The sequence below is a fragment of the Massilia sp. Root133 genome (assembly GCF_001426525.1).
Taxonomy (GTDB): Bacteria; Pseudomonadota; Gammaproteobacteria; order Burkholderiales; family Burkholderiaceae_D; genus Telluria; species Telluria orientalis.
Window position 1 is genome coordinate 57,672 of the sequence record NZ_LMEW01000011.1, and the last position, 53,689, is coordinate 111,360.

Genomic DNA, 53,689 nt, shown 5'->3' on the forward strand with positions numbered 1-53,689 from the left:
GTCGCGGGCATGGGCCTGGCGCTGGTGTTCCCGTTCGTGTTCAGCGCGGCGGGCGCGCAGGGTCCGGCGGCATTGGCCGGCGTGGCCAGCATGGCCTACAGCGGCAGCCTGATGGGCCCGCCGGTCATCGGCGCCATCGCCCAGGGCATGGGCATGCAGATCGCCATCGCCTACATCGGCGGCCTCGCCTGCCTGATCGCCTTCGTGGCCAGCCGCTCGCGCCTGCTGAAGTAATCTGTTCTCACCTATCCTCCTGTTCCGGGGCGGTCGCCGATGGCGCCGCCCCGTTTTTTTGCGCTGTGCCAAGGCCGCGCGCATTCCGCAGAACTCCAGTACGCCTGCGTACTCCAAGCAAACGTCACTCGTCTGCCCAGGATCGGAGTTGCCATGCAAAGCGAAATCGATGCCGTGTCCGTCGTCTGGTTCCACGACCGCCAGCTGCGCGAACGCGACTGGCCCGTGATGTCGCACGTCGCCGCCGATGCGGGCCGGTTGGGCGTATGGGAATGGATCGCCGCCAATCACCGCTACAACGGCCTGCTGTGGCGCGAGGAAGACCGGGCGCGCCGGCTGGACGTGCCCCCTTCCGAAATCGCGGCCGGCAAGCGCCTGATCGACCGCTACAACCAGAAACGCAACGACGCGGTCGAATCCATCGACGAAGCGCTGCTGGCCAGCCTGCGCCACGTCGTCTGCGTGCCCGATGCGCGGCTCTCCAGCGAAACGGCCGGCGCCATGATCGACCGCCTGTCGATCCTCGCGTTGAAGATCCACCACATGCGCGCGCAGACGCAGCGCGTCGATGCGGACGACGCCCACGTCCGCGCGTGCACCGCCAGGCTCGACCGCCTGCTCGCGCAGCGCCAGGACCTGATGTCCTGCCTCGACCTGCTGCTCACGGAAGCGCGGGCCGGACGGGCCTATTTCAAGCTCTATCGCCAGTTCAAGATGTACAACGATCCCGCGCTGAACCCGTACCTCAACGGCCAGGTGCAGGGGGATGGAAGGGCGGCGCCGTGAACGAGACGATCGACGTCCTGATCCCGACCCGCAACCGCCCCGCTGCGCTCGCGGTCACGCTGGCGGCGCTTGGCGCGCAGACCTGGCCGGCCTTGCGCATCGTGCTTGCCGACCAGTCGGATGGCGAAGGCGTCTGCACGCATGGCGAGGTGCAGGCGGTATTGCGCTACCTGCGCGTCACCGGCCGCGGCGTCGACACGTTCCGGCGCCCGCGCCGCCGCGGCATGGCCGAACAGCGCGCCTTCCTGCTGGCCCAGGTGCGCTCGCCGTGCTGCCTGTTCGTCGACGACGACGTGATCCTCGAACCGGACCTCGTCGCCCGTCTGCACGCCGCGCTACGGGAAGAGGGATGCGGCCTCGTCGGTAGTGCGCTGCACGGATTGAGCCACCTGGGCCAGTTGCGGCCGATGCAGGAAGCGATCGAATTCTGGGACGGTCCCGTGACGCCGGAAACCGTGCGGCCCGGCAGCCCGGCGTGGGCGCGTCATCACCTGCACAGTGCGGCGAACCTCTTTCACGTGCAGACCCGCCTGGCGGACGAAGCCGGAGCAACGCGGCGCTACAAGATCGCCTGGGTCGGCGGCTGCGTGATGTTCGATACGGCCAAGCTGCGCGCGGTGGGCGGCTTCGACTTCTGGCGCGACCTGCCGGCCCAGCATTGCGGAGAAGATGTGCTGGCCCAGCAGCGTGTGATGGCGCTTTACGGCGGCTGCGCGATATTTCCGTCCGGTGCGTATCACATGGAACTGCCGACGACCATCACGGCACGGGCCATCGATGCGCCGTATGTGTTGCCGCTCAGTGAGCCACACGACGAGCCGCACGATGCGACCGATCCATGATCGTCTCGATGACATGCGTGTAGACGACATGCGTGTAGACGACATGCGTGTGGACGACATGCGTGTCCACGACATGCGTGTCCACGATGTGCGCAAGATCGTCGTGCTGCGGCCGGGTGCGGTGGGCGACTTCGTGTTCGCGCTGCCGGCCCTGCACGCGTTGAAGCAGGCGTATCCCGGGGCCGAACTGGTCCTGGCGGGAAAAGCCTGGCATCGTGCGTTCCTGCAGGGGAGGCCGGGGCCGGTCGACCGGGTCGTCGAGGTGCCGCCCGTGCAAGGCGTCGGCGCACACGAGACTTCAACAGAAGAGGTCGAGCGCTTCGTCGACGCGATGCGCGCCGAGCGTTTCGATCTCGCACTGCAGATGCATGGGGGCGGGCGGCATTCGAATCCGTTGCTGTTGCGCTGCGGTGCGCGGCTGACGGCGGGGGCATGCGCGCCGGGTGTCCCCTTGCTCGATCGCTGGGTGCCGTTTCGCGCGCCCAGCCCGCGCAGGCTGGCCTTGCTCGAGATCGCCGGCCTGGCCGGTGCGGCCATGCGGTTGCCGCTTGATGCGCAACCGGAACTCGCGCTCACGGAAGCCGACCGGCACGAGGCCGCGGCGATCATGCCCGGGCTGGCTGGCAAACGGCTCATCGTGCTGCAGCCGGGGTCGACCGATCCGCGCCGCTGCTGGCCGGCGCCATCGTTCGCGGCGCTGGGCGACCGGCTTGCGCAGGACGGCGCCTGTGTCGCCGTCAACGGTTCGCCGGACGAAGCGGATCTCGTGCACGAGGTCGTGGCGCGCATGCACGCGCCGGCCGCCGCACTCGCAGGCCGGCTGAGCCTGGGCGGGCTGTGCGGCCTGCTGGCGCGTGCCGCGCTGCTTGTGTCGAACGACACCGGCCCACTGCACCTGGGCCTGGCGCTTGGTGTGCCGAGTGTCGGCATCTTCTGGCTGACGAATTTGATCGACGGTTTGCCGTTGCGGCCCTCGACGTTGCATGCGGCCATGTCGGTGCGGACACGCTGCCCTGTCTGCGATCAGGACAATCTGCGAGCGCGCTGTCCGCACGATGTGAGCTTTGTCGCCGATGTCGGCATCGACGAGGTGGAGGCGCTGGCCCATGCGGCATTGGCTCGTCAAGAGTCACCAGTAAGGCCACATGCCGACACTGCGCTGGCGGCTCGGCGCCGTGCCGGCCAGTAAGGCGCGTGCATGTTGCAGCACCACCTGGGCGCGCTCCGCACCGGGATCCCAGATGCAGCGGTGCGTGTGGCGGTCGAGCGGCGCCCAGCGGGCGATGTCGGCCTTGCTGAACACGACGATGCTTTTGAGCCTGAGGCCGGCCGCGATGTGGGACACGCCCGTGTCGTTGCAGAGCAAAAGCCTGGCATCACGCATCAGGACGGCCATCGCACCGATCGAGATGGGCGCGGCGGCGTCGACTGGCGGGTGGTGCATGCGGGACGCCACGTCGGCCGTCAGGTCCGCTTCCTCGGCCGATCCCGTCAACACCACCTTGAGGCCGAACTCGGCGGCGAGGCGGTCGCCGACCTTCGCGAACAAGGCCGCCGGCCAGCATTTGTCCCGCTTGCGCGCGCCCGGGTGGATGCACAGGTAGGCGCCGGGCGTGAGCGAGGCGCCGAGGCCGCTGGCGCGCCACTCGTCTTCGTCGTCGCGCGACAGCGGGAATTCCAGGTGGACGCCGGTCGACGGCGCGCCCAGTTGCTCCATCAGCGACAGGAGGCGCTCCGGTTCTGCCCCGATTTCCGGATAGGGAAACAGGACGGTGCGGTCGCGGACGACGGGCGCGCCACGGCAGAACCCGGCCATCGCCTGTGCGCCGAAGCCGCTGACGATGTCGTTGCTCACGTCGCCACTGCCGTGCAACTGGAGCGCCAGCGCGAACTGGCGGGTGCAAAGGCTGTTGTAGAAACGCGCGAGCGCAGCATGCCGGACCGGTTGCTCGGGCAGCAAAGGGTGGCCGGGAAAGGCGATGAATTCATCGACGTACGCACTGAACCGGTCTGCGAATTGCTGCGCCCACGGCAAACCCACCAGCGCGATGTGGGCACGGGGCACGGCGGCGCGCAGCGCGCGCAGGGCGGGCACCGTGCACAGCATGTCGCCCAGGTGAAGGGCGCGGAATACGATCACCGAAGGCGGATCGAGACGCTGCAGCAGTGGTCGACGGTACACTTGTTGCTCCTTTGTCGCCTGAGTTACCGCGCTACCTTCGCAACAGGCCATCGAGGACATTACGCGTGACGCGCTCCAGTTGGCGATCCCGGCCGGCGTCGAGGACTTGCGCCCAATCGGTGGTTCCGGCAGAAAACACGGTGCCGTTGCGTGTAAACAGGCCCATGGCGGCCGTGTGGATGCCTTCGCCGGCCGCGTGGCGTGCACGTGCCGGAAATTCCTGCCAGTCGGGGCCCAGGCGCGCCGCCGCCAGCAATGCATAGCCGTCCGGCGTACCGTCCTCGTCCGCCCAGACGGACAGCAATGCGTCATGGCCGGCATCGAAGACGTCGAGCGGGACGCCGTCGCATTCATAGCCCGCCAGCGGCGGCCAGCTATGCCGTCCGAGCGCGTCGCCGCGCGCCAGGCCGGTCTCGGTGAAGATCCAGTGATCGGGCTTCTGGACACGATAGCCGGCGGACCTGCGCGGACCATCCCACCAGCCGCCGCCGTGCCGGTAGCTGGCGCCGCTCAAGCTGTCTTCGGTCATCACGCTCATCGTCTCCTCCGCGTTGGGTTGCGCTGCGGTCCTGCTGAGGCTTGGAGCACGATGAGCTGGATTAGTTCATCCATTCGCGCGGTCGTTGGATGTCGATGGCGGCCTGAACGGTGCGGCGAAAGACGGTATCATCGAAGGCAATCCCTTGATGACCGGATACCTCATGCTCCAGACGCCCGCCTCGTTCACGCCCCTGATGGCTCCGCAGCAGGATGCCGCACCGCTGTCCTTCGTCTTCCACGGCGGGCGGCTGCTCGTGCGCGAGGCCGACCTCGGCCTGCCCGACGAGGCCGCGGTGCGCAGCCTCGCGCTCGACCCGCCGCGCCTGCAGCCGGTGGGCCTGCTGGACGCCCGTTATTGCCAGACCGCCTGGGTCGACGACGAAGCCCTGGCACCGCCCGGCCACGCCTGGCGCGGGCTGCGTTCGCTGTTCGGCGAGTTCGACGAAGGCCACCTCGGCGTGGCCGCGCGCGCCTGCCAGATCGCCGAATGGGCGCGCACGCACCGCTTCTGCGGCGCCTGCGGCAGCGGCACCGCGCTGGCGGCGGGCGAGCGCTGTTTCAAGTGCGTGAACTGCGGCCACATGGCTTATCCGCGCATTTCGCCGGCGATGATGGTCCTGATCCGCAATGGCGACAAGGTGCTGCTGGCGCTGCACACGCAGTCCGCCGTCAAACGCTTCGTGCCGCTGGCCGGCTTCCTGGAAGCGGGCGAGACGATCGAGGAAGCCGTGCACCGCGAAGTGTTCGAGGAAGTGGGCCTGCGCGTGCACAACCTGCGCTATTTCGGCAGCCAGTCGTGGCCGTTCCCGCACTCGCTGATGATCGCGTTCACGGCCGATTACCTGGACGGCGACATCCGTACCGATCCCAACGAGATCAGCGAGGCGCGCTGGTTCGGACCGGGCGACGAGTGGCCGGAGCGCGTGGCGCACGTGTCGATCTCGAGCATGCTGGTCGACAGCCACCGTCCGCCCGGCCGCTGACGGCCAGCCCCCTCACGGTACCGGCGTAGCTGCGATCCTGCCTTCCACGCGCAGCGCCAGCGGCGTTTCTTCCGGCCGCGTGCCCGTGCTGCGCATGCGCACGACGCGCTGCATCAGGTCGAACCAGAACGGGGCGCCGAACAGCGCGGTCGACGCCGTGACGATCCAGCCCGCGACCTGCAGCGCGAAATCGGCATTGGCTACCGGAGGGAACCGCGTCCAGCCGATCGGCAGCGCCATCAGGGCGTCGAACACGGCCGGGTCCAGCGCGCCGGGCGCGTCATGGAGATGCGCCGCGAGGGCCGGCTGCTGCCACAGCGTGCGGAACAGATGGATGCTGTCGATGTTGAACAGGATCGCCAGCAGCAGTGCCAGCAGCAGGGAAATCAGCAACTGGCGCCGTTTATAGGCGCCGGACATGCGCGCCATCGCGTTGTCGAACCAGCCGGCCAGCATGTCCTGGAATTGCTGCAGGTCGCGCGCGCGCCCGTACAGCCCGCGCATCACCTGCCGGACCTGCGGATCGGGAATCGTCTCGATGGCGTTGCCGAGCTGGGCGAAGTCGCCCGGCACTTTCCACAGGCTGTCCACCAGCGCAATCGCAAAATGCGCCGGTTCGATGTACGATGGCCGCGTACGCATGTCCCGTTCGCTCGGCTGCGTGCCGTCCGCATGCGGGTTGACGAGCGGATGCTGGTAGACGGCACGCGCCAGCCCGTCGAAGCGGGAGTCGTTGAGCATGCTCTTGACGCCCGCCAGCAGGGTGTTGGCACGCAGCCGGAACGCCGCGGCCAACGCTTCCTGCAAGGTGCTGACGATCAGGGCGACCGTGCCATAACAAAATGTCAGGCCGATCGCGACTTCCAGGACGGTGCTCCCAAGCATGGCTGTTCTCCGCGCAGTGACAAGGACGTCGACTACGCTAGCGCATCCGCCACAGTCCGGCTTTCGTTTTGCGCAAGGAAGCCGCCGTCATCGGTGGATCCGCTCCATTTTCTATATACTCTCGGCAATCGAAAATTTTAGGGTTAACCATGTCTGACAAAGAAGTCTTCACCGAGAATGACTGGCGCCGCCTGCTGGTAAGCCTTGGCGAAGATCCCAATCGCTCCGGCCTGCACGAGACGCCCGCGCGTGTCGCCAAGGCCTGGAAACACTGGACTTCCGGCTACGACCAGGATCCGGTCGAGATCCTCAAGGCGTTCGAAGACGGCGCCGAGGAATACAACGAATTGATCGTCGTGCGCGGCATTCCGGTCTACAGCCATTGCGAACACCACCTGGCGCCGTTCTTCGGCAAGGCGACGGTGGGCTATCTGCCTAACGGCAAGATCGTCGGGCTGTCGAAGCTGACGCGCCTCGTCGACGTGTTCTCCAAGCGCCTGCAGGTGCAGGAACGCTTGACGGTCCAGATCGCCAACACGCTGATGGAAGTGCTGGAACCGAAGGCCGTGGGCGTGGTCATCAAGTGCCGCCACATGTGCATGGAAAGCCGCGGCATCCGCACGCCGGGCGAGGAAACCATCACGTCGACCCTCCTGGGCGAACTGCAGCCGAACCTGGCGCTGCGCACCGAGTTCCTGTCGCTGGCCCGCGACTGACGGCCTGCCCGACCCCGCACGCATGGCGCCGCAAAAAAAAGGCGCCATGATTCCGAACACGCTGCTAGACTGTATTTACTGGGCGCCGTGTTCGAATCCGTCGCGACAATGCGCTACGCCCCGTCGATGATCGGGAACCTGTTCCGGATCATGTGTCTCCAAGTGAATTTGAGGCGATCGACATGGCCAGGCAAACCTTTCCAAGCGATGTACCGCGTGAACAGTTCGAGACCGTGCGTGAAATGCTCGAAGCGGCCCGCCGCAAGACCCGGCCGCGCAAGCACGACCTGTACGATGTGTTCTGCGCCGTCCTGTACTTCCTCCACACCGGCAGCGCCTGGCGCAGCATGCCGCCCGAGTTTCCGCCCTGGCGTACCGTGCATGAATATTTCACGCAATGGACGATGCTGCGCGACGGCGACCGCACCCTGCTCGAGCAGACGCTCGACCGGCTCGGGCGCACGGCCGAAATCGCACGGCTGCGCCAGCTGACCGGGCAGCACTGATCCGGGCTGCGTTGCCGGATGACCGGCCTGCCGCCGGCGGGTGTGAGCGCTAGCGCGTGGCCGCCACCGAGCCTTCCGCCGGCTCGAACACGAGCTTCTTTTTCGCATCCATGTGGAACACGCCGATCGGCTGGGCCTGCACATTGTCCGACGGTTCCGGCAACTGGCTGCAGGTACGGGTTTCCAGCTGCCACATCGCGTCGCCCGCGCGCAGCACGAAGGTGTCGTCGCCCGTGGAGAACAGCTCGACGTTCAGGTCGGCCAGCGGCGTCTTGCCGAGGTCGAACTGGCGCTGGCAGTCCGGCAGGCGCGACGCGATCACCCGCAGGCCCGCCTGTTTGCTCCAGAAATAATCCTGCGTGACGACCACCGTCAGGGCGTGGTCGTTGCTGTCGATCGTGTAGCTGGCCGATTCGTTGACGCAGCCGGCCAGCAGCAAGAGCGGTGTCAACAGGAGCAAGGGGGAGCGCATGGTCATTTCCGGGTTGCTGATGCTTCTGTGCATCTCTGCGCGAGTATAGAGCGCTTCAAACACTTGCCGCAACGGCACGCTTCTCGCGCGCTCCCCGATTTTTTGATTTCGGAGATGATGAATCAGGCAATCCATCTTCGAAAGCGAGCAAAGTCATGCCAGACGATGACCAGAGTCTATCGGAGCAGCGTGCGCAGGGCGCGACGTTGCTCCATGCGCCGCCGCAACCGCTCACCTTGCGGATCAATGGCGCCGAGCACAACCTGACGATCGAACCCCGCGTGACCCTGCTGGACGCGCTGCGCGAGGTGCTGGGCCTGACCGGCACCAAGAAGGGCTGCGACCGCGGCCAGTGCGGGGCCTGCACGGTCCTCGTGGACGGCCAGCGCATCAACGCCTGCCTCACGCTGGCGATGATGCACGACGGCCGCGAGATCACGACCGTGGAAGGCCTCGGCGAGCAAGGGCAGCCGCACCCGATGCAGCAGGCCTTCATGGATTGCGACGGCTTCCAGTGCGGCTATTGCACGCCGGGACAGGTGTGTTCGGCGGTGGCGCTGCTGGACGAAGTGAAGGCAAGGCAGGCCAGCATGCTGACCGAAGGCGACCAGCTGGCGCCGGGCGCGCTGTCCGAAGACGAGATCCGCGAGCGCATGAGCGGCAACCTGTGCCGCTGCGGCGCCTATCCCAACATCGTCAAGGCCATCCACAGCGTGGTCTTGCGCCAGGCGTAGGGGGACGTGCATGCAATCGATCTTCTACGACCGTGCCAGGGATGTGAACCACGCGCTCGAGCTGGCGCGCCAGCCGGGTGCGAAATACATCGGCGGCGGCACCAACCTGCTCGACCTGTACAAGAGCGGCATCGAAAAGCCTGTCCGCCTGATCGATGTGAGCCGGCTCGCGCTGGCCGACATCGACGAGCTGCCGGGTGGCGGCCTGCGCATCGGCGCGATGGCCAGCAACACGGCGGCCGCGAATCATCCGCTCGTGCGCCAGCGCTATCGCCTGCTGTCGGAGGCGCTGCTGAACGGCGCGTCGGCCCAGCTGCGCAACATGGCGACCATTGGCGGCAACCTGCTGCAGCGCACGCGCTGTTATTACTTTACCGATCCCGCTTTCCCTCACTGTAACAAGCGCGATCCCGGCTCGGGCTGCGACGCCATCGACGGCCACAACCGCATCCACGCGATTTTGGGCGCGAGCCCGCACTGCATCGCGACCAATCCTTCCGACATGAGCGTGGCCCTCGTCGCGCTCGATGCGGTCATCCACCTGCAGGGGCCGGACGGCGCGCGGCAGCTGCCCGTCGCCGAGTTCCACCGCTTGCCGGAGGACCGCCCGCAGGACGACACGGTGATCCGCCCCGGCGAACTGATCACGGCGGTGGAATTGCCGCCTACGCCGTTTTCCAGGCATGCGCACTACCTGAAGGTGCGCGACCGGGCCAGCTATGCGTTCGCGCTCGTGTCGGTGGCGGCGGCCGTCGACGTGGACGGCGACACCATCCGCGACCTGCGCATCGTGCTGGGCGGCGTGGCCCATAAACCCTGGCGGGCGCTGGGTGCGGAGCGGAGATTGCGCGGCCAGTCGCTGGGCGCGCTTACCGACGACGTGCTGGGCAAGGTCGGGGCGGATGCCGTCGCCGGTGCGCAGCCGCATGCGCACAACGCGTTCAAGGTCGAACTGGCGCAGCGCGCGGTCGCGCGGGCGCTGCGGATCGCCACGGGCAGTCAGGCCACGGGCGAGATGGGAGGCATGGCATGACGATCACGGGCGCTCCCATCAATCGCGTCGACGCCTGGGCGAAAGTCAGCGGCGCGGCGCGCTATTCGGCCGAGCATCCGGTCGACAACGTGGCCCATGCGGTCCTGGTCACGAGCACGATCCCCAGCGGACGCGTGCTCTCCATCGACGACAGCGCGGCCCGCGAGGTGCCGGGCGTGCTGCTCGTGATGACGCCCGCGAACGCCATGCGGCTTCCTCCCAACATGAAGGACGGCAAGCTCCAGCCGCCGATCGGGCGCAGGCTGACCCTGCTGCAGGAAGACGACGTCTATTACAACAACCAGCCGATCGCCGTCGTCGTGGCCGACACGTTCGAGCGCGCGCGCGAGGCGGGCGCCCGGCTGCGCATCGAGTACGAACGCAAGCCGGCCGTGCTCGATTTCGAGGAGGCCAAGGCGTCCGTGCATCCGCCGGAAAAAGTGTTGACGGAAGAAACCGACACGAAGCGGGGCGATTTGCAGGCGGGGCTGCTGGCCGGCAGCGCGCGGATAGACGTCACCTACACGACGCCGGTCGAGAACCACAACCCGCTCGAAACGCACGCGACGATCGCCCAGTGGAACGGCGACCGCCTCACCCTGTACGACTCGACGCAGTACATGAAGGGCGTGCAGCGCATCGTCGCGAGCATCTTCGGTATTCCGCCCGAGAACGTCACGGCGATCTGCCCGTACGTGGGCGGCGGCTTCGGGGCCAAGGGTTCCGTGTGGTCGCACGTGGTGCTCGCCGCGATGGCCGCGAAGCAGCTGGGGCGTCCCGTGAAACTGTCGCTGGACCGCAACCAGATGTTCGGCCCGGTCGGCACCCGCCCGAACACCGAGCAGCGCATGCGCATGGCGGCGCTGTCGGACGGCCGCATGACGGCATCCAGCCACGACACGATCGCCTACACGTCGATGATCGAGGACTGGATCGAGCCGTGCGGCCTCGTCACGCGCATGATGTACGAGAGCCCGAACCAGGCAACGTCGCACCGGCTGGCACGCATGAATCTCGGTACGCCCACCTTCATGCGCGCGCCCGGCGAGGCCACCGGTTCGTACGCCCAGGATTGCGCGATCGACGAGCTGGCCTACGAGCTGCACATGGATCCGCTGGATCTGCGCCTGAAAAACTACACGGAGCGCGATCCCGGCAAGGACTTGCCGTTCTCCAGTAAATCGCTGCGCCAGTGCTACGAGATCGGCGCCGAGCGCTTCGGCTGGCGCGACCGCAATCCGCAGCCGCGCTCCATGCGTCAAGGTAAAAAACTGGTCGGATGGGGCATGGCGACGGCGAGTTATCCGACGAACCGTTCGGCGGCGGAATGCTCCGCGACCTTGCTGCCGGACGGCACCGCGCTGTTCCGCTCCGGCACGCAGGACCTCGGCACCGGCACCTATACCGTGATGACGCAGGTGGCGGCGGATGCGCTCGGCGTGCCCGTCGACCGTGTGCGTTTCGAGCTGGGCAATTCGCAGATGCCCGAAGCGCCCGTCTCGGGCGGATCGACGACGGTGGCCAGCGTGGCGCCGGCCGTGCAGGCGGCGGGGAGGGCGTTGCGCCTGAAACTGCTCGGCATCGCGGCGGCCGATGAATGCTCGCCCTTGTTCGGCGCGACGGCCGATCAGGTGGGCGTGGATTCGACGTCGGATGGTGGCGAGCTCTACCTGCTGGACGATCCGGCGCGGCGTGTAGCGATGCAGGCCATCGCCGCACGCCACGGCGGTCCCGTGGAGGTGACGGCCAAGGCCGAGCCCGGCGACGAGAAGCAGAAGTACTCGATGCATGCGTTCGGCTCCGTGTTCGTCGAGGTGACGGTGGACGAAGACCTGGGCGAGATCCGTGTGCCGCGCGTCGTGGGCGTCTACGGCGTCGGCAAGCTGATGAACGAAAAGACGGGCTACAGCCAGCTGATGGGCGGCATCGTCTGGGGGATCGGCCTGGCGCTGTTCGAAGAGACGCTGATCGACAAGCGGGAGGGGCGCGCCGTGAACGGCAACCTGGCCGAGTACCACGTCCCGACGAATGCCGACATCCAGGCGATCGACGTACAGATCGTCGACGAGGACGACCCGCACGTGAACCCGCTGGGCGCCAAGGGCATCGGCGAGATCGGCATCACGGGCGTGGGCGCCGCCATCGCGAATGCCGTGTTCCACGCGACGGGCAAGCGGGTGCGGGATTTGCCGATCACGCTCGATAAATTGTTGTGAACGCCGGGCGCGTCACTCCGCGTGATGCGCCTGCGCGACATGCTCCTCGCCATGCTTGGCATGCGTGTTCTCCCAGCCGCCACCCAGTGCGAGGAACAGCTGCACCTGATCCGCCGCCAGCTGGGCATCGGACGCCGCGAGGACGCTCTCGGCGCTGGCCAGGGTGCGGTCCGCGTCCAGCTGGGACAGGAAGTCGGTGCGGCCGAACTGGTACAGCTTGGCCGACTGGCGCGACGCCAGCGCGCTCTGGTCGCGTGCGGCGCGCAGGGCGGCGTTGCGGTCGAGCTCGCGGGCGTAGACGGTGAGCGCGCTTTCCGTCTCGCGCAGTGCGTTCAGCACGACCGAGTCGAAGCGGGCCAGCGCACCGGCCGTGCTGGCCTTCGCCTGCGCGATGTGCGAGCGGGCGGAGCTGGTCGCCGGCAGGCTCCATGAGATCAGCGGGCCCAGGCTGAACTTCCACGTGTTCGCATCGTTGAACTGGTTCATCATGCCGATCATGCCGACCGACGCACCCAGGTTGATGTTCGGGTACAGCTCGGCCGTCGCGACGCCGATGCGCGCGGTGGCGCCGGCCAGCTGGCGTTCGGCCTGGCGCACGTCGGGGCGGCGGCGCAGCAGGGCGGCGCCATCGCCGACCGGGATCGTCGCGGCCACGCGCGGCGGCGTCGAACATTGCGCGACCTCGGCCGGGAACTGGCTCGGCACTTCACCTGTCAAAACAGCCAGACGGTACAGCGCCGTGCGGCGGCGCGCTTCCAGCGGCGGCAGGTTGGCGCGCAATTGTTCGAGCTGGGCTTGTGCACGGGTGGTGTCGATGGCGATGCCGCGGCCGCGCTTGACGCGTTCGGCCGTGAGATTCACGAACTTCCGCTGCAGATCGACGGACTCCTGCGCCACTTTCAGCTGGTAGCCGGCCGAACACGCTTCCGCATAGGCGCGGGTCGTGTCGGCCGCGACGATCACGTGTGTGAGGTCGCTGGCCGCCTGTGCGGCTTCGACGTCCGCTTCCGATGCTTCGACGGCGCGGCGGATGCGGCCCCACAGGTCGAGCGTGTAGCCGATCTTGACGTCGGCGTCGTACAGGCCGTCGGTGGGGAGTTGTTCCGGGATGCCCAGCTGCGCGCCGGCGATCCGGCCGTATTGCGGGGCGGCGCTCATCTCGACTTCGGGGCGCTTCTTTTCCTCGACCTCTTCCAGCACGCCATGCGCGCGCTGCAGGTTGGCGGCGGCCACGCGCAGGTCGGCGTTGTTGGCGAAGGCCTTGGCGACCAGCTTGTCGAGCAGCGGGTCCTGGTACAGGCGCCACCAGTCGGCCGGAAGCGGTTCGGACTTGAAGGACTGCTCGGCCGCGCCCATGAACGGGGCATTGGCCGCGTCGCGCTTGATCACGGCCTCTTTCGGCACGTGGTAGTCGGGGCCCACCGTCGTGCAGGCGGCGAGCGCGGCCGCCAGCAGCGACAGCGTGAAGACTTTCTTGACGGAGGATCGGTAGCGGTTCATGACGATTTACGCGTGGTAGTCGCGGCGGGAACGGCAGCCACCGCCTGGGCCGCAGGTTTGGCCAAAGGTTTGGCCACAGCAGGCAACACCTTCACCGTCGCCGTCTGCCCGGCAACGAGTCGCACATTGGCCGGCACCTGGTCGATGGCGATGCGCACCGGCACGCGCTGCGCGAGGCGGACCCAGTTGAAGGTCGGGTTCACGTTCGGCAGCATGTTGGCGCCGGTGCTGCGGTCGCGGTCCGTGATGCCTTCGGCGAAGCTTTCCACATGGCCGCGGATCGGCTGGCGCGTGCCCATCAGGGTGACGTCGACCGCGTCGCCGAGCTGGATGCCGGGCAGCTTGGTCTCTTCGAAATAACCTTCGACGTAGAACGAGCTGCTGTCGACGACGGCCATCACCGGATGCGCCGCGGTGGCGTACGCGCCTTCGCGCAGGTCGAGGTTCGTCACGATGCCGTTGACGCTGGAGACGACGCGCGTGCGCTCGAGGTTCAGCTTCGCCGTGTCGCGGTTGACGATGGCCTGGGCCAGCGCGGCCCGCGCCTGGTCGCTGCGGGTCTGGCCCTGTTCCCGGGTTTCCTGCGACACGAGGTCGTCGAGCTGGGTGTTACGCTGGTTCTCGCGCAGCGCCTGGGCCAGCGCCGCCTGGGCCGCCGTCACCTGGGCTTCGCTCTGGCGCAAGGCCAGTTCGAAACGGGCGCGGTCGATGTCGAACAGCGCCTCGCCGGCCTTCACCTGCTGGTTGTCGTGGACGTAGACCTTGGTCACCTGGCCCGTCACGTCGGGCGCGACCTGCACGACATAGGCCTTCACGCGGCCGTCGCGCGTCCAGGGCTCGACCTCGTAATGGCGCCACAGCTGCCAGCCCGCGTAGACCGCGCCCGCGGTCACCACCGCCGTGATACTTACCCGGCCAATTGTCGACAAAATAGTTTTCATAGCCATCTCAGGACCAGTTGCGTGTGTAATACGTCAGTGCGCCGAGCACGATGACGAACAGTGAAAAATCGAACAGGGCCGGGTGCCAGACGACGCGATAAAAGCCCGTCTTCGCCAGGACCAGGTTGATGAGCCGCGAGACCACCAGCGCCGCCAGCGTGAGCAGCAGGAGCGGAGGAACGTAGAGGCCGTAGATGCTGACTTCGCCGATCATCGGATCTCCTTTCAGATTGCAGTTGCCAGCGAGGGCTGATAAGCCGCCGCCTTGGGAAACAGGTCGCGCCGCATGCCGGTGAGGGCGGCGAGCGCCTCGCGCTGGGCCGCGTCGCGTTCGCCGGCGCAGATGGCGCGCAGGGCGTTGTCGAGCGTGTCCAGCAGGCTGCGTTCGCAGCCGGCGTCGACCCTGGGGCGCAGCGCGAAATGGCGAGAGAGCTGCTTCATCAGCGGGCCGACGGCCGCGTCGCCGCGGCCCAGCCGGGCACGCACGCTTTGCAGCAGGGTCATGTTCAAGCCGATGCGCAGGTCGCGCAGCGCGTCGACGGCCTGCAGGTCCTGGTCCTTGCCGGCCAGCGCGAGGCGCGGGGTCAGCTGGCCCACGCGGTCGACCATCCTGGCCGAGAATTCCGGCAGCGACGGCACGCGCTCGCCAGTGCCCATGCGCGACAGCTCGCTCCAACCGGCCTTGAGCAGGCGGCGCGCCGTCCAGCCCGCGCCCACGCGGCGGAACACGCTCGTCGTGACGGCGGCCGCGATGTAGCCGACCACCTGCGCCAGCGTGCTGTTCACGAAGGACACCATGTCGGCGTTGTGCGTGTCGATCATGGCCAGGGTGCCGCAGATGGCGAACAGGAACGGCATGGCACGTCCGAACGTCGAGGGCCGCGCGAGGAAGACACCCAGTGCGAGGAAGGTCGGGGCGCACGCCAGGACGAACGACTCGAAGTTGTGCACGGCCGGCAGGATGCCCAGCAGGTACAGGGCCGACAGCGGGATCGCGTAGATCGAATACCACATGAAGGTCTTGATGAATGGGACCGGATCGTCCTGCGTGGAGAAGAAGCAGCACAGCACGGCCGTCATCATCGGTGCGGCCGCGCCGGACGGCCAGCCGGTCAGGATCCAGAATGCGCAGCAGGCCAGCACGGCGACGGCCGCGGCGAACGCGGACAGCAGGGCCATGCCGCGGTCCAGGTGCAGCGCGCTCACCGGCACGCCCGGCAGGTGGCGCACGGCCTCGGGCAGGCGGCCGTGCACGCCGGCGTCGATGTGCTGGCGCAGCGCGCGCGTCTCGACGCAGATCTCGATCAGGCGCCGCAGCCGGGCGGCCAGGTTCACTTCGATCATGCCGGTCCAGCCCAGCGTGTCGTCGACCTTCGGTTCGAGGGCGTCGATGCGTTGGCGCAGCGCGGCGCCCTGCGCATCGATGGCCACGTCCTTCGGGCTCTCGGTGAGGGCGACGACGTCGCGCAGCAGCGCGTGCCACCGTTCCGACACCTCGGTGGCGCCCAGCTCGCGCAGCGCCGTCAGGCGGTCTTCGACGCCGGAGACGATCGGCACGAACGCGGCCAGGCGTTCCTGCAGCGCATTGACCGCCTTTTCCGTCCAGCGCAGGTGCGATGTGTCGAACGGCAGGTGCGTGGTCATCAGGCGCATCTCCGTGATGTCGCCCGCGAGCTTGCGGCGGTCGGAGGCGGAGCGCGTGTCGCCGGCCGGATTCAGTGCGTCGCGGATCCAGTGCTGGGCGTCGCGCACGGCATTGTCCAGGCGCGCCACCAGCATCGGACCGAACGGCTGCGGCAGCACGAGGCTGTGCACGACGGTGGCGCACGTGATGCCGAGCAGGATTTCCTCCACGCGCGCGAGGACGATGTCGAAGATGGCGGCCGGCTCATTGACGGCGGGGAAGGCGATGAGACCGGCGGTATAGCCGCCCAGCATCAGCATGTACGAACGCGGCGTGCGGTCGAGCAGTGAAAAATACAGGCAGCCGGCGATCCACAGCGCCAGCACCAGCGACAACAGTTCAGGGGAATTGATCAGCCGCGGCACGAGGAACGTGACGGCGATGGCGCCCAGCACCGTGCCGCCCGCGCGGTACAGCCCCTTGGAGCGGACGGGGCCGGCGAACGGCGCGGCGCAGATATAGGCTGTCATCATGGCCCAAAACGGTCGCGGCAGTCCGATGCGCATCGATACATAGACCGAGAGCATCGCTGCCGCGAATGACTTGACGGAGAACAGGATCTCCGACCGGGTTGGCAAGTTCATGCGGCCTGGATGGTGGTGATGGCCGTCGGCAGGCCGGACAGGACACGCAGCGTGGCCTCGACGTCGGCCGCGTCGAACTGCCCGAACAGTTTGCGGCGGAAGGGCGTCAGCGCCTGGTCCATCTGGTGGGCGGTCTTGAGGCCCTCGTCGGTCAGGCGCAGGATCTTGGCGCGGCGGTCCTGCGGATCTTCATGGCGCTCGACGAGGCCCGATCCGATCAGGTGGTCGACGACGCGCACGAGCGACGACGCTTCCAGGCTCAGCGTCTCGGCCAGGATGCCCGGCCGCACGCCGTTCTCGCCGAAGCGGTGGATGACCAGCACCGGCAGCCCGGTCGCCTGGGACAGGCCGAAGTCGGATGCGACCTTGTCGGCGGCGGCACGGTAGGCGCGCGACGCATGGGTCAGCGCGGCGGTGAGACTGCTCAGGGTCTGGTCGGTGAGTCGCATGTTGATCCTCGTAAATACTTTTCTTGTTCACTGTTGATATGCGAAAGTTTAGCATGCGAAGTATTTTCCTTCAAGCCAGCCGCCGATATGTGCGCGGGACAGGTCAGGATGCGGGGGCGATGCGGCGCAGGTCGGCCGGCGTGACGAACTCGGTGGCGCATGCCTGCGCGCGCAGCGCTTCGATCGTGGCAATGCCCCAGTGGACGGCGCCGAACGCCACGCCGGCTTTCTGCGCCGCCTCCGCATCCGTCGCCTGGTCGCCGACATACAGGGCATCCGCCGGCGCCACGCCGCAGGCCTTGAGCACGGCGCGGATGCGGCTCGCCTTGCCGAACACGGACATGCCGCATTCGAAGCGCCGGATCAGCGCCGCCAGCTCGGGTCCCAGCACCGCGCGCACGTTGTGCTCGGCATTCGACGAGACGACGGTAAGCACCACGCCCCGGTCGTGCAGGTGGCGCAGCGCGTCGGCGATGCCGTCGAACAGGGGAATCGCGTGGGCGCTGTCGCGCATCATCGTCATGAAGGTCTTCGACGCGAGCGGCAGCTTCCAGGCCGGCATGCCGACATGGTCCATCATCTGGCGTACGTGGAGGTGGCGCAGCTCGTCCGCGCGCGCGACGTCGATGCGGCGAAAGCCGTGCTGGTCGGCGATCGTGTTGAAGACGGTGAGGACGAACGGGAACGAGTCGGCGAGCGTGCCGTCGAAATCGAACATGGCGAGGCGGTAGGTCATGCGCACATGGTACACGCGGCGTGCTTCAGCTCTGGATGCATCGTTTTTTGCACAGCCGCCTGATCGCAAGCGCACATCGCTTTGCGCTTGCACATCGGTCTGCCTCATCTAAGCTGATCCGGGTCAAACCTATAAAACAACCGGAGACAGCATGACCGTCCTGATCAGGGCAAGGCAGCTTGCCGGCATCCTCATTGGTTTTCTCGGCACGAGCGCCTTCGCGGCGGTCGTCGCTTTACCGAAGTACAACGTCAGCGTGAACGACGTGTCGGTCTCCGGTTTTTCCTCTGGTGCCCACATGGCGGCGCAGATGCATTTCGCGTATTCGAAAACGGTGAAAAAGGGCGCAGGCATCATCGCCGGCGGGCCTGTCTACTGCTCGCAGGGGAACGTCGCGATCTCGGTCGGTCCGTGCATGGCGAATACCGGCTCGCGCAATCTGCCGTACCTGATGTCGGTGGTGAATACGTGGTCGGGCAATGGCTATATCGACCCGACCAGCAATATGGCCGCATCGAAGGTCTATCTGCTGTCGGGAACGATCGATTCCACGGTCCGCCAGCCCGTGATGGACGACCTCAAGACGATGTACGGTTCGTACCTCCCGGCCGCCAATATCTATTACAAGAACAATCTCGCGGCCGAGCATTCGATCCCGACGGATTTCTTCGGCAACGGCTGCGCCATCAACGGCATCCCGTACGTCAACAACTGCAACTTCGATACCGCGGGCGAGATCCTGAAATGGATTTATGGGCCATTGAATCCGAAGAACACGGGTGTGCTGTCCGGCAGCTTCATCAACTTCGACCAATCCGTTTTCTGGGGCAATTTCAATCCGAATTTTTATAGCATGGCCAACAGCGGCTACGCCTACGTGCCGGCCAGCTGTGCCGCGGGTCAATCCTGCCGGCTGCACGTGGCATTCCACGGCTGCCTGCAAAGCGCGTCCGTCGTCGGCACGGCGTTTTACCAGAATGCCGGCTATAACCGTTGGGCCGATACGAACAACATGATCGTGCTGTATCCGCAAACGATCGTCACCGCGAACAATCCCGGCGGATGCTGGGACTGGTGGGGCTACGAGGACGTGAATTTCCCCGCCAAGAGCGGCGGGCAAATGGTCGCCATCAAGACGATGATTGACAAGATCGTCAGCGGCAACGCGGCGGCGCCGTTCACGTGCAGTCACTGGTATGCCAGCAATGTGTCGCACGTGTCGGCGGGCCGGGCTTACATCGGGGCGGATGGGCAGGTGTATGCGAAGAATTCGAACCAGTATCTGGGGTATTACATGGTCGCCGCTTATACGGATGTGAGGCAGACGTCGGCGGGGTATTACGCGTATGGAAGTTGTTCTTGAAACAGTTTAGTTACCATGAATGGCTGAAATCGCGCGCAAAACGTTATTTGGGCCGTTATTTTTACGATTAATTTGCATCTTAATGTAACAGGCTTTACGAGGTGTAAAGCGTGGTCCCGCACGATTCAGCTCGGCTATGATGGCGGCCCGCTCAGCCATATCGACAACTTTGTTGCTTGATTGACACTGAGCAACATTGAATGGCTGGGCTCACACATGAAAGATCCGGGAGTGTCTGGACCGAACGCGACGGTCCAAAAACAGTTTGGTTTGATCAACCTTTTGAAAGCCGGTGCGGCGCAATTGATCGTCCTGCACCACCTGGCGTTCTACGGCCCGATGGCCGACGCCGCGCGGCCGCTGATGCCGCCGATTATCGACTGGCTCGACCAGTACGGCCGCATCGCCGTCCAGGCCTTCCTCGTCATCAGCGGCTTCCTCGTCGCGAAATCGCTGTCGCCGTCCGCCATGCCGGGCATCGGCAATCCGCTGGGCACGATCTGGCGCCGCTACATCAAGCTGGCGCCGCCGTTCATCGTGGCCATGTTCCTGGCGATCGGCGCGTCCGCGCTCGCGCGCACGTGGATGGTCCACGATTCGATCTCGGCCCCGCCGAACATGTCCCAGTTGGCCGCGCACGTCCTGCTGCTGCACAGCGTGCTGGGCTATGAATCGCTGTCCGCCGGCGCTTGGTATGTCGCCATTGATTTCCAGCTGTATGCGCTGATCACTTGCCTGCTGTGGTTGGGCGGACGCATCGCCGGCAACCGCTTCATGCCCTGGCTGATGCCCCTGCTGGTCACGCTGGGCGTGAGCATCTCGCTGCTGTACTTTAACCGCGACGCCGATTTCGACGTGTGGGCGCCTTACTTTTTCGGCAGCTACGGCCTGGGCATCCTCGCGTGGTGGGCGAGCGATCCGCGTCGCCCGTTCATCGCGACGTTCTCCCTGCTGTTGATGATGGTGGTGCCGGCCGTGCTGGCGCTGGAACTCGATTTCCGGATACGCATCGCGGTGGCGTCGGTCGTGGCCTGCATCCTGTGCCTGTACGGCCGCACGCGGCTGAGCACGTATGCGAGCTCGGGATGGTCGCTCATCAATTACCTGGGCAAGATCTCCTACTCGATTTTTCTCGTCCACTTTCCGGTGTGCCTGGTCGTGAATGCGGCGTTCACGCGCTTCGTGCCGAATGATGCTTATTTGCAAGGTGCAGGCGTCGTGTGGGCTTGGGCGGCCAGCGTGGCGTCCGGGGCGGTGTTTTATCACTGGGTCGAAGCGCCGCTGGGCCGCTTCCTGGCCGGGTTGGCGAAGCCGGTCGTGGTCCAGTCGTTCGGCACCAAGCCCGCGAGATTGCGGGGATGACGTCGAAGTCAGCACACGATTGCTGACTTTTATTTGTGTTCAAGCTACGCTGTCACTACGGAATGAAGGTGACATGATGAACACGCAAATCCTGGCACTCGATATTGCAGGCAACCCGTTCGACTGGATTGCGCCAGAGGACGCCATCCTGTATTACGCACTCGGCAAAGTGGCCTGGGAACTGGGCGGCCGCGAATTCGTTTTCCGCGGCGGCTATTCCCGTTCGGGCGTGCAGTCGAAAATCGCGGTCAAGCCGATCATTGCCATCGCCGGCAGCGAAATCATGACCCGCATGTTCAGGACCGGCCTGCCGCTGACGCACCAGAACGATCTACTTTTCAAGCGCGACCGCTATACCTGCGCCTATTGCGGCAACCGCTTCGCGCACAAGGAACTGTCGCGCGACCATATCCTGCCGAGGTCGCGCGGCGGCCAGGACACGTGGATGAATTGCGTGACCGCCTGCAAGCGCTGCAACCAGGAGAAGGGCAATCTGCTGGTGGAGCAATTCCGGCCGCTGATCTACGTGCCGTATGTGCCGTGTCGCGCGGAGCATTATCTGCTGAGCGGCCGGAATATCCTCGCTGACCAACATGAGTATCTTGCGGCGCAGTTGCCGAAGCATAGCCGGTTGTTGAATTGATGGCCGGCTGAAATCGATCGGCTTCGCAAGAAGAACGATTGCCTGTCACAGATCGACCCCGCCGACCGTCTAAGAGTCAGGGGCAGACTTTTGGAGTCTGTTCCTTATCTTAGCGAAAGGCACATCATGAAGATCGTCGTCATCGGCGGCACCGGGCTGATCGGCTCGAAGACCGTCGCCATACTGCGGCAGGGCGGCCACGAGGTCATCGCAGGCTCCCCCAAAAATGGTATCAACAGCATTACCGGCGAGGGGCTCAAGGAGGCCATGGCCGGCGCGCATGTCGTGATTGACCTCGCCAATGCGCCGTCATGGGAAGACCAGGCGGTACTGGAATTTTTTCAAACGTCCAGCCACAACATTCTTGCGGCAGAAGCCGCGACCGGCGTCCGGCACCATGTCGCGTTATCTATCGTTGGGACCGACCGGATGCCCGACAATGGCTATTTCCGGGCTAAGGTTGCGCAAGAGAAACTGATCGAGGCCGCCGGCAGCCCTTACACGATTATTCGCTCGACCCAGTTCATGGAATTCCTCGGCGGCATCGCCACTTCAAGTACGGATGGGAATATCGTCCGGCTTTCGCCCGGCCTGTTCCAGCCCATCGCGTCGGACGACGTCGCTGCCATCGTTGCCGATGTGGCGCTCGCAGCGCCGCGCAACGGTATTGTCGATATCGCCGGTCCGGAACGCGCGCCGTTCAACGAATTTGTCGCCCGCTACCTGAAGGCGATCGGCGACCCGCGTGAGGTGGTGAGCGATCCCGACGCCCGATACTTCGGCGGACGCGTCGACGAACATTCGCTCGTGCCGTTGGGCGAGGCGCGCCTCGGCCGTATCGGTCTCGACGAATGGCTCCGCCGCCCGCAGGCACAGGCCTGATTCCGCATCCGCTCACTGAAGGAGATCTCCATGAAACGCATTCTTTGTTCGCTGCTTGTCGCCATTTTGCCGCTCGCCAGCGCCCTCGCCGAAGCGCCGAAGGCGAAAAACGCCAAGGTGACCCTCGTCTATCAGCACGAGTTGCCGAACGTTCCCGGCAAGAGCATGAAGGGCGTGCTTGTCGAATACGGCCCGGGCGGCTACTCGCCTGGTCACACGCATGCCAGGTCCGCCTTCATCTACGCGACCGTGCTGGAAGGGGCAGTCCGCAGCCAGGTCAACGACGGACCGGTGACCACGTACAAGGCCGGACAGAACTTCTCCGAGCTGCCCGGGGACCGTCACGGCGTCAGCGCCAATGCCAGCAAGACCAAGCCGGCCAAGCTCCTCGCGGTGTTCGTGGTGGACACGAACGACAAGGAACTGACGACCCCATTCGACTGAAAAACTACGGGACGCCGATGCCCCGGTCCTTGACTGGAGCAATGGCGTCCCGTAGAACGTCCAGATGATTCGGCCCTTGCAGATCACATAAGAAAATCGTTGATTGCCTGGGCCTGTTCGTCAGATCCTGTCACGTCAAACGTCGATATTCCCCGCCTGCAGCGCATTCGACTCGATGAAATTACGACGCGGCTCGACCTCGTCGCCCATCAGCGTCGTAAAGATCTGGTCCGCCGCAATGGCATCCTCGATCTGCACCTTCAGCAGGCGACGCACGGTCGGATCCATGGTCGTTTCCCACAACTGCTCGGGATTCATCTCGCCCAGACCTTTATAGCGCTGCTTGGAGACGCCACGCTCGGCTTCTTCGCGCAGCCATTCCATGGCCTGCTGGAAGTCGCGCACGGCGAATTCCTTCATCTTCTCGCCTTCGCCGCGGCGGATGATGGCGCCTTCGCCCATCAGGCCCTGGAACGTCTCGGCCGAGTTTTCCAGCGTCTTGTAGTCGGCGCCGGCGACGAAGTCGGCGTCGATCGACGTCACTTGCACGTTGCCGTAGTGGATGCGTTCGATGCGCAGGCTGTGCTTGTCCGACAGTTCGTCCGAACGCACGCCCACCTTCACGCTCGGGTCGTGGATCGCGTCGGCCATCGCCTGCGCCGATTTCTCGGCCGCTTCCTGGGTCGACAGGTCCAGCTTCACGCCCGTCATGATGGCGGACAGGGCGGCGCGGTCGATCACGCGCGACAGGCGCATCATGATCGCGTTCGCCTTGTTGTACTTGTCGACCAGGTCGCCCAGCGCGCCGTCGGTGATCGTCTCCGCGCCTTCCTTCGGCATCAGGGCAGCACCGTTCAGGGCGAAGCGCATCATGTAGCTCGCTTCCTCGACGTCGTCCTTCAGGTAGCGCTCGTCGCGGCCGGCTTTCACCTTGTACAGCGGCGGTTGCGCGATGTAGATGTGGCCGCGTTCGACCAGCTGCGGCATCTGGCGGTAGAACAGCGTCAGCAGCAGGGTGCGGATGTGGGCGCCGTCGACGTCCGCGTCGGTCATGATGATGATGCGGTGGTAGCGCAGCTTGTCGACGTTGAATTCGTCCGGGCCGATCGACGTGCCGAGCGTTGCGATCAGCGTCGTGATCTGTTCCGACGACAGCATCTTCTCGAAGCGCGCCTTTTCCACGTTCAGCACCTTGCCGCGCAGCGGCAGGATGGCCTGGAACTTACGGTCGCGGCCCTGCTTGGCGGAACCGCCTGCGGAGTCACCCTCGACGATGTACAGCTCGGCCAGCGCCGGGTCGCGCTCCTGGCAGTCGGCCAGTTTCGACGACAGGCCCAGGCCGTCCATCACACCCTTGCGGCGGGTGAGGTCGCGGGCCTTGCGGGCGGCTTCGCGCGCGCGTGCGGCTTCCACGATCTTGCCGCAGATGATCTTGGCGTCGTTCGGCTTTTCCATCAGGAAGTCGGTGAGCGTCTTCGCCACGATTTCTTCGACCGGGCCGCGCACTTCCGACGATACGAGCTTGTCCTTCGTTTGCGACGAGAACTTCGGCTCAGGTACTTTCACCGACAGCACGCAGGTCAGACCTTCGCGCATGTCGTCGCCCGAGATCTCGACCTTGGCCTTCTTGGCGAAGTCGTTCTCGTCGATGTACTTGTTGATCACGCGCGTCATCGCCGCGCGCAGGCCCGTCAGGTGGGTGCCGCCGTCGCGCTGCGGGATGTTGTTCGTGAAGCAGAGCACTTGCTCGTTGTACGCGTCGTTCCACTGCATCGACACGTCGACGGAGACATTGGTGCCGTTTTCCGACATACGGTCGCCGGTCGCCTGGAACACGGTCGGGTGCAGGACGGTCTTGGACTTGTTGATGTACTCGACGAAGCCGCGGGTACCGCCCTCGAAGGCGAACACTTCTTCCTTGCCCGTGCGCTGGTCGGTCAGCTTGATGTTGACGCCGTTGTTCAGGAACGAGAGTTCACGGATGCGCTTGGACAGGATCTCATAGTGGAACTCGACGTGCGAGAAGATCTCCTCGTCGGCCCAGAAATGGACTTCCGTGCCGCGCTTGTCGGTTTCGCCGATGACCTTGATCGGCGAGACTTCCACGCCGTCGCGGATTTCGATTTCGCGGTTCAGCGGAACGCCGCGCTCGAATTCCATCTGGTGCACTTTGCCGTTCTGGCGGACGGTCACACGCAGCAGCTTCGACAGCGCGTTCACGCACGAGACGCCGACGCCGTGCAGGCCACCCGACACCTTGTACGCGTTCTGGTTGAACTTGCCGCCGGCGTGCAGTTCGGTCAGGGCGATCTCGGTCGCCGAGCGCTTGGGCTCGTGCTTGTCGTCCATCTTGATGCCGGTCGGGATGCCGCGGCCGTTGTCGGTGATCGAGACCGAGTTGTCGGAATGGATCGTGACGTGGATTTCGGAGCAGTAGCCGGCCAGGGCCTCGTCGATCGAGTTATCGAGCACCTCGAACACCAGGTGATGCAGGCCGGTGCCATCCGACGTGTCGCCGATGTACATGCCCGGACGCTTGCGTACCGCTTCCAGGCCTTCCAGAATCTGGATCGACGAGGCGCCGTACTCTTCCGCCTTGGCAGGGGAGGATTCCAAAACTGCTTGAGTGTTCTCGGACATGACTGCTTTCTCAAATAACGTGTGAATCAGACGGGCGGGCGAGGGGCCAGCTGTCTAGATCGTCAATAAATACGGGGAGCGGCTTCGATTGCGAACTTGGGTTCCCGCCTTCGCGGGAACGACGGATTGGGGCACGCGGCCTCGACACCGTCGTCCCTGCGCAGGCAGGGACCCAATCACCACTTGAATCCCCGCACAACAGGACGAATATATGGGCGTTTCGCCCTAATTAAATACGCATCGGCATGACGACATACTTGAAGTCGCCATTTTCCGGAATCGACATCAGCGCCGACGAATTCGAGTCGCCCAGCGAGATGTTCACCTGGTCGCACTTCAGGTTGTTCAGCACGTCCAGCAGGTACGTGACGTTGAAGCCGATGTCGATCGTGTCGCCGCCGTAGTCGATTTCCAGCTCTTCCACCGCTTCTTCCTGGTCGGCGTTGGTCGAGCTGATCTTCATCGAGCCCGGGGAGATCATGCAGCGCACGCCCTTGAACTTGTCGCTCGTCATGATCGCGGCGCGCTGCAGCGAGCGCAGCAGCTCTTCGCGGCTGATCGTGAAGTCGTTCTTGTAACCCTTCGGGATCACGCGGGTGTAATCCGGGAACTTGCCTTCGACCAGTTTCGATACGAGTTCGATGTCGGCGAACGTCAGCTTGACCTGCGAAGCCGCGATGTCCAGGCGGACTTCGTCGTCGCTTTCTTCCAGCAGGCGCTGCAGTTCCAGGATGGTCTTGCGCGGAATGATCACTTCCTGGCGCTCGAACGTCTGCTCGGCCGTCACTTGCGCGAAAGCCAGGCGGTGGCCGTCGGTGGCGACGGCGATGACGTTGTTACCGTCCAGCACCAGCAGCAGGCCGTTCAGGTAGTAGCGGATGTCTTGCTGGGCCATCGCGAAGTGCACCATGTTGAACAGGTGCTTCAGCGTTTTTTGCGGCAGCGTGACGGTCGCGTTGTAGCTGTCGGCCACGGACACGGTCGGGAATTCCTCGGCCGCCAGCGTCTGCAGCGCGAAGCGCGACTTGCCGCTCTGGACGGTCAGGCGCTTGTTCAGCAGGGTCATCGTGACGTCGCCCGATTCCGGCAGGGCGCGCAGGATGTCCAGCAGCTTGCGTGCCGCGACGGTCGTGCCCGTCTCTTCAGGACCCGAACCGATGTTGGCCAGGGTCGTGATCTGCACCTCGGTGTCGGTCGACAGGAACGAGACGCTTTCGCCAGTCTTGCGGATGAGGATATTGGCCAGAATCGGCATGGTGTGCCGACGCTCGACAATACCACTCACGATCTGCAGTGGCCGGAGAAGCGTGTCTCGGGTGGATTTGACCAGTTGCATAAATATCCTCGGTTATGGGTAGGGTAAAAATGTTGTTCGCGCAATATTTTGCCAGAAATCATCGGGGGCACCGCCTTTTCCCCCGCGTTCACGCATCAGCCTTTCAGGGTCTGTTCCAGCACGTGCAATTCGTGGTTGCACTCGGCGTTCTTGGTGCGGTCCTGGGCGATCTTGCGGACCGCATGCAGCACCGTCGTGTGGTCGCGGCCGCCGAACAGTTCGCCGATTTCCGGCAGACTCTTCTGCGTCAGCTCTTTCGCCAGGTACATCGCGATCTGGCGCGGACGCGCGATATTGGCCGGACGGCGCTTCGAATACATGTCCGCGACCTTGATGTTGAAGAAATCGGCCACGGTCTTCTGGATGTTTTCCACGGAGATCTGGCGGTTCTGCACGGACAGCAGGTCCTTCAGCGCTTCCTTCACGACGTCGATCGTGATGTCCTTGCCGTGGAAACGCGAGTACGCGAGGATCTTCCTCAACGCGCCTTCCAGTTCGCGCACGTTCGAGCGCAGGTGTTTCGCGACGAAGAAGGCGACGTCGTCGTTCAGCATGACGCCTTCCGATTCCGCCTTCTTCATCAGGATCGCCACGCGCATTTCCAGTTCCGGCGGTTCGATCGCGACCGTCAGGCCCGAGTCGAAGCGCGAGATCAGGCGGTCGTCCATGCCCGTGATCTCTTTCGGATAGGTATCCGACGTGATGATGATCTGCTTTTTCGCTGCGATCAGTGCCTCGAACGCATAGAAGAATTCTTCCTGCGTGCGGCTCTTGCCACCGAAGAATTGAATATCGTCGATGAGCAGCATGTCCAGCGAGTGATAGTAATGCTTGAAGTCGTCGAAGCCTTTGCGCTGGTACGCGGTCACGACGTCGCGCACATACTGTTCCGCGTGGATATAGCGGATGCGCGCGCCCGGCTGGTCGGCCATTACCTGGTTGCCGATCGCGTGGATCAAGTGGGTCTTACCGAGGCCGACGCCGCCGTAGAAGAACAGCGGGTTGTACGAGACGCCCGGGTTGTTGGCGACCTGGATCGCGGCGGCGCGCGCCAGCTGGTTCGCCTTACCGGTCACGAAGTTCTCGAACGTGAGGTCCGGGTTGACGCGGCTCTGTTCGCGGCGCGGATTGTTCGCGATGACATTGTCCGGCGTGACGACAGGCATCTCCGGCACGGTCTTGTCGGCGGCGGCGTTGATGCCCAGCGCACCGCTGCTGGACGGCATCGGGGCAGGGGCCGACGACACCGTTTTTTTCGGCATGCTGTTCTTCGGGTCGAGCACGAACTGCACGTCGACCGGCCGCTGATAATGCTCGGACGCCAGCGCGGTGATGCGGTTGGCGAACTGCGACTTCACCCAGTCGAGCTTGAATCGATTGGGCGCCGCAATGCGCAGCTTGCCGTCCTCGTAGTCGAGGGCGACGAGTGGTTTGATCCACGCGGTATATTGCTGCGGTGTCAGCTCGAGCTCCAACTGGTTGGAACAGGTCTGCCAAAAGTTATCCATACATCGACTAAGTTAAGCGTAACACTCTATTTTACCTGTGTTCTCGCAAGTTATCCACAGGCGATACAGGAATTTTCCACCGAAACGGGAACGCCTGACGTGCGTCCGCAACCGTTTGCGGCGCACAATAGCGCGGTCTTGACACAACGGCCGCCTTGACAGTTGAAGTAAAAATGCTGAATAATTCAGGGTTCCCCGCCCGTACGCCTTGTTAATCCAACAAATGGCACACAGGCGACAAGCTTTGCTGTGGCGTGACGCTGGCTTAACAACTGCGAAATGTCATTGGCGCAATGCTGGCAACAGGGAGCTTCGAAGAACCGTCGCGAGCGGCAGCAGTTTTGAACGAGAAGCGCAGCTGTACGTGAGTACAGCGAGCATCGCAGTTCAAAAATGCAACGTGCAGCAGGTTATTCGACGCTATCCGTGAGCTCAGCCCCGATTTTGCATCTATTTTGCTTTAAGCGAGACCACCATGAAACGTACTTACCAACCTTCCGTCGTTCGTCGCAAGCGCACGCACGGCTTCCGCGCACGCATGGCTACCCGTGGTGGCCGTCTGGTTCTGAACGCTCGCCGCGCCAAGGGCCGCAAGCGTCTGGCTGTCTAAGCCGGAAAGCCGCATCGACCGCGCCTACGACATATGTCAGGCGAAGGTTCGCACGACTTTGCGCGCGTTCGGCGTATCGTAAAAACGGATGAGTTTTCATCCGTTTTTCGTTTGCGCCCTGCACAAAAAACCGCGCATTTCGTGCTCTATACCCGACCGAATGCCCTGCCTCATGCGCGGCTGGGCGTCGTCGCGGCCAAACGTTTTGCGCCGCGCGCGGTCACGCGCAACACCATCAAGCGCATCACGCGCGAACTGTTCCGGACCACGCAGTTGCCGGCGCTCGACTGCATCGTGCGCCTGTCGCGTCCGGTCAACGGCAAGGACGGTCCGGCGACGACATCCGCGCTGAAGGCGCAGTTGCGCGTCGAGCTGGCGCGGTTGTTCGCATCGCAGTTGCCGCGTCCACGTAAGGCCAATGCCGCTCCACAGGCGGCAAGCGTTGCGCCTTCAGGTTCGCAACCGGGACTATCATGAACCGGTTGCTCGTCTGGCTGTTGCGCGGTTACCAGTTGCTGGTGTCTCCGATGCTCGGACAGAACTGCCGTTTCTTTCCGACCTGTTCCAATTACGCGATCGAGGCCGTCAAGATCCACGGCGCCGCGCGCGGCGGATGGCTGGCCCTGCGCCGCGTCTGCCGCTGCCATCCGTGGAACGACGGCGGCGTCGACCTGGTACCGCGTCCCGGGGAGCAGCATTCCTCACCAACCGCTTGCGGTTGCAAGCATTCCTGAATAAGACCAATGGAAATCAATAAACGTACCATCCTGTGGATCGTGTTCGCCGTCTCGCTGGTCGTCCTGTGGAACGACTGGATGGTGGCCAACGGCAAGCAGTCGATGTTCTCGGCGCAGCCGCCGGCCAAGGTCGCGCAGGCACCAAACCCGGCCAAGCCGAATGATCTGCCGACGGCCGCGACGCCGACCCCGGCCGGCACCGTCCCGGGCACGCCCGCGGCGCCCGCGCCCGTGCAGACCCAGGTCATCACCGTCACCACCGACGTCTATAAAGTCGACATCGACACGGCCGGCGGCGTGATCCGCCGCCTGGAGCTGCTGAAGTACCGCGACAAGGTCGACCATACGAAGAACCAGGTGCTGTTCCAGGCCAACGGTCCGCGCGTCTACCTCGCGCAGACGGGCCTGACCGGCACCAGCGCGGCCGGCGTCCTGCCGAACCACAACACCCCGTTCACGGTCCGTCCGGGCTCGCGCACGCTGGACAGCAACAACCAGGTGCAGGTCGTGCTGGACGCGGAGCAGGGTGGCGTGCGCCTGACCAAGACCTTCACGTTCAAGCGCAACGACTACGTGATCGACGTGCGCCACGACGTGACGAACCTGACCCAGGCACCGGTCACGCCGTCGCTGTACTTCCAGCTCGAGCATGACGGCATGAAGCCGGAAGGCGACACGTACTTCAACAGCAGCTACACGGGCCCCACGCTGTGGACGCCGGAAGAGCACTACCAGAAGCTGACGTTCGAGAAGATCGGCAAGGGTTCGGCCGACCACGCGAAGCAGTCGAAGGATGGCTGGATCGCGATCTCGCAGCACTTCTTCGTCTCGGCCTTCATCCCGCCGGCGAACACGCAGCGCGACATCTACACCAAGTCGCTGGGTAACAACCTGTTCGCCATCGGCGCCGTCGAGCCGCTGGGCACCGTCGCACCGGGCGCGACCGTCTCGAACGCCGCGCGCCTGTACTCGGGCCCGCAGGTGCAGAGCCTGCTGGAAGGCGTGACCCCGGGCCTGGACCTGGTGCGCGACTACGCGTGGGCCGCGATCATCGCCAAGCCGATCTTCGCCACGATGAACTGGCTGCACTCGATGATCGGCAACTGGGGCTGGACCATCATCGCCTTCACCATCCTGATCAAGCTGCTGTTCTTCCCGCTGTCGGCGGCCGGCTACCGCAGCATGGCCAAGATGAAGACGGTGACGCCGAAGATGCAGGCGATCCGCGAGCGTTTCAAAAACGATCCGGTCAAGATGCAGCAAGCCACGATGGAGCTGTACAAGGCCGAGAAGATCAACCCGCTGGGCGGCTGCCTGCCGATCCTCGTGCAGATGCCGGTGTTCCTGGCCCTGTACTGGGTGTTGCAGGCCGCGGTCGAGATGCGCGGCGCACCGTGGGTGGGCTGGATCCACGACCTGACGGCACCGGACCCGTACTTCATCCTGCCGATCCTGTACGCGATCTCGATGTTCATCACACAGAAGCTGAACCCGCAGCCGGCCGATCCGGTGCAGGCCAAGATGATGATGTTCATGCCGCTGGCGTTCTCGGTCATCTTCCTGTTCTTCCCGTCCGGCCTCGTGCTGTACTGGGTCGTGAACAACCTGATCTCGATGGCGCAGCAGTACGTCATCACCAAGAAGTTCGCACCGGCCAAGTAATCGCGGTTGAATGCGTTAAGAGCCCGTGCTTGCACGGGCTTTTTTATTAGGTTGTCCCGTCGTTCCCGCGAAAGCGGGAACCCATGCTGAGTCGACCGAAGATGCTCAGTATGGATTCCCGCTTCCGCGGGAATGACGGCGACTAATCGACTAGAATCCTCAACATGAAACTCGACACCTCCCCCATCGCCGCCATCGCCACCGCCCCCGGACGCGGCGGCATCGGCGTGGTGCGCGCGTCCGGCAAGAACCTCGCGCCGCTCGTGGCCGCGCTGTTCCCCGGCACGAAGCTCGCGCCCCGCCACGCCACTTATGTGCCGTTCAAGGATGCCGCGGACACCGTCATCGACGAAGGCCTCGCGCTGTACTTCAAGGCGCCGCACTCGTACACCGGCGAGGACGTGCTGGAACTGCAGGGCCACGGCGGCCCCGTCGTGCTGCGCATGCTGCTCGCGCGCGTGCTGGAGGCGGGCCGCGACCTGGACCTGCGCCTCGCCGAGCCGGGCGAATTCACACGCCGCGCCTTCCTGAACGACAAGCTCGATCTCGCGCAGGCGGAGGCCGTCGCCGACTTGATCGACGCGTCCACCGAGGCCGCCGCGAAATCGGCGTCGCAATCGCTGTCCGGCGCGTTCTCGAAGGTCGTGCACGAACTGGTCGAGAAGACGATCAACCTGCGCATGCTCGTCGAAGCCACGCTCGATTTCCCGGAAGAGGAGATCGACTTCCTCGAGAAATCCAATGCGCGCGGCCAGCTGAAAGGCATCGTCGACGCGCTGGAAGCCGTGTTCCGCCAGGCCGCCCAAGGCGCGCTGCTGCGCGAGGGTTTGAATGTCGTGCTGGTCGGCCAGCCGAACGTCGGCAAATCGTCGCTGCTGAACGCGCTGGCTGGCTCGGACGTCGCCATCGTCACGCCGATCGCGGGCACCACGCGCGATAAAGTCAGCGAGACGATCCAGGTCGAGGGCATCCCGCTGAACATCGTCGACACGGCCGGCATCCGCGCCATCGACGAAGGGATCGACGTCGTCGAGCGCATCGGCATCGAGCGCACGTGGGGCGAGGTCGGCAAGGCGGACGTGATCCTGCACCTGCTCGACGCGAGCCTCGGCCCGGCCAAGGCCGACGAGGACATCGTCGCCGCGTTCCCGCCCGGCGTGCCCGTCGTGCGCATCTGGAACAAGATCGACCTGTCCGGACACAAGCCATCCGTGGACCAGGGCGCGGAGGCGGTCAACATCTACCTGTCCGCACACGAGAAGATCGGCATCGACCTGCTGCGCGCGGAACTGCTGCGCATCGCCGGCTGGCAGCAGACGGGCGAGTCGCTGTACCTCGCGCGCGAACGCCACCTCGTCGCGTTGCGCCAGGCGCGCGAGCACCTGCGGTATGCCGCCGAGCATGCGGCGCAGGATGACCAGTCGCTCGATTTGTTCGCGGAGGAGCTGCGGCTCGCGCAGGATCAGCTGTCCAGCATTACCGGGCAGTTCACGCCGGACGATCTGCTGGGGGTGATCTTCAGCCGGTTCTGTATCGGTAAATAGACCGCTCCGGATGTTTTCCTGACGTGCGCCCGCGTGCGGGAAAAGCGCGTAGCGTCGAGGGGCTGGCTTGCAGCGTCGAGGAAGCTGTCATGATGGCCCCCAAACCACGGACACGTTACGCACCCTGAGCCGGCCTCGCCGGCGCGTCCGCACCGCGAACTATCCCTCACTCCAACGGTCGAAGTCGGGTACGCGGGAGACGACATGGCGAATCGAGTCCTCATCATTTCCGCCGTCACGGACGACGTCCTTGCCCTGAGGGATGCGCTGGGCAATGCACGCGACGGCCCGTTCGACGTGGAAGACGTTTGCGCCCTCGCCCCCGGCGTGCAGCGGCTGGCGGCGGGCGGCATCGATGCGGTCCTCGTGGACCTGGCGCTGCCCGACGCGCAGGGGATGGCCTGCTTCGACCGGTTGTACGACGCGGCCCGCCACTTGCCCATCCTGACGCTGTGCGATCTCGACGACGAAGCCCAGGCCAAGGAAGCGGTCCAGCGCGGCGCGCAGGGCTGGCTGTCGCGCGGGTACTTCGACAATTACCTGGTGCCGCAATCGTTGCGCAACGTCATCGAACGCATGAAGGTGGAGCAGCGCCTGTACATCGCCCAGGCCCGTGCGCAGATCACGCTCAACTCGATCGGCGATGCCGTCATCTCGGTCGACTTGCATGGTGGCGTCGATTATCTGAACAGCGCGGCGGAACGGATGACCGGCTGGTCGCGCGACGAGGCGCGCGGGCGGCCCGTCGACGACATCCTCGCGATCGTCGACAGCATCACCGCGCGGCCGATCGTCAATCCGCTCGAATACATCCTGCGCGGCGACTCGACTGCCAGCCTGGAGGACGAGTGCGTGCTCGTCGACCGCCACGGCAGGCAGCTTCCGATCGAGGACTCGGCGGCGCCGATCCATGACTGGAACCGGCAACTCGTCGGCGCGGTGATGGTGTTCCGCGACATCTCCCGCAACGTGGCGTTGACGGCGAAAATGCGGCATCTCGCCCAGCACGATTTCCTCACCAACCTGCCCAGCCGCGTGCTGCTGAACGACCGCGTTGCGCTGGCGATTTCCCTGGCCAGGCGCAGCAGGGCATACCCGGTCCTGCTGTTCCTCGACCTCGATAAATTCAAGCATATCAACGATTCGCTGGGGCACAGCGTCGGCGATCAGCTCCTGCAGGCGGTCGCGCAACGCTTGCTGGCCTGCGTGCGCACGTCCGATACCGTCAGCCGCTACGGCGGCGACGAGTTCGTGATCCTGCTCGCCGACGAGCGCCATCCGCAGGACGCAGCGCTGACGGCGGAAAAGATCCTGCACGCGCTCGCCACGCCGTTTCTGATCGGCGAACAGGAATTGCACACCTCGACCAGCATCGGGATCGGCGTCTTCCCGTTCGACGGTACGGATGCGGTCACGCTCATCAAGAATGCTGATACGGCCATGTACCACGCGAAAGAGAATGGGCGCAATAACTTCCAGTTCTTTCATCAGGCCATGAACCAGCGCGCCGTGGAGAGGCAACTAATCGAAAGCAGTCTACGGCGCGCGCTGGAGCAGGCCGAGTTTACGCTGCACTACCAGCCGAAGGTCGACCTGCAAAACCATCGCATCACCGGCGTCGAAGCGCTGCTGCGCTGGATGCATCCGGAATGGGGCCTGGTGCAGCCGGAGCGGTTCATCGCCATCGCCGAGGAATGCGGCTTGATCGTGCCGATCGGACGCTGGGTATTGCGCGAAGCCTGCCTGCAGACCGTGCGCTGGTGCGAGGCGGGCATCCCGGGCGTGTCGATCGCGGTCAACGTGTCCGCTGTCGAATTCCGCCAGCGCGATTTTTTCGACCACGCACTGGCCATCCTCGAGGAAACGGGGGCCGATCCGGGCTGCCTGCAGCTCGAGCTGACCGAAACGGTCCTGATGCGCGACGTCGCCACGAGCGCGGACCTGCTGGCGAGGTTCAAGGCGGTCGGCGTCAAGATCGCCGTGGACGATTTTGGTACCGGCTATTCCAGCCTGAGCTACCTGAGCCAGTTCCCGATCGACGTGCTCAAGATCGACCAGTCATTCGTCAGGGCGATCGACGGCGAAGCGGGAAAGAACGGCGCGATCGTCGGCGCGGTGATCGACATGGGCAAGAACCTGCACCAGCGCGTCATTGCCGAAGGCGTCGAGGACGAAGAACAGCTCGCGTTTCTCAAGGCACACAAGTGCAATGAGGCGCAGGGTTATCTGTTCAGCCGGCCGGTCGACGCCGCCCTGATGCAGGCCATGTTCGCCACCGGCATCGCGGCCTGAAGCCGCGGCAGTCAGGACGACAGACGGACCAGCCCGTGTCCTACGCCGGACTGCGGCGGCGCGCCCATAATGGACTCATGCAGCCAACCAAAGGTCACCATGACGCCGATTTCCGCAGGACCACCGTCGGAGGCGGACGCGCCGGCCTGGCCGGCGGCCTACGGCCGGGTGATCGACGGGATCGGTTGCCCAGCCTATTGCTGCTCGTCGGCGGGCGCGGTCGTCCATAGCAACCGCTCCGCGCAGCGCCTGTGGGGCGGCACCTGCGCGCCGCACGCGACGGGGCAGTGGGATGGCTTCGCGGCCCTGTACCGGCTCGATGGCGCCCCCGTCGAGAAAGCGTCCTCGCCGGCCGCGCTGGCCGCCGGCAGCGGCGTCGCGCCACCGCCGGCCGAGTTCGTCGCCGAATCGGGCGACGGGCAGAGGCGCCGTCTCGTGATCCACGCGCACCCCATCCTCCAGGGCGACGGCGCGACTGTCGGGGTGCTGTGCTCGCTGACCGATATCAGCGAACGGCACCGGCTCGACCAGGAAGTCCGGTGCGCGCGCGACAACCGGGAAGCGTTCCTGCGCGTGCTGGCCCATGAACTGCGCAACCCGCTGGCGTCGGTCATGACGGCCGCCGCGCTGCTGCGTCACCCGGGCGCGCGCGAGACCGTCCAGGTGGCCCGCATGATCGAGCGCCAGACGCGCCAGCTCGCGCGCTTCATCGGCGACCTGCTCGATGGCGCGCGCATCGAGCACGCGTGCGATATCGCCGTTGCGATGCGGGCCAGCAGCGTGGCCAAAGTACTCGAACTGGCGCGCGACGTGGCCGACGGCATCCTGCGCGCGCGTGGCCAGAGGCTGCGCGTGGACGCGGGCGCGCCGGACGCCGTCCTGTGGTGCGATCCCGAGCGCCTGGCGCAGGCGCTCGGCAATGTCTTGCTCAATGCGAGCGAATTTTCGGACAACGGCGCCGAGATCGACCTGGCCGTCGCGATCGACGGCGCGCTGCTGCAGGTGCAGGTGACGGATCGCGGCATCGGCGTCGAGGCGGCCCAGCTGCACGCCATGTTCGAACCGTTCCGCAAGTTCGCCGCGCATCCCGCCCGCATGGCGTCGGGGGCCGGACTCGGTCTGGCGATCGCGCGCAGCGTGTGCCAGGCGCACGGCGGGATGGTGTCCGCCCACAGCGCCGGACCGGGGCAGGGGACGCGCCTGCGTTTCATCCTGCCCGTGGTGGACGATGCCGCGCCGGCTTGAGTCACGCTGCCATCCCGGCGGCACCCGTCACCTGTGATTGTGTGTGCAAATTCGGCAAATAAAAATTGCTAACATGGCGTCCGCCATTGTCCGCATCGCCGAAAGAACCGCTTGCCCATTTCCTCCCTGCCGCCCGAACCGCCCGCCGGCGCCATCGCCTGGCTGTGGAGAGACGCGCCCGTCCCTGCGTTCTCGCGTGCGACCGTTGCCGTGGTCGACCGCCACATCTGGCTCGCCGGCGACGAGGTGCTCGTGCGGCCGGGCGCGCGCCCACGCCTGCTCGCGCGCGGGACGCGCGTGATCCCTGTGGTGCACGTCGAGATCGACCCGCTGCATCCGCCATCGGGTCTGCAGGCCGCACGCACCACCGTGCTCGCCGCCATGCGCGGCGCCGCGCGCGCGTCGACGTCGGGCTGGGTGCAGCTCGACCTGGAAGCACGGCCGTCGCAGCGCGCCGACTACCGCGACCTCGTGCACCGCATCCGCGCCGCGCTGCCGGACGACATGCGGCTGAGCGTCACGGCTCTCGGCTGGTGGTGCCGCGCCCCGGTCTGGCTGGACGGGCTGGAAGCGGATGAAGTGGTGCCGATGTTCTTCCGCATGGGCCGCGACAACGAGGCGCTGCGCGACATCGTGGCGATGCGGCCCGAGGTGCTGCACCCGCTGTGCCGCGCGGGCAGCGCCGGCTTTTCGCGCCAGGAAGCGTTCCCGCCCGCGGTGGCCGCGCGCTACCGGCGCACGTTCTGGTTCGACGAAAAAGGATGGAGAGATTCCCGATGAAATACCTGCTTGCCTGTGCCGCCATCGCCGCCGTCGCGGCGAATGCGTTCGCCAGCGGCGACTATGGTCCCAGCTACACGATGTTCAAGGCGTACACGAAGCCGGACATCCCCAACGCGCGCTTCCAGGCCGGCGACCTGGGCGTGCTGCAGCCGGGCATGCGCCGCGTCTACCTGTACACGGCCTGGCGCGCGATCATGCTCGGCGCGCCGGTCGCGAAGAAGCCGGGCACCGAGAAAGGCCTGGACCGCGCCGACGGCAGCGCGTTCGGCAACGGGTGGGACCACGTCGACGGCGAAGACACCTCCGCGGACCTGGTCGGGCGCGCCGCCAACGTCTTGAACATCAAGACCGACGACCCGGCGGCGCGCATGATCGTGGCCTGTCCGGCGGCCGCCAATGCCTACGCGGCCGCGACCCTGCGCCAGCTGGAGGCCCGGCCCGACGCCACCCGCGCGCGGGTCGATGCATGGCTGCGCGCGCAATACCAGGTCGGCGAATCCTGCCAGCGCGCGGAGGATGCGCGTTACGCGTATCGCACCGAGAAACTGCCCGACATCGTCGCGCCGCAGCCGCTGCCCGCGACGGAGCCGGCCTACTGGCGCCAGCTGCGCGACTACCAGCGCGCCGCGTGGCAGTTCCACGGCGCCCACTATGCCGAGAGCACCGCGCTGTTCGACCGGATCGGCGCGACGGCCGGCCATCCGATGCGGGGTCTCGGCGCATATCTCGCCTTGCGCTCGGAAGTCCGGCGCGCCATCGCCGCCGTGGCGCAGACGCCGCGCGATGAACGCGAACACCAGGCGCAGGTCCTCGACAAGCGCGGCGCCGCCATCCTGGCCGACGCATCGCTGCAAACGATGCACGAACCGGCTCGCGCGCTGCTGCGGTCCATGCGCGTGCGGCTGACGCCCGAAGCCCGGCTCGACGAATTGAACCGCTACCTGGATGATCCTGCGCGCGACCCGTACGCGCTCGACCGCCTGGGCGACTGGTCCGTGCTGATGGACGATGCGAAGCCGGAGCCGCTGCGCGGACAGCATGCCTTCGTCGACTGGATCGCAACGCTGCAAGACTGCGCCAGCAACCGCGATGGATCGTGCGCCGTCCCGGCACGCCACGCGCTGGAGCGCTGGCAGCAGGGGACGAAGCCGCGCGGGCATACCGACCCGTGGCTGGTCGCCGCGCTGATGCTGTCCGAGTCGCTGACGCCCGCGCTGGAACAGGCCGCGCTGGCCGTCGACTCTTCCGATCCCGCTTACCTCACCGTGCGCTACCACCTGGCGAGGCTGTACCGCCTGGCGGGCAAGCGCGATGCCGCGCGCGCCGTCGCGGACGCCGCGCTGAAGGGCAAGCTGTCGCCGGGCACGCGCAACCTGTTCCGCGAAGAGCGCTTCGCCGTCGCGACGTCGGTGCGGGATGCCGGCGCGTACCTGCTGCGCGCGAACGTCGACATGGCGAGCCCCGACGCCGCACCGGCCGAGGACATGCTCAACGACGATGCCATCGCGTGGTTCAAGCGCGGCCTGGCCGCCGCCGACATGCTCGAGCTGGCGCGCATGGAGTTGCTGCCGCAGCCGCTGCGTGCCCGTATCGCCGGCGCGGCCTGGATCCGCGCCGCGCTGCTCGACCAGGCCGACACCGGCCGAGCCGCGGCGGACCTGCTGGCCAGGCTGGTGCCGGCAACGGGCGAAATGGCGACGCGCTACGTCCGCGCCGCCACGCCCGCCGAGCGCCGTCACGTGGCGCTGGTCGCGGCGGTCGCATTCGGCCTGTCCGCGGACCTGGATATGGCCGCCCCGCCCGTGACGCTGATCGAGGCCGGCGACGCGACGGCGTCCGCGTGGTGCAGCTTCAAGCCGGACCGCCTGGGCGAGCCGACGAGCTTCGTGTGGCGCCTGCCGGCGACGCCGGACCTGGGCGACGCGACGGCGCGCCGCGCGGAACTGGGCAAGCTGGAACAGCTGAAAACGGCCACCGGCACGTTGGGCGACGACGTGCTGCAATGGGCCGACACGCATCCGGCCGATCCGGAGCTGCCCTGGCTGCTGCACGTGGTCGTGATGTCGACGCGCGGCGGTTGCCTCGACGACGATGCGAAGGCCCTGTCGCGCAAGGCGCACGCGCTGCTGCACAAGCGCTGGCCGAAGAGCGAATGGGCGCGCGCAACGCCGTACTTCTATTGATGTGCTAGGCTTCGCCCCATCCATGAACGAGTGAGGCGATGATGACGGCGATGACGAGACGGACGTTCGGCAAGGCGGCGCTGGCGCTGGCGGGCGGCGGCCTGCTGGCGTCCTGCGCGACGGTGATCGGACCGCGCCGCGTCGAACTGTCGCAATCCCGCCTGCAGGCCGGCCTGGAGCGCCGCTTCCCGCTGCGCAACCGCATGCTCGAGCTGTTCGACGTGCAACTGACCCGGCCGCGCCTCGCGATCATACCGGAGACCGACCGCGTGGGCCTGTCCCTGGACGTGTCCGTGTCGCCGCCGTTCCTGCGCCAGTCGTGGAACGGCAGCCTGGCCATGTCCGGCCACCTGGTGCTGGACAACGTGCGCAATGCCGTCGTCCTGTCGGCGACCCACGTCGACAGCTTCGACGTCGAAGGCATGGAAGGCGACCGCGCACGCGACCTGGGCCGCGCCGCCGACCTGCTCGTGAATCAACTGATGCGCGACATGCCCGTCTACACCTTCCGCCCCGACGACCTGCGCTACGCCGGCGTGCAATTCATTCCCACCCGCCTCGAGACGGCGCCCGGCGCCCTGTTCGTCACGCTGGAACCGGCGCGCTGACGGCATCCGGCGCGCCCGTCGTAAATCTGACACGGCGGCTCGCACGATTGAACGGCCCGGCGCGCGCATTGCCAGTACTGCTATTATTTCGGGCAGTTGGATGGTCCGGCATCGGTGACGATGACGTCGGGGCACCGCGACTGTTGTTTCTTGAAAACTCGTGGGCAACAGGCGTTGCACAGGTAGCACAATCGGCGCACACTGGTTTGAAAGACCGCGTACCGCAGAAGCGGGCACAAGCGCGCTTGCGCTTTCTCATGCACACGATGTTCCACTAAAGTAATCTCAGCGTTACTGACGTGCTGCCGGTAAGGGGGAAACCTTGGAAACGATACAGGAAAGTGTTCAGGACAAGAGCGTGCCTGTCGATCCGGCCGTCGCGGCGCCCATGAGTGCGGCGCCGGTGCCCGCCCGTCTGAGCCTGCCACCCAAGGGCGCGTGCTGGTATTGCGACAAACCGCTCGACAGCGTGCGCCGTTTCTGCGGCAAGTCCTGCGCCGATTCGTTCGACGAAGAAGCGGAATACAACCGCTGAACCGCGGGCTGCGCGTCAGCCGCCCGCCCGTTCGCGCAGCAGCGCCAGGGCGCCGTCGAAGTCGAAGCCTTCGACCAGGTCCGCCACCTGGCGATAACATCCTTCCCCGAGTTGTGCGGCCAGTGTGCCGGCACCTTCGCGCACGAGGTCGACCGCATCGCCGTTGCCTTCGTCGAGCAGCGCCATCAGGCGGTCGACGATAGCGTGATCCATCTCCGCCGGCGGCTGCGCCGGCGCCGCGGGACGGCGTTCCGGCAAGGTGAGCGCCAGCGCATCCAGTTCGCGCAACACCCGTTCCAGCTCATCCTGCAGGCGCGCGAGGCTGCCGTGGACGTCGCCCGCACCCCCGTGCAACAGGCCTTCCACGATGTCGGCCTGGCGCCGCAGCGGCACCGCCTCGATCATGCCGGCAGCCCCTTTCAGCGTGTGGACGAGGCGTAGCGCGAGCGCGGTATCGCCCTGGTCGTGCGCGGTGCGGATGCCGGCCGCGGCCTGGCGGTACTCGTTGCGAAAGCGCGCGAGGACGCGCCCGAACAGGGCCCCGTCGCCCATCAGGCGCGCGATGCCGCCCGCGTGGTTCACGGCGGGGGCATCGTGTGCGTCTGGCGGAAAACGGCGGTCGGGACTATCCATGCGTGTTATTTCGTTGTGAATGACCAGTTGCGGCTGATCGGGACGCCGTCGATGGCACCCGAGAAGCTGACATCATACGTGGTCGCGGACGCCAGCTGGGCCAGAGGCACGATCGCCGCCGCCGACTTCGTGGTTGTATTCGAATCCTTGCCCAAGGCCAGCAGGCGCGTCTCCAGATCGCTACTGGTCCCGTGTGCGCGCATCGTGAAACTCTGGACCGTCAGCGTGCGATCGAGGTTCGTGTGCACGCTGACCGGGTAGCCGACGACGCTGCGGTCGGGGACCGGATCCGGTTCCTCGTAATCGCTGTTGAAGTTGGGTGTCACCTGGGTCTGCCCATTGAACGGCCACGTCACGATCGTGCCCGCGGCGATGCCGGTGCCGTAGCCGTTGTTGGCCACGAAGTCGGCGGTGAAGTAACTGTAATTGGCGGACGTCGTCGCCGCGCCCGCGCCGATTTCCTTGAACACGGGCTCGAAGATCACGAAGCGGTGGTAGATCGCCGTGATCAATTCCTCGGCCATGTAGAAGCCGGAACCGTTCGAGGTGGCCGAAATGACTTCGCCGATCGCATTCGGCGACCCGAACACGTAGCCGGCATTCTGCAGGCGGTCCTGCAGGCGCGCGCCCGTGTAGCCGGTCTTGCCGGCCGTCTGGTCATGCGTCACCACGTTGTTGATGCGCTGGTAATCGGAATGACCCTGGGCCGCGGTGTCGATGACGGCGTTGCGTGCCAGCGCCGGCATGCCGATCTGGCTGCGGCGGTAGTTGATCCAGTTCAGGCCGTCGGTGGCGATGTTGTTCGTCGCCGTGGGCGCCGAGGCGTCCTGTCCCGAGAATCCGGTGGAGGGAGTCGCGTTCGGGGCGCCGGCACTGCTCCCGCCGCCGCCCCCGCCGCAGGCGACGAGCGCCCACGCCGCGGCGCAGGCGAGGGCGATCTGCCTTACGCGAAGCATACTGTTCATCATATATCGCTCCCAGCGTCGGTCCTGATGGGGTAAAGGAGCCTCCATTCTAGGCGAAATCGGGGCCCGGTGACGATCGTAAGGACAATCGCGGCCCCGGCATAAGCCCATGTAAAATAAGCCATTCTTCCGCTTTTAACGAATTCCAGTGAATCCGACCCGCCAGCAGCGCCTCGCGCGCGCCAAGTTTGCCCTGCCCAGTTTCGTGACCCTGCTGTCGATCGCCTGCGGATTCGGCAGCATCGTGATCTCGGTCGACAACGCCCCCGTGGGCGATCCGTCCGACTATCGCCTGGCCGCGATCCTGCTGGTGCTGGCGGGCGTGTTCGACGCGCTCGACGGCTTCGTCGCCCGCGCCACCAACACCCAGTCCGCGTTCGGCGTGCAGCTGGACTCCATCGCCGACGTGATGAATTTCGGTTGCGCGCCCGGCCTGCTGCTGTACTGCTACGGCTTCGCCCAGATGGGCGCCGCGCACCCGACCCTCGTGCGCATGGGCGGCCTGGCGTGCTTCGTGTTCGTGGCCTGCGGTGCGCTGCGGCTGGCGCGCTTCAACGTGATGGTCGGGAAGACGGACCCGCGCTACTTCGTCGGCATGCCGATCACCGCGGGCGCGGCCTGCGTGGCCTCGGTGGTGGTCGCATGGCCGGACCCGGTGGCCGACATGGCCGGCGCCTTCCTCGTCATGCTGCTGATGGTGGCCGTCGGCACCCTGATGGTGTCGACGATCCGCTTCCCCAGCTCCAAGCAGCCGAAATCGAAGGCGGCCCTGGTCGCGCTGGTCGTCTGCATCGCGCTGCTGGCGCTGTTGCGCACGCGCTTCTTTGCGCTGTTCTTCGTGTTTTATATCAGCGCGACGCTGCTGCTGAACATCGCGTGGATGGGCGGGTGGACCAGGATCGCGCCGCCGAAGGTGTACGAGGACAACGTAGAGGACTGAGGGCGGATTAAGCGAATTTGTCGAACATGGCGGCCAGGTGCGCCGCCGCCGCTTTCGCTTCCTCGACGTCGCCCGCGTTGCCCGTATGGGTGACGATGCTGGCGGTGAGGAGCTGCACGAACGACCGGTCCAGCGCCTTGCGCGCGGCGGCCATCTGCTGGGCCACGGCGTCGCAGTCGGACGGCGCGTCGGCCAGCGCGATCAGCTTCTGCACGCCGCGCAACTGGCCTTCCACGCGCGCGAGACGGTTCAGCAGGTCCTTCTTCTGCTGCGCCGTCAGCGCGCGGCCTTCCACGATCTTGAGGGGTTCGCCCATGGCGGCGTAGGCTCCTACGCGACCTCGTGCCCGCGCGCGGCGCGCAGGATCGTGAACCAGTCGGCGCGCGACAGCTGGAACGTGGTGCCGGCCACGGCGACGGAAATCGCCTCGATGCGGCCGCTGCCCGTCAGCGGGATCGGGCGCGACGGCAGTTGCATGATCCACGCGAACACGACGCTTGCGAACGGCTGGTGCAGGCGGTCGGCGATCTCCTTGATCACGAGGCGCAGGTTTTCCGCGTTCGCGTCGTTCGACGTGAACAGGCGGCCGCCGGCCAGCGGCGACCAGATCATCGGCGCCACGCCTTTATCCTGCAGGCCGTCGAAGGTCTCGTCGAACATCGGCGCCACGTGCAGCGGCGAGAATTCGACCTGGTTCGTCGACAGTTCGATGCGGCGGTTCAGCGCCTCGAACTGGTGGCGGCTGAAGTTGGAGACGCCGAAGTGCAGCACCTTGCCGTCCTGCTTCAGGCGCGAGAATGCGCCGGCGATCTCGTCGAAGTCCATCAGCGGGTCGGGGCGGTGGATCAGCAGCAGGTCCAGGCGGTCCGTGTGCAGCTGGCGCAGCGATTCCTCGGCCGATGCGACGATGTGCGCGGCGCTCGTGTCGTAGTGCTGGATGGTGTGCTGCGGGCGTTTATTGGACAGCAGCTTGATGCCGCATTTGCTGATCAGCTGCATGCGGTCGCGCAGCGACGGCTGGGCGCGCAGCGCTTCGCCGAACAAGCCTTCGACGCCGTAGTTACCGTAGATATCTGCATGGTCGAACGACGTGACGCCCAGCGCGATGCACTGCTCGATGAAGGCGATGCGCTGCTCCACCGTCATGTCCCAGTCGGCCATGCGCCACATGCCGGCGACGATGCGGGACAGTGCGAGATCACCGTTCTTGCGGGGGGCGATGCGCGGGCAGGACAGGTCGCGGGGGAGGGCTGGGTTCATTGCGTTTTTTCCAGGTTGACGGATCGCGTCATTATAAAACGTCGTTCCCGCGGAAGCGGGAACCCATGCCGAGGTGATCGAGGACGCTCAGTATGGGTTCCCGCCTGCGCGGGAACGACGGTGTTGACAGGCAGGTGATTACTTCATCCACAGACGCATCGAGTCCCACGCCCGGCCAAAGATCGACGCTTCCTGCACCTCTTCCAGCGCCACCACCGGCAGCGCCAGCAGCGGCTTGCCGTCGACGTTCATCTTCAGCGTGCCGACGCGGCTGTTCAGGGCCAGTGGCGCGACCAGCGGGTCCTTGCGTTCCAGGACCGGCTTCATCTTCTGGGCCACGCCCTTCGGCACGGTCACCCATACGTCGTTCGGGAAGCCGATCTTGACGTTCGACTTGGAGCCCTTCCAGATTTCCGGGGTCAGGATGGCCTGGCCTTTCGAATACAGCTTGACGGTGTCGAAGTTCTGGAAGCCCCAGTTCAAGAGCTTCTGGCTTTCCGCCGTGCGGTTGCCGTCCGACGTGGCGCCGGACAGCACCGAGATCAGGCGGCGCTCGCCGGCCGGGCCGTTCGGGCGGTGGGCCGACGCGATCATCGAGAAGCCCGACGCTTCCGTGTGGCCCGTCTTCATGCCGTCCACGGTCGGGTCCAGCCACAGCAGGCGGTTGCGGTTCTGCTGCTTGATGCGGTTGTACGTGAATTCCTTGACCGAGTCGATCTTGTAGAACTCGGGGAAATCCTTGATGACGCGCGCAGCCAGGATCGACAGGTCGCGCGCGGTGGAGTAGTTGTCCGGCGACGGCAGGCCGTGCGGGTTGGCGAAGCGGGTGTTCTTCATGCCCATGCGCTCGGCGTCGCGGTTCATCAGGGTGACGAACGTCGCTTCGTCGCCGGCGACGGCTTCGGCCAGCGCCACGGCCGCGTCATTGCCCGACTGGACCATCAGGCCGTACAGCAGGTCGCTGATCTTCACCGGGGTGGCGGGGTCGATGAACATCTTCGAGCTGCTGCCGTCGACTTTCCATGCGCGGACCGACACGTTGACCATCTGGTCCAGCGTGACTTTCTTGTCGCGCACGGCTTCGAACACGACGTAGGCCGTCATGACCTTGGTGAGCGACGCCGGCTCGATCCGGGTATCCGGATCCTGGGAGGCGATGATCTGGCCGCTGGTGGCGTCCAGCAGCAGCCACGAACGGGCGGCGATTTGCGGGGCCGGCACCTGCTGCGCTTGGGCGGCCGACATCAAAAGGGCACTGGCGGCGAGGGCCGCGATTAACTTTTTCATGGAAGGCAATTCAGAGGATAACGTGGATTGTGATGCGATAGACAATGCTCGAAAGCATTGCCTTGAAAGAAGATCGCATCATTATAGGCCAGCGTTCGCCTCAAATGTCACGTCGCCACAATTGCGCGACAAGATTTTTAATGTGGACGAGCTTGCGGTGGAAGAAGTGGTCGGCGCCGGGGATCACGGTCACGGGGATGTCGAGCGGGCGCGCCCAGTCGAACACGTGCGCGAGCGGTATCGTATCGTCAAGTTCGCCGTGGATCAGGATCGTGTCGGCCGGGACTTCCGGCATCGGCCACTTTCCCGCGGCCGTACCGACTAGCGCCAGCCGCTCGGCCGGGCGGCCCTGCTGGATCAGGCGCTGTTGCAGTTGTGCCTGCACGAACGTGCCGAACGAGAAGCCGGACAGCGCGTACGGCAGGCCCGGATACTGTTCGATCATGTGGTCGAGCATGATTTCCATGTCGTCCACTTCGCCGCGGCCTTCGTCGTGCACGCCTTCCGACTCGCCCACGCCGCGGAAATTGAAGCGGGCCGTCACGTAGCCGAGGCCGACGAACGCGCGGGCCAATGTCTGCGCCACTTTATTGTCCATCGTGCCGCCGTACAGCGGGTGCGGGTGCGCCACGAGGGCGATGCCGCCGGGCGTGCCTTCCGGTTCGTCCAGCACACACTCCATCTTGCCTGCGGGGCCGGTCAGGTAAAACTTCTGGGAATTCTTGTTCATTGCTTGTTCATCAGTACTTCGTCAGATCTTCAGGCGTTCGACGACCTCGCCCTTGACGAGGTGGCGGTCGATGATTTCATCGATGTCGGAGTTGTCCACGTAGGTGTACCAGGTGCCCTGCGGGTAGATGACCACGACGGGGCCTTCCTCGCAGCGGTCCAGGCACCCGGCCTTGTTGATGCGCACCTGGCCCGGGCCGTTCAGGCCCAGTTCCTTGACGCGCTTCTTGGCGTGTTGCTGCGCCGCTTCGGCGCCGCTCCTACCGCAGCTGGGGCGGCAGTCCTTGCCTTCGCGTTCGTTCAGGCAGAAGAACACGTGGTGTTTATAAAAGGGTTTGTCGTCGTTCATGTCGGTTCCGGATGGCGTGTATCTTTCATATGATACGCCGTTATCAAGAGCGATTCAGCCGGTGCGACGGCAGCAGCAGGAACCACAGCGCGATGATGGGCCAGGCCATGTCGAGGAACTGGGCCGCCCCGTTGAAATTCAGGAATTTACCCTGCTGCCAGGCCTGCAGGGTGGAGACGAAATACGGGTTGGCAGGAATCGTATTGACGACGATGAGCGACAGCACGAGCGTCACGACGGCCAGCCGGCGCTGCGCGACCTGGGGTGCGAACGCGAGGCCGGCCAGCATGATCAGCCCGATCAGGAAGCCGCCTTCGGCGCCCGGCGTGACCCACACGAACGCATTGTCGGGCGCGAAGAACAGGGAACTGGCGAGCGTCTTGACGACGATGCCGACGCCGATCAGCGCCAGCATCAGCGACAGCCGGGGCGCGCCGCGGCGCGTGAGGCACAGCAGCGTGAGGGCGGCGCCCGTCATGCCGCATGCGGTGATGATGGTCTCGGACAGCCAGTACTGCTCCACGCTCATCGGCACGTCGCCGCGCAGCATGGTCACGAGGTCGATGTCCGTGTCGAGCCAGTCGGACAGCCATTCCGACAGCAGCGGCAGGATCTGGCCGTTGCCGAACAGGTAGTTCTGCGGATAGACCTGGGCCAGGGGCCACAGCGCGACGAGCACCAGGCCCTGGCTCGCATGCGCCGCGAACCAGCGCTGCCGCAGCAGATATAAACGGCTGCGGTCGAGCAGCATCGGGGCGAACCATGCGCCGAGCACCGCCCCGGCCAGGCAGCCGCCCGCATTGGTCAGCAGGTCGAGACTCGACGGCACGCGGCTGGGCAGGTAGTTCTGCACGACCTCCATCGTGCCCGAGACGAGCAGGCCGACGACGGCCGCGATGGCGACAGCCCACAGGCCGCGCACGCGTGGATGCAACGCGAGCACGATCAGGATCCCGAACGGCATGTAGCCGACGATGTTGACCATGACGTCGAAACCGGTCCACCAGCGCGGCATCTGCAGGACGAGGAAGGCGAACGGCGACAGCCCGCTGCTGCGCCAGCCGGAAAACGGGAACCAGCTGGCGTAGACGATCAGCAGCAGATAGGCCAGCAGCGCCGCGCGCGCCACCGGCGAGGCGCGTGGGCCGGCCGCGTCTTCCGTCTCGGTCATCGTCGGTTGAGATTCAAGGTGCCCAGCCACGCCACGATGTCGGCCGCGACGGCGTCGGTGCTGGCCGCGAGGGCGCGCGCGCCGCCGGCCGCGTCGGCGCTGGGCGCGGCGACGGCCTGGCGGAAGCTGCGCTGGTCGACGAGCGTATGGCCCTGGAACACGGAGGCGCGCACGGCGACGACGCCGGTGCTCTGGCTCACGCCGCCGAAGTCGTGGATGAATTCATCGACATCGATGCGCAGCAGCGGGATACCGCTGGCCGCATCCGTCTCCGACAGCACGCGCGCACCCGCCTGCGCGAGCCGCGTCTTGAAGCGCTGCGTCAGCAGCTGCAGCGGATTCGCCGTCCAGCGGCTGTTCGCATAGGTGCGGGCCTGCAGCGGGTCGGCATAGCTCAGGCGGTAGAACATGCGCTCGCTGTCCAGGGCGCTCGAACCGGTGACGTCGGTGACGACCACCGCGCCGAGTGGGCCGGGCGCCAGCCCGGCCGGTGCCTGCGTTTGCGCGGCCGTGGCCGGGCCGAAGTCGAACTGCGTGGTGGGCTGGCCCTTCTGCGAGGCGCAGGCGGACAGGGTCAGGGCCAGGGCGGCAGCGAGAATGATGCGGGTCGGATGCATGGTCGCTGGGTTCCTCATTTGGTCGGGGGGGCGAAGCCGGGTTCGCCCGGGCCGGGTTCGGCGGCCGGTGCGCCGAACAGGATGCTTTGCGGGCGGTCGCCCAGGTTCGTCACGGTGCGGCGCACGGCGCGCAGCGACGTCTTCGCCTCGTCGGCCATGTCGACGACGTGCGGCAGCGTTTGCAGCTCGAGGTCGGACGTCACGCCGCCCAGCGAATCGATGGCCGCGCCGGCGCGCTCGATCGGGCCGCCCGGGGCCTGCAGGCTCGTCGCGAGGCGGTCGTAGTTGTGCGCGGCGGCGGTGACGCTGGTGGAAAGCTCCTGTACGGAGCCCATCGTGCGGTCGAGCTTATCGGTCAGTGCGGGCAGGCGCGCCAGGGTCGGCTGCAGCTGGCCCGGGATCTCGGCATATGCGGCGGCGGCCTTGTTGATGCTGTCGAAGGCGCCCGTGAGCTTGTCCTGGTTTTCCTTGCTCAGCACGTTATTCAGGCTGTCCGTGATGCGCTCCGTCTTTTCCAGGATCGCGAGGCCGCGCTTTTCCAGCTGGTCGAGCAGGCCGGGACGCAGCGGGATGCGCGCCACGTGGCCCTTGTCGCTCTGCAGCAGCGGGGAGCCGGTGCGGTCGTCGTCGAGCTGGATGAAGGCGATGCCCGTCACGCCCTGGTAGCCGAGCGAGGCGAACGTCGTCTGCGTGACGGGCGCGCCTTCCTCGATCGAGAGCTTGATGAGGATCTGGCCCGTCACGCGCGGGTCGAACACGATGTCGTCCACGCGCCCGACTTCCAGGCCGCGGTAGCGCACCGCGGCCTGCGGGTTCAGGCCGGGGATGGTCTGCGTGGTGACGATCTCGTACGGATGCATCGTGGTGCGGTCGCGGTTCAGCCACAGGCCGATCAGGATGGCCGCGACGAGCAGCGCGACCGTGAAGAAGCCCGTCATGAGGGCATACGATCTGTTTTCCATGTCAGTCTTCCGACTCCTTTCTTGCGATGCGCTCTTCCAGCACTTCCAGCGCCCGCTGGCCGCGCGGCCCCAGGAAAAAGTGTTTGATGAAGGGGTGCTGCACGCGCAGCACGTCGCACGACGGTCCCACCGCAATCACGTGCTTCTCCGCCAGCACGGCGATGCGCGAGGACAGGGCGAACAGCGTGTCCAGGTCGTGCGTGACCATCACGACGGTGAGTTTCAGCTCGCTGTGCAGCGTCTGGATCAGCGCCACGAACGAATCGGACAGGTCGGGGTCGAGGCCCGCCGTCGGCTCGTCGAGGAACAGCAACTGCGGCTCGAGCGCGAGCGCGCGAGCGAGGGCCGCGCGCTTGATCATCCCGCCCGACAGGTCGGACGGCATCTTGTTCGCGTCGCCCGGGCCGAGTCCTACCATGTCCATCTTGAGCAGCACGGCGGCGCGCACGACCTCCTCGGGCAGGGCGCGCAGCTCGCGCAGCGGCAGGGCGATGTTGTCGAATACCGTGAGCGCGGAATACAGCGCGCCCTGCTGGAACAGCATGCCCCAGTGGTTGCGCATGCGCTGCAGCTGTTCCGGGCTGGCGCTGCTGACATCCTCGCCGAACACCCGCACGCAGCCGCTGGACGGCCGCTCCAGGCCCAGCATCTGGCGCAGCAGCACGGTCTTGCCGGTCCCGGATCCTCCCACGATGGACAGGATTTCGCCCGCATAGATGTCGAGGTTCAGATCCTGGTGGACGACGGTGCGGCCGAAGCGCGTCCACAGGTTGCGGATCTGGACGACCGGCGGCCCGACGTCTTCCTCGGGCTCGCGGTTCAATTGCTGTGGCGGACGTTGAGCAGGATTCGCCATCAGAAGCCCACCCCGGAGAAGATGATCGCGAACACGGCGTCGGCCAGGATCACGACGGTGATCGCCGTGACGACCGACGTCGTCGTGCCGCGGCCCAGGCTTTCCGTGTTCGGCTTGATGCGCAGGCCGAAGTGGCAGGACACGAGCGCGATCAGCATGCCGAACGCGACGCCCTTCGCGAGGCCGATGGTGTAGTTCACGATCGGCACGGCGGACGGCAGCTTCTGGATGAAGTAGCGCATCGTCAGGTTCAGTTCGATCTTCGCGGAGACCATGCCGCCGATCAGGGCCATCGCATCCGTCCACACGACGAGCAGCGGCATCGCCAGCGCGAGCGCGACCACCTTGGGCATGATGAGACGGTAGCCGTGCGAGATGCCCATCACCAGCATCGCGTCGAGTTCCTCCGTCACGCGCATCACGCCCAGTTGCGCCGTGATCGACGACCCGGAGCGGCCCGCGACGAGGATCGCCGCCAGCAGCGGCCCCAGTTCGCGGATGATGCTCATGCCGAGGATGTTGACGAGGTAGATGTCGCCGCCGAACATGCGCAGCTGCTGCGCCGACAGGTAAGACAGCACGACCCCGATCAGGAAGCCCACGAGCGCCGTGATGCCGAGCGCCTGGAAGCCGGAGTGATAGATGTTGGCCGAGACTTCGCGCCACGGCCCGGACAGCGGGTGGCGGATGAAGCGGCCGATGTCCTGCACCACCTGGCCGATCAGGGTGATCGCGCCGCGCAGGTGTTCGAAGAAGCTCAGGACGCCGCCGCCCAGCGTGATCACCCATTGCAGATGGCTTTTGCGCGTGCGCGGCAGCTCGATCCGGCCGGATTTCTCGATGCGGTCGAAGAGTTCTTCCTGCTTCGGGTCGAGCTTCAGCTGCTCGGGGCGGCGCTTGCCCCAGGAACTCCAGAGTAACTGGGCGCCGATGTGATCGAGGCTGGCGACTTCGGACAAGTCCCAGGCGACCTGCTTGCCGGCCAGGGATTTCAATGTCTTTTCGATGTCCTTGAAGCCGCTTCGGGAGAACGCGTGGACCTGCCATACGCCGCGCGCCACCACGGATTGCCCCGCGCCGGCCTCTGGATGCTCGATGGTTAATGTTGGCGCATTTTCAATCCGCATTGCGGCAGTGTAAAAGAGATTCGCGACTGCCGCCACCAGCGCTACGTTACCGTGATCTTACAGCGTTCGGTGGCGCACATAGTCGTCTTTACGCCGCGAGGTGGCGGACCTGGCGCTCGGGCGCGGCGTGCGTCGCCTTGTCGGCCGGCTTGTGGGCGCTGCCGGCGTAATCGCTCGCGATGAGGGCGGCGGCGTCGGCGGCCGGCATGCCCTGGCGCTGCAGCCAGGCCTGCACCAGCTTGGCCAGGCGGTCGAGCGCGATGCGGTGGGTGGCGTCGAGCTGCGTGTAGATCCAGTCCGAGAACGCCATGAAGTTGGCGAACGGGCTGTCGCCCAGCAGCACCTTGACCGTGTGGGCGAAGCGGCCGGAGTTCGCGACCAGGTCCCAGTAGCGGGCAAAGCGCACGAGCCGCTGCATGGTGGCGAAGTCGATGCGGTCGGTCGCCAGCACGGTGTAGGGCGGATACGGCTCGTACACCATCTTGTACGGCGCCGTGTGGCGGATGATCGGCGTGCCGCGCAGGCGCTTGAGGATGCCGAACTGGATCTCGTGCGGGCCGAGGGCGACCAGTTGGTCGAAGCCGCGCGCGAACGATTCGACGTCTTCGCCCGGCAGGCCGGCGATCAGGTCCACGTGCAGGTGCGCGTGCGACTGCGTGGTGAGCCAGCGGATGTTGTCCGCGGCCTTGGCATTGTCCTGGCGTCGACTGACCAGGGTCTGCACCTCCGGGTTGAAGCTCTGGATGCCGATCTCGAACTGCAGCGCGCCGGGCGGGAATTGGGCGATCGTCGCCTTCAGCGCTTCCGGCAGGTGGTCCGGGACCAGTTCGAAGTGGGCATACACGGGATCATCGGGATTCGCCGCGATTTTGTCGAGGAAGAACTGCATGATGCGCTGGCTCGTCTTGACGTTCAGGTTGAACGTCCGGTCGACGAATTTGAATAATCGTGCGCCGCGCTGGTACAGGGTCTCCATCTCCACGAGGAAGGTGTCGATGCCGATCGGCCAGGCCGTCTTGTCCAGCGACGACAGGCAGAACTCGCATTTGAACGGGCAGCCGCGCGACGCTTCCACGTAGAGGGTGCGGTGGGCGATGTCCTCGTCCGTGTACAAAGTGTAGGGCAGGGTGATGTCGGCCATCGGCGGCTGCATGCCCGCATGCACCTTCATGATCGGCTTGGGACCATCGAGGATCTCGCCGCACAGCTTGGGGAACGTGATGTCGCCCCAGCCGGTGACGACGTAGTCGGCCAGGCGCGCGATCTCCTGCTCGTTCGTCTCGTACGAGACTTCCGGCCCGCCCAGCACGACCGTCACCTCGGGCGCGACGCGCTTGAGCATCGCGACGACCTTCGTCGTTTCCTCCACGTTCCATATATAGATGCCGAAGCCGACGATGCGCGGCTTCTTCGCCAGCAGGCGTTCGACGACCTCCACGGTCTTCGCGCCGATGACGAATTCCATCAGGCTCGTCTGTTCCTGGAGCTCGCCCATGTTGGCCAGCAGGTAGCGCAGCCCCAGCGAAGCGTGGGCATAGCGGGCATTGAGGGTGGAGAGCAGGATGGTCATGGCGGTGCGGGGAGGACGGCAAAGGGTGCATTGTAGCGGGACTTGCGGTCCGTATGCGACGCTGGTATGATTCGGTCCCTCGTCGCAAACGACAGGCCTTCAAACGGTTCTGAACGCTTCGATGGGAATAAAAAGAAGTTGACGAACATCGTGAAACACTGCATAATCTCGCTTCTCTGCTGCTGACGAACAAAACGATTCGCAAATGCAGCAAGGCAGTACCGAATACGAAGCTCTTTAACAATAAACAGTCGATAAGTGTGGGCGTTTGATGAAGTGCCAGCATCTCTGCTGCTGACGAACAAAACGATTCGCAAAYGCAGCAAGGCAGTACCGAATACAGTTCTTTAACAATAAACAGTCGATAAGTGTGGGCGTTTGATGAAGTGCCAGCAGYCGCGTAAGTGGCTGCTGAATGCTTAAATTATCAAATGTTCACGCAAAAGAAATACGTTGCTCAGCAATGAGTGACGGTCAGTATTTTGAGTGAGCGACATGCTGCGAAAGCAGCAAAAACAGAGATTAAACTGAAGAGTTTGATCCTGGCTCAGATTGAACGCTGGCGGCATGCTTTACACATGCAAGTCGAACGGCAGCGCGGGGCAACCTGGNAAAACAGAGATTAAACTGAAGAGTTTGATCCTGGCTCAGATTGAACGCTGGCGGCATGCTTTACACATGCAAGTCGAACGGCAGCGCGGGGCAACCTGGCGGCGAGTGGCGAACGGGTGAGTAATATATCGGAACGTACCCAAGAGTGGGGGATAACGTAGCGAAAGTTACGCTAATACCGCATACGATCTAAGGATGAAAGTGGGGGATC

General features: G+C 65.5%; 52 protein-coding genes, 1 rRNA gene and 1 pseudogene (2 of these 54 only partly in view). 28 read left to right on the forward strand and 26 right to left on the reverse strand.

Annotation, left to right across the window (positions count from 1 at the left end):
- The 4 genes from ASD28_RS10470 to ASD28_RS10485 form a co-directional block, all read left to right on the forward strand.
- On the forward strand, positions 1 to 234 hold the end of the coding sequence (locus ASD28_RS10470) for an MFS transporter (protein ID WP_229412260.1). 924 nt of this gene lie to the left of the window's left edge; 234 of the gene's 1,158 nt are visible here — the last part of the coding sequence; its start codon lies off the left edge, out of view; its stop codon occupies positions 232 to 234.
- A 153-nt stretch (positions 235 to 387) separates the two neighbouring features.
- A complete protein-coding gene (locus tag ASD28_RS32710) occupies positions 388 to 1,020 on the forward strand; it encodes a DUF4254 domain-containing protein (protein ID WP_056126888.1) in 633 nt (210 codons plus the stop codon).
- Positions 1,017 to 1,862 carry a glycosyltransferase family A protein gene (locus ASD28_RS32715; RefSeq protein WP_056126889.1) on the forward strand — a complete coding sequence of 282 codons (846 nt, stop codon included), beginning with the start codon at positions 1,017 to 1,019 and terminating at the stop codon, positions 1,860 to 1,862. The genes ASD28_RS32710 and ASD28_RS32715 overlap by 4 nt, the downstream gene beginning before the upstream one ends.
- On the forward strand, positions 1,846 to 3,051 hold the full coding sequence (locus ASD28_RS10485) for a glycosyltransferase family 9 protein (protein WP_229412259.1): 1,206 nt from the start codon (positions 1,846 to 1,848) through the stop codon (positions 3,049 to 3,051). Before ASD28_RS32715 ends, ASD28_RS10485 begins: the two co-directional genes overlap by 17 nt.
- Here ASD28_RS10485 and ASD28_RS10490 read toward each other — a convergent pair.
- Positions 2,992 to 4,044, reverse strand: coding sequence for a glycosyltransferase family 9 protein (locus ASD28_RS10490; RefSeq protein ID WP_056126890.1), 1,053 nt, complete (start codon positions 4,042 to 4,044; stop codon positions 2,992 to 2,994). The two genes, ASD28_RS10485 and ASD28_RS10490, sit on opposite strands and share 60 nt — an antisense overlap.
- Positions 4,045 to 4,075: 31 nt before the next feature.
- The gene (locus tag ASD28_RS10495) at positions 4,076 to 4,582 is read right to left on the reverse strand and encodes a N,N-dimethylformamidase beta subunit family domain-containing protein (RefSeq protein WP_056126891.1); all 507 of its coding nucleotides are present in this window, start codon (positions 4,580 to 4,582) and stop codon (positions 4,076 to 4,078) included.
- A gap of 163 nt (positions 4,583 to 4,745) precedes the next feature.
- On the opposite strand from ASD28_RS10495, the gene nudC reads away from it, so the two are divergent.
- Entirely contained in the window at positions 4,746 to 5,567 is an 822-nt protein-coding gene (nudC, locus tag ASD28_RS10500; RefSeq protein ID WP_082577561.1) for an NAD(+) diphosphatase, read from the forward strand.
- A gap of 12 nt (positions 5,568 to 5,579) precedes the next feature.
- Here the strand turns inward: nudC and ASD28_RS10505 are convergent, their stop codons facing one another.
- Positions 5,580 to 6,452 (reverse strand): hypothetical protein, encoded by an 873-nt coding sequence (locus tag ASD28_RS10505; RefSeq protein WP_056126892.1) that lies wholly within the window; start codon positions 6,450 to 6,452, stop codon positions 5,580 to 5,582.
- A gap of 149 nt (positions 6,453 to 6,601) precedes the next feature.
- Between ASD28_RS10505 and folE the strand changes: the two genes are divergently transcribed.
- On the forward strand, positions 6,602 to 7,168 hold the full coding sequence (gene folE / locus ASD28_RS10510; RefSeq protein WP_036238638.1) for a GTP cyclohydrolase I FolE: 567 nt from the start codon (positions 6,602 to 6,604) through the stop codon (positions 7,166 to 7,168).
- A gap of 182 nt (positions 7,169 to 7,350) precedes the next feature.
- Positions 7,351 to 7,626: pseudogene (locus tag ASD28_RS10515) on the forward strand (transposase); the annotation flags it as partial.
- 97 nt (positions 7,627 to 7,723) lie between these two features.
- Here the strand turns inward: ASD28_RS10515 and ASD28_RS10520 are convergent.
- Complete coding sequence (locus tag ASD28_RS10520; RefSeq protein ID WP_229412258.1) at positions 7,724 to 8,146, reverse strand: hypothetical protein; 423 nt, start codon at positions 8,144 to 8,146, stop codon at positions 7,724 to 7,726.
- Positions 8,147 to 8,301: 155 nt separating this feature from the next.
- Here ASD28_RS10520 and ASD28_RS10525 point away from each other — a divergent pair, with 155 nt between their 5' ends.
- From ASD28_RS10525 to ASD28_RS10535, 3 genes are read left to right on the forward strand one after another with little or no spacing between them, the layout of a single operon-like run.
- Complete coding sequence (locus tag ASD28_RS10525) at positions 8,302 to 8,880, forward strand: (2Fe-2S)-binding protein (RefSeq protein WP_082577558.1); 579 nt, start codon at positions 8,302 to 8,304, stop codon at positions 8,878 to 8,880.
- 10 nt (positions 8,881 to 8,890) lie between these two features.
- On the forward strand, positions 8,891 to 9,913 hold the full coding sequence (locus tag ASD28_RS10530; protein WP_056126896.1) for a xanthine dehydrogenase family protein subunit M: 1,023 nt from the start codon (positions 8,891 to 8,893) through the stop codon (positions 9,911 to 9,913).
- The gene (locus tag ASD28_RS10535) at positions 9,910 to 12,129 is read left to right on the forward strand and encodes a xanthine dehydrogenase family protein molybdopterin-binding subunit (RefSeq protein ID WP_056126897.1); all 2,220 of its coding nucleotides are present in this window, start codon (positions 9,910 to 9,912) and stop codon (positions 12,127 to 12,129) included. The genes ASD28_RS10530 and ASD28_RS10535 overlap by 4 nt, the downstream gene beginning before the upstream one ends.
- A 12-nt stretch (positions 12,130 to 12,141) precedes the next feature.
- On the opposite strand, the gene ASD28_RS10540 is transcribed toward ASD28_RS10535, so the two are convergent.
- The 6 genes from ASD28_RS10540 to ASD28_RS10565 all read right to left on the reverse strand — a co-directional run bounded on the left by ASD28_RS10540 (position 12,142) and on the right by ASD28_RS10565 (position 18,023).
- The gene (locus tag ASD28_RS10540) at positions 12,142 to 13,629 is read right to left on the reverse strand and encodes an efflux transporter outer membrane subunit (RefSeq protein ID WP_056126898.1); all 1,488 of its coding nucleotides are present in this window, start codon (positions 13,627 to 13,629) and stop codon (positions 12,142 to 12,144) included.
- On the reverse strand, positions 13,626 to 14,570 hold the full coding sequence (locus ASD28_RS10545; RefSeq protein WP_229412257.1) for an HlyD family secretion protein: 945 nt from the start codon (positions 14,568 to 14,570) through the stop codon (positions 13,626 to 13,628). Before ASD28_RS10545 ends, ASD28_RS10540 begins: the two co-directional genes overlap by 4 nt.
- Positions 14,571 to 14,577: 7 nt before the next feature.
- Positions 14,578 to 14,784 (reverse strand): DUF1656 domain-containing protein, encoded by a 207-nt coding sequence (locus ASD28_RS10550; RefSeq protein ID WP_025511664.1) that lies wholly within the window; start codon positions 14,782 to 14,784, stop codon positions 14,578 to 14,580.
- Positions 14,785 to 14,795: 11 nt separating this feature from the next.
- On the reverse strand, positions 14,796 to 16,838 hold the full coding sequence (locus tag ASD28_RS10555) for an FUSC family protein (RefSeq protein ID WP_056126900.1): 2,043 nt from the start codon (positions 16,836 to 16,838) through the stop codon (positions 14,796 to 14,798).
- Entirely contained in the window at positions 16,835 to 17,287 is a 453-nt protein-coding gene (locus ASD28_RS10560; RefSeq protein ID WP_056126901.1) for a MarR family winged helix-turn-helix transcriptional regulator, read from the reverse strand. Before ASD28_RS10560 ends, ASD28_RS10555 begins: the two co-directional genes overlap by 4 nt.
- Positions 17,288 to 17,390: 103 nt before the next feature.
- The gene (locus ASD28_RS10565; RefSeq protein WP_056126966.1) at positions 17,391 to 18,023 is read right to left on the reverse strand and encodes an HAD hydrolase-like protein; all 633 of its coding nucleotides are present in this window, start codon (positions 18,021 to 18,023) and stop codon (positions 17,391 to 17,393) included.
- 151 nt (positions 18,024 to 18,174) lie between these two features.
- Here ASD28_RS10565 and ASD28_RS10570 point away from each other — a divergent pair, with 151 nt between their 5' ends.
- From ASD28_RS10570 to ASD28_RS10590, 5 genes are all read left to right on the forward strand, one after another.
- Positions 18,175 to 19,386 carry a hypothetical protein gene (locus ASD28_RS10570; RefSeq protein ID WP_056126902.1) on the forward strand — a complete coding sequence of 404 codons (1,212 nt, stop codon included), beginning with the start codon at positions 18,175 to 18,177 and terminating at the stop codon, positions 19,384 to 19,386.
- Positions 19,387 to 19,656: 270 nt separating this feature from the next.
- Positions 19,657 to 20,748 carry an acyltransferase gene (locus ASD28_RS10575; protein WP_307167969.1) on the forward strand — a complete coding sequence of 364 codons (1,092 nt, stop codon included), beginning with the start codon at positions 19,657 to 19,659 and terminating at the stop codon, positions 20,746 to 20,748.
- 76 nt (positions 20,749 to 20,824) lie between these two features.
- Positions 20,825 to 21,391: an HNH endonuclease gene (locus ASD28_RS10580; protein WP_056126968.1), complete on the forward strand. Its 567-nt coding sequence runs from the start codon at positions 20,825 to 20,827 to the stop codon at positions 21,389 to 21,391.
- Between the two features lie 126 nt (positions 21,392 to 21,517).
- Complete coding sequence (locus ASD28_RS10585) at positions 21,518 to 22,273, forward strand: SDR family oxidoreductase (RefSeq protein WP_056126904.1); 756 nt, start codon at positions 21,518 to 21,520, stop codon at positions 22,271 to 22,273.
- A gap of 30 nt (positions 22,274 to 22,303) precedes the next feature.
- Complete coding sequence (locus ASD28_RS10590) at positions 22,304 to 22,717, forward strand: cupin domain-containing protein (RefSeq protein WP_056126905.1); 414 nt, start codon at positions 22,304 to 22,306, stop codon at positions 22,715 to 22,717.
- Between the two features lie 135 nt (positions 22,718 to 22,852).
- Here ASD28_RS10590 and gyrB read toward each other — a convergent pair whose 3' ends face one another.
- The 3 genes from gyrB to dnaA all read right to left on the reverse strand — a co-directional run bounded on the left by gyrB (position 22,853) and on the right by dnaA (position 28,201).
- Positions 22,853 to 25,357, reverse strand: coding sequence for a DNA topoisomerase (ATP-hydrolyzing) subunit B (gene gyrB / locus ASD28_RS10595; protein ID WP_056126906.1), 2,505 nt, complete (start codon positions 25,355 to 25,357; stop codon positions 22,853 to 22,855).
- Positions 25,358 to 25,586: 229 nt separating this feature from the next.
- Complete coding sequence (gene dnaN / locus ASD28_RS10600; protein WP_056126907.1) at positions 25,587 to 26,693, reverse strand: DNA polymerase III subunit beta; 1,107 nt, start codon at positions 26,691 to 26,693, stop codon at positions 25,587 to 25,589.
- Positions 26,694 to 26,788: 95 nt separating this feature from the next.
- Complete coding sequence (gene dnaA, locus ASD28_RS10605) at positions 26,789 to 28,201, reverse strand: chromosomal replication initiator protein DnaA (RefSeq protein ID WP_056126909.1); 1,413 nt, start codon at positions 28,199 to 28,201, stop codon at positions 26,789 to 26,791.
- A gap of 475 nt (positions 28,202 to 28,676) precedes the next feature.
- Between dnaA and rpmH the strand changes: the two genes are divergently transcribed.
- The 11 genes from rpmH (at position 28,677) to ASD28_RS10655 (ending at position 40,400) form a co-directional block, all read left to right on the forward strand.
- Entirely contained in the window at positions 28,677 to 28,811 is a 135-nt protein-coding gene (gene rpmH / locus ASD28_RS30980) for a 50S ribosomal protein L34 (RefSeq protein WP_075796440.1), read from the forward strand.
- A gap of 33 nt (positions 28,812 to 28,844) precedes the next feature.
- On the forward strand, positions 28,845 to 29,288 hold the full coding sequence (gene rnpA, locus ASD28_RS10610) for a ribonuclease P protein component (protein WP_082577557.1): 444 nt from the start codon (positions 28,845 to 28,847) through the stop codon (positions 29,286 to 29,288).
- Complete coding sequence (gene yidD / locus ASD28_RS10615; RefSeq protein ID WP_056126914.1) at positions 29,285 to 29,545, forward strand: membrane protein insertion efficiency factor YidD; 261 nt, start codon at positions 29,285 to 29,287, stop codon at positions 29,543 to 29,545. The genes rnpA and yidD overlap by 4 nt, the downstream gene beginning before the upstream one ends.
- 9 nt (positions 29,546 to 29,554) lie before the next feature.
- Entirely contained in the window at positions 29,555 to 31,210 is a 1,656-nt protein-coding gene (gene yidC, locus ASD28_RS10620; protein WP_056126916.1) for a membrane protein insertase YidC, read from the forward strand.
- Between the two features lie 164 nt (positions 31,211 to 31,374).
- Positions 31,375 to 32,754 carry a tRNA uridine-5-carboxymethylaminomethyl(34) synthesis GTPase MnmE gene (gene mnmE / locus ASD28_RS10625; protein WP_056126918.1) on the forward strand — a complete coding sequence of 460 codons (1,380 nt, stop codon included), beginning with the start codon at positions 31,375 to 31,377 and terminating at the stop codon, positions 32,752 to 32,754.
- A gap of 204 nt (positions 32,755 to 32,958) precedes the next feature.
- A complete protein-coding gene (locus ASD28_RS10630; protein ID WP_056126919.1) occupies positions 32,959 to 35,046 on the forward strand; it encodes a bifunctional diguanylate cyclase/phosphodiesterase in 2,088 nt (695 codons plus the stop codon).
- A gap of 99 nt (positions 35,047 to 35,145) precedes the next feature.
- Entirely contained in the window at positions 35,146 to 36,291 is a 1,146-nt protein-coding gene (locus ASD28_RS10635) for a HAMP domain-containing sensor histidine kinase (RefSeq protein ID WP_056126921.1), read from the forward strand.
- Between the two features lie 111 nt (positions 36,292 to 36,402).
- Complete coding sequence (locus ASD28_RS10640; protein WP_056126922.1) at positions 36,403 to 37,071, forward strand: hypothetical protein; 669 nt, start codon at positions 36,403 to 36,405, stop codon at positions 37,069 to 37,071.
- Positions 37,068 to 39,257 carry a hypothetical protein gene (locus tag ASD28_RS10645; RefSeq protein ID WP_056126924.1) on the forward strand — a complete coding sequence of 730 codons (2,190 nt, stop codon included), beginning with the start codon at positions 37,068 to 37,070 and terminating at the stop codon, positions 39,255 to 39,257. Before ASD28_RS10640 ends, ASD28_RS10645 begins: the two co-directional genes overlap by 4 nt.
- 50 nt (positions 39,258 to 39,307) lie before the next feature.
- Complete coding sequence (locus ASD28_RS10650; RefSeq protein ID WP_056126970.1) at positions 39,308 to 39,865, forward strand: DUF1439 domain-containing protein; 558 nt, start codon at positions 39,308 to 39,310, stop codon at positions 39,863 to 39,865.
- A 358-nt stretch (positions 39,866 to 40,223) separates the two neighbouring features.
- On the forward strand, positions 40,224 to 40,400 hold the full coding sequence (locus tag ASD28_RS10655; protein ID WP_229412256.1) for a hypothetical protein: 177 nt from the start codon (positions 40,224 to 40,226) through the stop codon (positions 40,398 to 40,400).
- 15 nt (positions 40,401 to 40,415) lie between these two features.
- Here ASD28_RS10655 and ASD28_RS10660 read toward each other — a convergent pair whose 3' ends face one another.
- Positions 40,416 to 41,033: an Hpt domain-containing protein gene (locus ASD28_RS10660; protein ID WP_056126928.1), complete on the reverse strand. Its 618-nt coding sequence runs from the start codon at positions 41,031 to 41,033 to the stop codon at positions 40,416 to 40,418.
- A 5-nt stretch (positions 41,034 to 41,038) separates the two neighbouring features.
- A complete protein-coding gene (locus ASD28_RS10665) occupies positions 41,039 to 41,989 on the reverse strand; it encodes a CAP domain-containing protein (protein WP_229412255.1) in 951 nt (316 codons plus the stop codon).
- Positions 41,990 to 42,146: 157 nt separating this feature from the next.
- Between ASD28_RS10665 and pssA the strand changes: the two genes are divergently transcribed.
- Positions 42,147 to 42,938 (forward strand): CDP-diacylglycerol--serine O-phosphatidyltransferase, encoded by a 792-nt coding sequence (pssA, locus tag ASD28_RS10670; RefSeq protein WP_056126931.1) that lies wholly within the window; start codon positions 42,147 to 42,149, stop codon positions 42,936 to 42,938.
- A 7-nt stretch (positions 42,939 to 42,945) separates the two neighbouring features.
- Here the strand turns inward: pssA and ASD28_RS10675 are convergent, their stop codons facing one another.
- The 11 genes from ASD28_RS10675 to ASD28_RS10725 form a co-directional block, all read right to left on the reverse strand.
- Complete coding sequence (locus tag ASD28_RS10675) at positions 42,946 to 43,254, reverse strand: metal-sensitive transcriptional regulator (protein ID WP_056126933.1); 309 nt, start codon at positions 43,252 to 43,254, stop codon at positions 42,946 to 42,948.
- Positions 43,255 to 43,268: 14 nt separating this feature from the next.
- A complete protein-coding gene (locus ASD28_RS10680) occupies positions 43,269 to 44,198 on the reverse strand; it encodes an aldo/keto reductase family oxidoreductase (protein ID WP_056126935.1) in 930 nt (309 codons plus the stop codon).
- 138 nt (positions 44,199 to 44,336) lie between these two features.
- Entirely contained in the window at positions 44,337 to 45,485 is a 1,149-nt protein-coding gene (locus ASD28_RS10685; RefSeq protein WP_056126937.1) for a D-alanyl-D-alanine carboxypeptidase family protein, read from the reverse strand.
- 100 nt (positions 45,486 to 45,585) lie between these two features.
- The gene (locus ASD28_RS10690; RefSeq protein ID WP_056126939.1) at positions 45,586 to 46,215 is read right to left on the reverse strand and encodes an alpha/beta hydrolase; all 630 of its coding nucleotides are present in this window, start codon (positions 46,213 to 46,215) and stop codon (positions 45,586 to 45,588) included.
- A gap of 21 nt (positions 46,216 to 46,236) precedes the next feature.
- Entirely contained in the window at positions 46,237 to 46,563 is a 327-nt protein-coding gene (locus ASD28_RS10695) for a ferredoxin (RefSeq protein WP_056126941.1), read from the reverse strand.
- A 43-nt stretch (positions 46,564 to 46,606) separates the two neighbouring features.
- Positions 46,607 to 47,734 (reverse strand): VanZ family protein, encoded by a 1,128-nt coding sequence (locus tag ASD28_RS10700; RefSeq protein ID WP_056126942.1) that lies wholly within the window; start codon positions 47,732 to 47,734, stop codon positions 46,607 to 46,609.
- Positions 47,731 to 48,351 carry an ABC-type transport auxiliary lipoprotein family protein gene (locus ASD28_RS10705; protein WP_229412254.1) on the reverse strand — a complete coding sequence of 207 codons (621 nt, stop codon included), beginning with the start codon at positions 48,349 to 48,351 and terminating at the stop codon, positions 47,731 to 47,733. The genes ASD28_RS10700 and ASD28_RS10705 overlap by 4 nt, the downstream gene beginning before the upstream one ends.
- 14 nt (positions 48,352 to 48,365) lie before the next feature.
- Positions 48,366 to 49,313, reverse strand: a complete 948-nt coding sequence (locus ASD28_RS10710; RefSeq protein ID WP_056126946.1) for an MlaD family protein — start codon at positions 49,311 to 49,313, stop codon at positions 48,366 to 48,368.
- A gap of 1 nt (position 49,314) precedes the next feature.
- A complete protein-coding gene (locus ASD28_RS10715; RefSeq protein ID WP_082577554.1) occupies positions 49,315 to 50,169 on the reverse strand; it encodes an ABC transporter ATP-binding protein in 855 nt (284 codons plus the stop codon).
- Positions 50,169 to 51,296 (reverse strand): ABC transporter permease, encoded by a 1,128-nt coding sequence (locus ASD28_RS10720; protein ID WP_056126950.1) that lies wholly within the window; start codon positions 51,294 to 51,296, stop codon positions 50,169 to 50,171. Before ASD28_RS10720 ends, ASD28_RS10715 begins: the two co-directional genes overlap by 1 nt.
- 88 nt (positions 51,297 to 51,384) lie before the next feature.
- Complete coding sequence (locus ASD28_RS10725; protein ID WP_056126952.1) at positions 51,385 to 52,866, reverse strand: B12-binding domain-containing radical SAM protein; 1,482 nt, start codon at positions 52,864 to 52,866, stop codon at positions 51,385 to 51,387.
- Between the two features lie 624 nt (positions 52,867 to 53,490).
- On the opposite strand from ASD28_RS10725, the gene ASD28_RS10730 reads away from it, so the two are divergent.
- Positions 53,491 to 53,689 (forward strand): 16S ribosomal RNA (locus ASD28_RS10730) (its annotated part continues 258 nt past the right edge of the window); the annotation flags it as partial.

What these genes read in the sequence shown, in the direction of transcription:
- ASD28_RS32710 (WP_056126888.1), top strand. Translation starts at nt 388, where the DNA reads ATGCAAAGCGAAATCGATGCCGTGTCCGTCGTCTGGTTCCACGACCGC.
- ASD28_RS10485 (WP_229412259.1), top strand. Translation starts at nt 1,846, where the DNA reads ATGCGACCGATCCATGATCGTCTCGATGACATGCGTGTAGACGACATG.
- ASD28_RS10495 (WP_056126891.1), bottom strand. Translation starts at nt 4,582, where the DNA reads ATGAGCGTGATGACCGAAGACAGCTTGAGCGGCGCCAGCTACCGGCAC.
- nudC (WP_082577561.1), top strand. Translation starts at nt 4,746, where the DNA reads ATGCTCCAGACGCCCGCCTCGTTCACGCCCCTGATGGCTCCGCAGCAG.
- ASD28_RS10505 (WP_056126892.1), bottom strand. Translation starts at nt 6,452, where the DNA reads ATGCTTGGGAGCACCGTCCTGGAAGTCGCGATCGGCCTGACATTTTGT.
- folE (WP_036238638.1), top strand. Translation starts at nt 6,602, where the DNA reads ATGTCTGACAAAGAAGTCTTCACCGAGAATGACTGGCGCCGCCTGCTG.
- ASD28_RS10520 (WP_229412258.1), bottom strand. Translation starts at nt 8,146, where the DNA reads ATGCGCTCCCCCTTGCTCCTGTTGACACCGCTCTTGCTGCTGGCCGGC.
- ASD28_RS10525 (WP_082577558.1), top strand. Translation starts at nt 8,302, where the DNA reads ATGCCAGACGATGACCAGAGTCTATCGGAGCAGCGTGCGCAGGGCGCG.
- ASD28_RS10530 (WP_056126896.1), top strand. Translation starts at nt 8,891, where the DNA reads ATGCAATCGATCTTCTACGACCGTGCCAGGGATGTGAACCACGCGCTC.
- ASD28_RS10535 (WP_056126897.1), top strand. Translation starts at nt 9,910, where the DNA reads ATGACGATCACGGGCGCTCCCATCAATCGCGTCGACGCCTGGGCGAAA.
- ASD28_RS10540 (WP_056126898.1), bottom strand. Translation starts at nt 13,629, where the DNA reads ATGAACCGCTACCGATCCTCCGTCAAGAAAGTCTTCACGCTGTCGCTG.
- ASD28_RS10545 (WP_229412257.1), bottom strand. Translation starts at nt 14,570, where the DNA reads ATGAAAACTATTTTGTCGACAATTGGCCGGGTAAGTATCACGGCGGTG.
- ASD28_RS10550 (WP_025511664.1), bottom strand. Translation starts at nt 14,784, where the DNA reads ATGATCGGCGAAGTCAGCATCTACGGCCTCTACGTTCCTCCGCTCCTG.
- ASD28_RS10555 (WP_056126900.1), bottom strand. Translation starts at nt 16,838, where the DNA reads ATGAACTTGCCAACCCGGTCGGAGATCCTGTTCTCCGTCAAGTCATTC.
- ASD28_RS10560 (WP_056126901.1), bottom strand. Translation starts at nt 17,287, where the DNA reads ATGCGACTCACCGACCAGACCCTGAGCAGTCTCACCGCCGCGCTGACC.
- ASD28_RS10565 (WP_056126966.1), bottom strand. Translation starts at nt 18,023, where the DNA reads ATGACCTACCGCCTCGCCATGTTCGATTTCGACGGCACGCTCGCCGAC.
- ASD28_RS10570 (WP_056126902.1), top strand. Translation starts at nt 18,175, where the DNA reads ATGACCGTCCTGATCAGGGCAAGGCAGCTTGCCGGCATCCTCATTGGT.
- ASD28_RS10580 (WP_056126968.1), top strand. Translation starts at nt 20,825, where the DNA reads ATGAACACGCAAATCCTGGCACTCGATATTGCAGGCAACCCGTTCGAC.
- ASD28_RS10585 (WP_056126904.1), top strand. Translation starts at nt 21,518, where the DNA reads ATGAAGATCGTCGTCATCGGCGGCACCGGGCTGATCGGCTCGAAGACC.
- ASD28_RS10590 (WP_056126905.1), top strand. Translation starts at nt 22,304, where the DNA reads ATGAAACGCATTCTTTGTTCGCTGCTTGTCGCCATTTTGCCGCTCGCC.
- gyrB (WP_056126906.1), bottom strand. Translation starts at nt 25,357, where the DNA reads ATGTCCGAGAACACTCAAGCAGTTTTGGAATCCTCCCCTGCCAAGGCG.
- dnaN (WP_056126907.1), bottom strand. Translation starts at nt 26,693, where the DNA reads ATGCAACTGGTCAAATCCACCCGAGACACGCTTCTCCGGCCACTGCAG.
- dnaA (WP_056126909.1), bottom strand. Translation starts at nt 28,201, where the DNA reads ATGGATAACTTTTGGCAGACCTGTTCCAACCAGTTGGAGCTCGAGCTG.
- rpmH (WP_075796440.1), top strand. Translation starts at nt 28,677, where the DNA reads ATGAAACGTACTTACCAACCTTCCGTCGTTCGTCGCAAGCGCACGCAC.
- rnpA (WP_082577557.1), top strand. Translation starts at nt 28,845, where the DNA reads ATGTCAGGCGAAGGTTCGCACGACTTTGCGCGCGTTCGGCGTATCGTA.
- yidD (WP_056126914.1), top strand. Translation starts at nt 29,285, where the DNA reads ATGAACCGGTTGCTCGTCTGGCTGTTGCGCGGTTACCAGTTGCTGGTG.
- yidC (WP_056126916.1), top strand. Translation starts at nt 29,555, where the DNA reads ATGGAAATCAATAAACGTACCATCCTGTGGATCGTGTTCGCCGTCTCG.
- mnmE (WP_056126918.1), top strand. Translation starts at nt 31,375, where the DNA reads ATGAAACTCGACACCTCCCCCATCGCCGCCATCGCCACCGCCCCCGGA.
- ASD28_RS10630 (WP_056126919.1), top strand. Translation starts at nt 32,959, where the DNA reads ATGGCGAATCGAGTCCTCATCATTTCCGCCGTCACGGACGACGTCCTT.
- ASD28_RS10635 (WP_056126921.1), top strand. Translation starts at nt 35,146, where the DNA reads ATGACGCCGATTTCCGCAGGACCACCGTCGGAGGCGGACGCGCCGGCC.
- ASD28_RS10645 (WP_056126924.1), top strand. Translation starts at nt 37,068, where the DNA reads ATGAAATACCTGCTTGCCTGTGCCGCCATCGCCGCCGTCGCGGCGAAT.
- ASD28_RS10650 (WP_056126970.1), top strand. Translation starts at nt 39,308, where the DNA reads ATGACGAGACGGACGTTCGGCAAGGCGGCGCTGGCGCTGGCGGGCGGC.
- ASD28_RS10660 (WP_056126928.1), bottom strand. Translation starts at nt 41,033, where the DNA reads ATGGATAGTCCCGACCGCCGTTTTCCGCCAGACGCACACGATGCCCCC.
- ASD28_RS10665 (WP_229412255.1), bottom strand. Translation starts at nt 41,989, where the DNA reads ATGCTTCGCGTAAGGCAGATCGCCCTCGCCTGCGCCGCGGCGTGGGCG.
- ASD28_RS10675 (WP_056126933.1), bottom strand. Translation starts at nt 43,254, where the DNA reads ATGGGCGAACCCCTCAAGATCGTGGAAGGCCGCGCGCTGACGGCGCAG.
- ASD28_RS10680 (WP_056126935.1), bottom strand. Translation starts at nt 44,198, where the DNA reads ATGAACCCAGCCCTCCCCCGCGACCTGTCCTGCCCGCGCATCGCCCCC.
- ASD28_RS10685 (WP_056126937.1), bottom strand. Translation starts at nt 45,485, where the DNA reads ATGAAAAAGTTAATCGCGGCCCTCGCCGCCAGTGCCCTTTTGATGTCG.
- ASD28_RS10690 (WP_056126939.1), bottom strand. Translation starts at nt 46,215, where the DNA reads ATGAACAAGAATTCCCAGAAGTTTTACCTGACCGGCCCCGCAGGCAAG.
- ASD28_RS10695 (WP_056126941.1), bottom strand. Translation starts at nt 46,563, where the DNA reads ATGAACGACGACAAACCCTTTTATAAACACCACGTGTTCTTCTGCCTG.
- ASD28_RS10700 (WP_056126942.1), bottom strand. Translation starts at nt 47,734, where the DNA reads ATGACCGAGACGGAAGACGCGGCCGGCCCACGCGCCTCGCCGGTGGCG.
- ASD28_RS10705 (WP_229412254.1), bottom strand. Translation starts at nt 48,351, where the DNA reads ATGCATCCGACCCGCATCATTCTCGCTGCCGCCCTGGCCCTGACCCTG.
- ASD28_RS10710 (WP_056126946.1), bottom strand. Translation starts at nt 49,313, where the DNA reads ATGGAAAACAGATCGTATGCCCTCATGACGGGCTTCTTCACGGTCGCG.
- ASD28_RS10715 (WP_082577554.1), bottom strand. Translation starts at nt 50,169, where the DNA reads ATGGCGAATCCTGCTCAACGTCCGCCACAGCAATTGAACCGCGAGCCC.
- ASD28_RS10720 (WP_056126950.1), bottom strand. Translation starts at nt 51,296, where the DNA reads ATGCGGATTGAAAATGCGCCAACATTAACCATCGAGCATCCAGAGGCC.
- ASD28_RS10725 (WP_056126952.1), bottom strand. Translation starts at nt 52,866, where the DNA reads ATGACCATCCTGCTCTCCACCCTCAATGCCCGCTATGCCCACGCTTCG.